The sequence below is a fragment of the Hirschia sp. genome (genome assembly GCF_058892565.1).
This window is the reverse complement of sequence record NZ_JBZXVU010000041.1, coordinates 602-58,272: the sequence shown is the minus strand read 5'-3', so window position 1 is coordinate 58,272 and position 57,671 is coordinate 602. Positions and strand designations below refer to the sequence as shown.

51 protein-coding genes, 1 tRNA gene and 1 rRNA gene (1 of these 53 cut by a window edge) are annotated in these 57,671 nt (G+C 46.0%); 22 read left to right on the top strand and 31 right to left on the bottom strand.

From position 1 onward, the window contains the following. Both AC5EF3_RS14745 and rpmB read right to left on the bottom strand, forming a co-directional pair. On the bottom strand, positions 1 to 146 hold the 5' portion of the coding sequence (locus AC5EF3_RS14745; RefSeq protein ID WP_493548591.1) for an amidohydrolase family protein. It extends 934 nt beyond the left edge of the window; only the first 146 of its 1,080 coding nucleotides appear in the window; the start codon lies at positions 144 to 146; its stop codon lies beyond the left edge, outside the window. Positions 147 to 287: 141 nt separating this feature from the next. Beyond that, positions 288 to 584: a 50S ribosomal protein L28 gene (rpmB, locus tag AC5EF3_RS14740; RefSeq protein ID WP_015826619.1), complete on the bottom strand. Its 297-nt coding sequence runs from the start codon at positions 582 to 584 to the stop codon at positions 288 to 290. A 354-nt stretch (positions 585 to 938) separates the two neighbouring features. Between rpmB and AC5EF3_RS14735 the strand changes: the two genes are divergently transcribed. From AC5EF3_RS14735 to AC5EF3_RS14715, 5 genes are all read left to right on the top strand, one after another. Next, positions 939 to 1,895 carry a DUF3108 domain-containing protein gene (locus tag AC5EF3_RS14735; RefSeq protein WP_493548590.1) on the top strand — a complete coding sequence of 319 codons (957 nt, stop codon included), beginning with the start codon at positions 939 to 941 and terminating at the stop codon, positions 1,893 to 1,895. 133 nt (positions 1,896 to 2,028) lie between these two features. Further along, complete coding sequence (locus AC5EF3_RS14730; RefSeq protein WP_493548589.1) at positions 2,029 to 4,779, top strand: helicase-related protein; 2,751 nt, start codon at positions 2,029 to 2,031, stop codon at positions 4,777 to 4,779. Between the two features lie 13 nt (positions 4,780 to 4,792). Beyond that, complete coding sequence (locus AC5EF3_RS14725) at positions 4,793 to 5,113, top strand: RNA-binding S4 domain-containing protein (RefSeq protein WP_015826616.1); 321 nt, start codon at positions 4,793 to 4,795, stop codon at positions 5,111 to 5,113. A gap of 84 nt (positions 5,114 to 5,197) precedes the next feature. Next, entirely contained in the window at positions 5,198 to 5,539 is a 342-nt protein-coding gene (gene fdxA, locus AC5EF3_RS14720) for a ferredoxin FdxA (RefSeq protein ID WP_015826615.1), read from the top strand. Between the two features lie 235 nt (positions 5,540 to 5,774). Continuing rightward, positions 5,775 to 6,290, top strand: a complete 516-nt coding sequence (locus AC5EF3_RS14715) for a CarD family transcriptional regulator (protein ID WP_015826614.1) — start codon at positions 5,775 to 5,777, stop codon at positions 6,288 to 6,290. Between the two features lie 84 nt (positions 6,291 to 6,374). Here the strand turns inward: AC5EF3_RS14715 and AC5EF3_RS14710 are convergent, their stop codons facing one another. Next, positions 6,375 to 7,136 carry a thermonuclease family protein gene (locus tag AC5EF3_RS14710; protein WP_493548588.1) on the bottom strand — a complete coding sequence of 254 codons (762 nt, stop codon included), beginning with the start codon at positions 7,134 to 7,136 and terminating at the stop codon, positions 6,375 to 6,377. 259 nt (positions 7,137 to 7,395) lie between these two features. Here AC5EF3_RS14710 and AC5EF3_RS14705 point away from each other — a divergent pair, with 259 nt between their 5' ends. The 4 genes from AC5EF3_RS14705 to AC5EF3_RS14690 all read left to right on the top strand — a co-directional run bounded on the left by AC5EF3_RS14705 (position 7,396) and on the right by AC5EF3_RS14690 (position 15,380). Beyond that, entirely contained in the window at positions 7,396 to 9,144 is a 1,749-nt protein-coding gene (locus tag AC5EF3_RS14705; protein WP_493548587.1) for an autotransporter assembly complex protein TamA, read from the top strand. Next, on the top strand, positions 9,144 to 13,340 hold the full coding sequence (locus AC5EF3_RS14700) for a translocation/assembly module TamB domain-containing protein (RefSeq protein ID WP_493548586.1): 4,197 nt from the start codon (positions 9,144 to 9,146) through the stop codon (positions 13,338 to 13,340). The genes AC5EF3_RS14705 and AC5EF3_RS14700 overlap by 1 nt, the downstream gene beginning before the upstream one ends. 123 nt (positions 13,341 to 13,463) lie before the next feature. After that, positions 13,464 to 14,258 carry a peptidoglycan editing factor PgeF gene (gene pgeF, locus AC5EF3_RS14695; RefSeq protein ID WP_493548585.1) on the top strand — a complete coding sequence of 265 codons (795 nt, stop codon included), beginning with the start codon at positions 13,464 to 13,466 and terminating at the stop codon, positions 14,256 to 14,258. A 186-nt stretch (positions 14,259 to 14,444) separates the two neighbouring features. Further along, positions 14,445 to 15,380: a ribose-phosphate pyrophosphokinase gene (locus AC5EF3_RS14690; RefSeq protein ID WP_041301935.1), complete on the top strand. Its 936-nt coding sequence runs from the start codon at positions 14,445 to 14,447 to the stop codon at positions 15,378 to 15,380. A gap of 287 nt (positions 15,381 to 15,667) precedes the next feature. On the opposite strand, the gene AC5EF3_RS14685 is transcribed toward AC5EF3_RS14690, so the two are convergent. Both AC5EF3_RS14685 and AC5EF3_RS14680 read right to left on the bottom strand, forming a co-directional pair. Next, positions 15,668 to 18,217, bottom strand: a complete 2,550-nt coding sequence (locus tag AC5EF3_RS14685; protein ID WP_493548584.1) for a M56 family metallopeptidase — start codon at positions 18,215 to 18,217, stop codon at positions 15,668 to 15,670. Further along, positions 18,214 to 18,600, bottom strand: a complete 387-nt coding sequence (locus AC5EF3_RS14680; protein WP_015826607.1) for a BlaI/MecI/CopY family transcriptional regulator — start codon at positions 18,598 to 18,600, stop codon at positions 18,214 to 18,216. Before AC5EF3_RS14680 ends, AC5EF3_RS14685 begins: the two co-directional genes overlap by 4 nt. 254 nt (positions 18,601 to 18,854) lie before the next feature. Between AC5EF3_RS14680 and AC5EF3_RS14675 the strand changes: the two genes are divergently transcribed. Both AC5EF3_RS14675 and pth read left to right on the top strand, forming a co-directional pair. Then, a complete protein-coding gene (locus tag AC5EF3_RS14675; protein ID WP_015826606.1) occupies positions 18,855 to 19,484 on the top strand; it encodes a 50S ribosomal protein L25/general stress protein Ctc in 630 nt (209 codons plus the stop codon). Positions 19,485 to 19,571: 87 nt separating this feature from the next. After that, on the top strand, positions 19,572 to 20,264 hold the full coding sequence (pth, locus tag AC5EF3_RS14670; RefSeq protein WP_493548583.1) for an aminoacyl-tRNA hydrolase: 693 nt from the start codon (positions 19,572 to 19,574) through the stop codon (positions 20,262 to 20,264). Between the two features lie 26 nt (positions 20,265 to 20,290). On the opposite strand, the gene AC5EF3_RS14665 is transcribed toward pth, so the two are convergent. After that, complete coding sequence (locus tag AC5EF3_RS14665; protein ID WP_015826604.1) at positions 20,291 to 20,650, bottom strand: hypothetical protein; 360 nt, start codon at positions 20,648 to 20,650, stop codon at positions 20,291 to 20,293. A gap of 182 nt (positions 20,651 to 20,832) precedes the next feature. Between AC5EF3_RS14665 and ychF the strand changes: the two genes are divergently transcribed. After that, entirely contained in the window at positions 20,833 to 21,936 is a 1,104-nt protein-coding gene (ychF, locus tag AC5EF3_RS14660) for a redox-regulated ATPase YchF (protein ID WP_015826603.1), read from the top strand. A 61-nt stretch (positions 21,937 to 21,997) separates the two neighbouring features. On the opposite strand, the gene AC5EF3_RS14655 is transcribed toward ychF, so the two are convergent. Together AC5EF3_RS14655 and AC5EF3_RS14650 are read right to left on the bottom strand one after the other, a co-directional pair. Then, positions 21,998 to 22,957, bottom strand: a complete 960-nt coding sequence (locus AC5EF3_RS14655) for a lipid II:glycine glycyltransferase FemX (RefSeq protein WP_493548582.1) — start codon at positions 22,955 to 22,957, stop codon at positions 21,998 to 22,000. Between the two features lie 262 nt (positions 22,958 to 23,219). Beyond that, on the bottom strand, positions 23,220 to 24,059 hold the full coding sequence (locus AC5EF3_RS14650) for a carbon-nitrogen hydrolase family protein (RefSeq protein ID WP_493548581.1): 840 nt from the start codon (positions 24,057 to 24,059) through the stop codon (positions 23,220 to 23,222). Positions 24,060 to 24,206: 147 nt separating this feature from the next. Between AC5EF3_RS14650 and AC5EF3_RS14645 the strand changes: the two genes are divergently transcribed. Further along, on the top strand, positions 24,207 to 25,475 hold the full coding sequence (locus tag AC5EF3_RS14645) for a multidrug effflux MFS transporter (protein ID WP_493548580.1): 1,269 nt from the start codon (positions 24,207 to 24,209) through the stop codon (positions 25,473 to 25,475). Between the two features lie 53 nt (positions 25,476 to 25,528). On the opposite strand, the gene AC5EF3_RS14640 is transcribed toward AC5EF3_RS14645, so the two are convergent. From AC5EF3_RS14640 to petA, 10 genes are all read right to left on the bottom strand, one after another. After that, on the bottom strand, positions 25,529 to 26,533 hold the full coding sequence (locus AC5EF3_RS14640; RefSeq protein WP_493548579.1) for a 23S rRNA (adenine(2030)-N(6))-methyltransferase RlmJ: 1,005 nt from the start codon (positions 26,531 to 26,533) through the stop codon (positions 25,529 to 25,531). Positions 26,534 to 26,632: 99 nt separating this feature from the next. After that, a complete protein-coding gene (locus AC5EF3_RS14635) occupies positions 26,633 to 27,478 on the bottom strand; it encodes a hypothetical protein (RefSeq protein WP_493548578.1) in 846 nt (281 codons plus the stop codon). Between the two features lie 84 nt (positions 27,479 to 27,562). Continuing rightward, positions 27,563 to 28,159 (bottom strand): ATP-dependent Clp protease proteolytic subunit, encoded by a 597-nt coding sequence (locus AC5EF3_RS14630; protein WP_015826596.1) that lies wholly within the window; start codon positions 28,157 to 28,159, stop codon positions 27,563 to 27,565. Between the two features lie 142 nt (positions 28,160 to 28,301). Continuing rightward, complete coding sequence (locus AC5EF3_RS14625) at positions 28,302 to 28,829, bottom strand: adenine phosphoribosyltransferase (RefSeq protein WP_493548577.1); 528 nt, start codon at positions 28,827 to 28,829, stop codon at positions 28,302 to 28,304. 26 nt (positions 28,830 to 28,855) lie between these two features. Next, positions 28,856 to 29,410 (bottom strand): GNAT family N-acetyltransferase, encoded by a 555-nt coding sequence (locus AC5EF3_RS14620; RefSeq protein WP_493548576.1) that lies wholly within the window; start codon positions 29,408 to 29,410, stop codon positions 28,856 to 28,858. Positions 29,411 to 29,449: 39 nt separating this feature from the next. Next, positions 29,450 to 30,103, bottom strand: a complete 654-nt coding sequence (locus tag AC5EF3_RS14615; RefSeq protein ID WP_493548575.1) for a glutathione S-transferase family protein — start codon at positions 30,101 to 30,103, stop codon at positions 29,450 to 29,452. Continuing rightward, the gene (locus tag AC5EF3_RS14610; RefSeq protein WP_493548574.1) at positions 30,100 to 30,975 is read right to left on the bottom strand and encodes an S-methyl-5'-thioadenosine phosphorylase; all 876 of its coding nucleotides are present in this window, start codon (positions 30,973 to 30,975) and stop codon (positions 30,100 to 30,102) included. Before AC5EF3_RS14610 ends, AC5EF3_RS14615 begins: the two co-directional genes overlap by 4 nt. Before the next feature lie 148 nt (positions 30,976 to 31,123). Continuing rightward, on the bottom strand, positions 31,124 to 32,029 hold the full coding sequence (locus tag AC5EF3_RS14605) for a cytochrome c1 (RefSeq protein WP_015826591.1): 906 nt from the start codon (positions 32,027 to 32,029) through the stop codon (positions 31,124 to 31,126). Between the two features lie 14 nt (positions 32,030 to 32,043). Continuing rightward, positions 32,044 to 33,522: a cytochrome b gene (locus AC5EF3_RS14600; protein ID WP_015826590.1), complete on the bottom strand. Its 1,479-nt coding sequence runs from the start codon at positions 33,520 to 33,522 to the stop codon at positions 32,044 to 32,046. Between the two features lie 12 nt (positions 33,523 to 33,534). Beyond that, positions 33,535 to 34,104 carry a ubiquinol-cytochrome c reductase iron-sulfur subunit gene (gene petA / locus AC5EF3_RS14595; RefSeq protein ID WP_015826589.1) on the bottom strand — a complete coding sequence of 190 codons (570 nt, stop codon included), beginning with the start codon at positions 34,102 to 34,104 and terminating at the stop codon, positions 33,535 to 33,537. Between the two features lie 120 nt (positions 34,105 to 34,224). On the opposite strand from petA, the gene AC5EF3_RS14590 reads away from it, so the two are divergent. Then, complete coding sequence (locus tag AC5EF3_RS14590; protein WP_015826588.1) at positions 34,225 to 34,683, top strand: tRNA (cytidine(34)-2'-O)-methyltransferase; 459 nt, start codon at positions 34,225 to 34,227, stop codon at positions 34,681 to 34,683. Between the two features lie 61 nt (positions 34,684 to 34,744). Here the strand turns inward: AC5EF3_RS14590 and AC5EF3_RS14585 are convergent, their stop codons facing one another. The 3 genes from AC5EF3_RS14585 to AC5EF3_RS14575 form a co-directional block, all read right to left on the bottom strand. Beyond that, a complete protein-coding gene (locus AC5EF3_RS14585; protein ID WP_015826587.1) occupies positions 34,745 to 35,035 on the bottom strand; it encodes a hypothetical protein in 291 nt (96 codons plus the stop codon). Between the two features lie 85 nt (positions 35,036 to 35,120). Next, on the bottom strand, positions 35,121 to 35,423 hold the full coding sequence (locus AC5EF3_RS14580; RefSeq protein ID WP_015826586.1) for a hypothetical protein: 303 nt from the start codon (positions 35,421 to 35,423) through the stop codon (positions 35,121 to 35,123). A gap of 181 nt (positions 35,424 to 35,604) precedes the next feature. After that, a complete protein-coding gene (locus AC5EF3_RS14575) occupies positions 35,605 to 36,219 on the bottom strand; it encodes a hypothetical protein (protein ID WP_493548573.1) in 615 nt (204 codons plus the stop codon). Between the two features lie 143 nt (positions 36,220 to 36,362). On the opposite strand from AC5EF3_RS14575, the gene hemF reads away from it, so the two are divergent. After that, positions 36,363 to 37,256 (top strand): oxygen-dependent coproporphyrinogen oxidase, encoded by an 894-nt coding sequence (hemF, locus tag AC5EF3_RS14570; protein WP_493548572.1) that lies wholly within the window; start codon positions 36,363 to 36,365, stop codon positions 37,254 to 37,256. Between the two features lie 106 nt (positions 37,257 to 37,362). Further along, complete coding sequence (locus AC5EF3_RS14565) at positions 37,363 to 37,611, top strand: hypothetical protein (protein ID WP_015826583.1); 249 nt, start codon at positions 37,363 to 37,365, stop codon at positions 37,609 to 37,611. A gap of 2 nt (positions 37,612 to 37,613) precedes the next feature. On the opposite strand, the gene AC5EF3_RS14560 is transcribed toward AC5EF3_RS14565, so the two are convergent. From AC5EF3_RS14560 to AC5EF3_RS14545, 4 genes are all read right to left on the bottom strand, one after another. Next, positions 37,614 to 38,900, bottom strand: a complete 1,287-nt coding sequence (locus tag AC5EF3_RS14560; RefSeq protein WP_015826582.1) for a CCA tRNA nucleotidyltransferase — start codon at positions 38,898 to 38,900, stop codon at positions 37,614 to 37,616. Next, complete coding sequence (locus AC5EF3_RS14555; RefSeq protein WP_015826581.1) at positions 38,890 to 39,300, bottom strand: hypothetical protein; 411 nt, start codon at positions 39,298 to 39,300, stop codon at positions 38,890 to 38,892. Before AC5EF3_RS14555 ends, AC5EF3_RS14560 begins: the two co-directional genes overlap by 11 nt. Positions 39,301 to 39,404: 104 nt before the next feature. Continuing rightward, positions 39,405 to 40,046, bottom strand: a complete 642-nt coding sequence (locus AC5EF3_RS14550; protein WP_015826580.1) for an NUDIX hydrolase — start codon at positions 40,044 to 40,046, stop codon at positions 39,405 to 39,407. Further along, positions 40,043 to 40,654 carry a DUF1285 domain-containing protein gene (locus tag AC5EF3_RS14545; protein ID WP_015826579.1) on the bottom strand — a complete coding sequence of 204 codons (612 nt, stop codon included), beginning with the start codon at positions 40,652 to 40,654 and terminating at the stop codon, positions 40,043 to 40,045. The genes AC5EF3_RS14550 and AC5EF3_RS14545 overlap by 4 nt, the downstream gene beginning before the upstream one ends. Positions 40,655 to 40,730: 76 nt before the next feature. Between AC5EF3_RS14545 and AC5EF3_RS14540 the strand changes: the two genes are divergently transcribed. From AC5EF3_RS14540 to AC5EF3_RS14525, 4 genes are read left to right on the top strand one after another with little or no spacing between them, the layout of a single operon-like run. Beyond that, positions 40,731 to 41,720, top strand: a complete 990-nt coding sequence (locus AC5EF3_RS14540; protein WP_041301377.1) for an AAA family ATPase — start codon at positions 40,731 to 40,733, stop codon at positions 41,718 to 41,720. A gap of 7 nt (positions 41,721 to 41,727) precedes the next feature. Next, entirely contained in the window at positions 41,728 to 42,612 is an 885-nt protein-coding gene (locus tag AC5EF3_RS14535; RefSeq protein WP_493548571.1) for a DUF58 domain-containing protein, read from the top strand. Further along, positions 42,609 to 45,482, top strand: coding sequence for a DUF4159 domain-containing protein (locus tag AC5EF3_RS14530; protein ID WP_493548570.1), 2,874 nt, complete (start codon positions 42,609 to 42,611; stop codon positions 45,480 to 45,482). Before AC5EF3_RS14535 ends, AC5EF3_RS14530 begins: the two co-directional genes overlap by 4 nt. Then, positions 45,479 to 47,524: a hypothetical protein gene (locus tag AC5EF3_RS14525; RefSeq protein ID WP_493548569.1), complete on the top strand. Its 2,046-nt coding sequence runs from the start codon at positions 45,479 to 45,481 to the stop codon at positions 47,522 to 47,524. Before AC5EF3_RS14530 ends, AC5EF3_RS14525 begins: the two co-directional genes overlap by 4 nt. Here the strand turns inward: AC5EF3_RS14525 and AC5EF3_RS14520 are convergent. Beyond that, a complete protein-coding gene (locus tag AC5EF3_RS14520) occupies positions 47,499 to 48,041 on the bottom strand; it encodes a GNAT family N-acetyltransferase (RefSeq protein ID WP_493548568.1) in 543 nt (180 codons plus the stop codon). The two genes, AC5EF3_RS14525 and AC5EF3_RS14520, sit on opposite strands and share 26 nt — an antisense overlap. 320 nt (positions 48,042 to 48,361) lie before the next feature. Between AC5EF3_RS14520 and AC5EF3_RS14515 the strand changes: the two genes are divergently transcribed. Continuing rightward, the gene (locus AC5EF3_RS14515; protein WP_233356736.1) at positions 48,362 to 49,750 is read left to right on the top strand and encodes a mechanosensitive ion channel family protein; all 1,389 of its coding nucleotides are present in this window, start codon (positions 48,362 to 48,364) and stop codon (positions 49,748 to 49,750) included. A 48-nt stretch (positions 49,751 to 49,798) separates the two neighbouring features. Here the strand turns inward: AC5EF3_RS14515 and AC5EF3_RS14510 are convergent, their stop codons facing one another. From AC5EF3_RS14510 to AC5EF3_RS14500, 3 genes are all read right to left on the bottom strand, one after another. Continuing rightward, positions 49,799 to 50,272 carry a MarR family winged helix-turn-helix transcriptional regulator gene (locus AC5EF3_RS14510; protein WP_493548567.1) on the bottom strand — a complete coding sequence of 158 codons (474 nt, stop codon included), beginning with the start codon at positions 50,270 to 50,272 and terminating at the stop codon, positions 49,799 to 49,801. A gap of 17 nt (positions 50,273 to 50,289) precedes the next feature. Then, the gene (locus tag AC5EF3_RS14505; RefSeq protein WP_493548566.1) at positions 50,290 to 52,272 is read right to left on the bottom strand and encodes a tetratricopeptide repeat-containing sulfotransferase family protein; all 1,983 of its coding nucleotides are present in this window, start codon (positions 52,270 to 52,272) and stop codon (positions 50,290 to 50,292) included. 78 nt (positions 52,273 to 52,350) lie between these two features. Then, the gene (locus AC5EF3_RS14500; RefSeq protein ID WP_493548565.1) at positions 52,351 to 54,921 is read right to left on the bottom strand and encodes a TonB-dependent receptor; all 2,571 of its coding nucleotides are present in this window, start codon (positions 54,919 to 54,921) and stop codon (positions 52,351 to 52,353) included. Positions 54,922 to 55,265: 344 nt separating this feature from the next. On the opposite strand from AC5EF3_RS14500, the gene AC5EF3_RS14495 reads away from it, so the two are divergent. Then, positions 55,266 to 56,861, top strand: a complete 1,596-nt coding sequence (locus tag AC5EF3_RS14495) for a BCCT family transporter (RefSeq protein ID WP_493548564.1) — start codon at positions 55,266 to 55,268, stop codon at positions 56,859 to 56,861. A 339-nt stretch (positions 56,862 to 57,200) separates the two neighbouring features. On the opposite strand, the gene AC5EF3_RS14490 is transcribed toward AC5EF3_RS14495, so the two are convergent. Together AC5EF3_RS14490 and rrf are read right to left on the bottom strand one after the other, a co-directional pair. Further along, positions 57,201 to 57,277, bottom strand: a tRNA-Met gene (locus AC5EF3_RS14490). 162 nt (positions 57,278 to 57,439) lie between these two features. Further along, positions 57,440 to 57,554: ribosomal RNA gene (rrf, locus tag AC5EF3_RS14485) — 5S ribosomal RNA — on the bottom strand. Positions 57,555 to 57,671: the final 117 nt, after the last annotated feature.

The window sequence follows — 57,671 nt, the reverse complement described above, 5'->3', positions numbered from 1 at the left end:
TCAGCAATAGGCGCTTCAGGGTTACCTGTATAAATCCTACCGCCAATATAAATAGTGTCTGGGCGCTTTTCTCCACTACAGGCCGAGATATAGAAAACAGCTACAAGAACCGTAATCAATTGGGTCATACGTTGAAGAATACTCATGGCATCTCATCCAAACAAATTTATCTTATCATTCATCCCAAGGCATAGTCGTTCAATACGGATTAGGGAATGCGACAATAAAAAACGCGCCCTGAAATACCAGAGCGCGTTGAAATTTCATCTAACCTTCAAGGTTAGTAATTAAGCAGCAGCTTCTTCAGCTACTTTTTTCGCGATGTCGCGCTTAATTTTAGCTGCTTTTGCGCTAAGCTTTTCTTCTGTTTCCTTTGCAAGGAAAGCATCAAGGCCACCGCGCTTGTCTACAGTACGCAACGCTGAAGCAGCGATACGAAGCTTGAACTCTTGTCCAAGAGCTTCAGAGCGCAAAGATACTTTTACCAAGTTTGGCAAAAAACGACGCTTAGTTCTCAAGTTAGAGTGACTAACGTTGTTGCCTGTGATTGGCTTCTTGCCTGTAAGCTCGCATTCGCGTGACATATGCTCAGTCTCTTATGTTAGCGAGGCGCAGCCGCTTCAATTCTAGTGCGCGCGCTCGGCTTATTAAAAAATCGAAGGGCGGGAATTACACGGCAGATGCTCATTCGTCAACACCCAAGTTGGTCCTTCCGCGTTCTTTCTTCAAGAATAAAGAGTTGAACCCGAAAATTACGGTCATTTAACCCACCCGATATCCTAAATATGCCAGAAACCCAAAACTATTTCAGTTTGTGACAGCGAATTGATCTATTTTTTGATTTTGCCGTCACAAAGCAGTTATTTTGTCCGCAATTCGCCATTATGTTGGTTTCTGAATTAGCATCTGTTTAGAGTTCGCCTTGGAGTATTTCGCTTATGTCTCGTTTAAAAACCATTTTGCGCACAAGCTTAATCTCAACTGGATTACTAGTTTGGGCAGGCATATCTGCGACAGCTTCACCTGAATTGAAGACAGTCAAAAGTACCGAGACACATGATTTTGTTCGTCCAATTGATACAATTCAAAACGGTAAAGCGCGCAAATTCGTTGTCGAAATGGAAGCTTTTGTCCCTCCAACGAACTGGCTGCCTCAAATTAAAGGCGGTAAGGCAACAATCTCGGCTGAAGTTTATCCAGACAAATATAACATCCACACCCGTGCTAGTGTTGCTGGCATTGTTGATTGGTTTGTCAATTATTCTTCTACGCTCATTTCAAATGGTGACATCACAGATACAGGCCTCCAACTGCGGCACTATTTTGCTAAAGATGATGAGGGCCGGAAAAACCGTTCAACCGAAATCACGCATGATGGCAAAACTGTAAAAGTAAATGTCATCCCCGAGCATGGTGACCTTGGAGACCCTGCTGCAACGCTAGAGCAAAAGCTTGAAGCCGTAGACCCAATTTCTGGCCTCCTCCAGCTTGCACTTGCGCCAAAGGCTGCTTCAGATGTGCCATGCAGCGGCGTTGCGCGTGTATTTGACGGTAAAGGCAGATACAACATCCATCTGGAAAATGGTCGGCATGTCGAAAGCATTGACCTTAAAGGATGGAAAGGCCCAGCCTATGTTTGCCAAGTTCGATACGAAGAACTAGCTGGTTATAAAAAGAAGACACCCGAACAACGTGCCAAGGAAGCGAAAGACATACGTTGGATATCGATGGTTCTAGCAGATATGGGACCAGGTGAATTGCGTGTACCCATTCAAATTGAGGCACGTTCAGAAAAACGCGGCAAGATCACTGTGGAAGCCAAAAAGATCACTTATCTTCCCCTAGAAATGGATCAAGCTGATGCATCCGATACAAACAAATCGGATCAAGGTTGAAGCCTTTCTGATTTCAAAAATATAAAAATCCCCTTGCTAATATTGATTGGCACGCTCTAGCGTGGCACCGCAGACGCTGTAAGACGCAATATGGGGTGATATTTCTCGCCCAAAATAGACTATGGAGCCACCAATGACCTTAGGGATAAAGAATGTCCGCGCGGTTTTGGGGCCAACCAATACAGGAAAAACCCATCTAGCCGTTGAGCGAATGGTCGCGCATGAAAGCGGGATGATTGGCCTACCTTTAAGGCTTCTTGCGCGCGAAGTTTACGATAAATTGGTCAAGATCAAAGGCGAACGCCTCGTTGCATTGGTGACAGGTGAAGAACGCATTATCCCCAAAAATGCACGCTACTATGCCTGTACTGTCGAGGCTATGCCACTTTCTATCCCCGTATCTTTTCTCGCGATTGATGAAATTCAGATCGCGCGTGACCCAGATCGCGGCCACGTATTTACAGACAGAATACTGCACGCCAGAGGCCAACACGAAACAATGCTATTGGGTGCAGAAACCATGCGTCCAGTGCTCAATGCATTGGATCTTCATGTAGATGCTGAACATAGAGAGCGCTTCTCTGAGCTTAATTATACTGGCCCAATCAAGATTACAAAACTGCCCAAAAGAACGGCAATCGTCGCATTTTCGACAGAGGAAGTGTACTCCATTGCCGAGTTATTGCGTCGCCAGCGTGGAGGTTCTGCTGTTGTAATGGGTGCTTTGTCACCACGTACACGCAATGCACAGGTAGAATTATATCAATCTGGTGAAGTCGACTATCTGGTTGCAACAGATGCAATCGGCATGGGCTTGAACTTGGATGTCTCGCACATCGCTTTTGCAAGTCGCCGAAAATTTGACGGTCATCGCAGTCGTTTTCTTAGAGCAGATGAAGCAGCGCAAATTGCTGGTCGCGCAGGTCGCTTTCGCGATGATGGTACATTTGGCGAAACCAGCGATTGTTTCTTATTTGAAGAAGAAGATATCCAACGGGTTGAGAATCACACTTTTGATCCAATTGATTTTCTCTCATGGCGCAATTCAAGGCTCAATTATTCGTCCCTAGAAGCACTATCAGACAGCTTGCACAAACCAGCCACACATCGCCGTTTAAAACGCTGCCCTGATGCACTGGATGAAATTACATTTCAGGCCTTGCGCGGCGACAGTGAGATAAAAGACCTCGTTAAAAGTCAAGAACATGTTCGCCGGCTCTGGGATTTATGCACTCTGCCTGATTTCAGAAAACACGGACCTGACGCCCATGTAAGGTTGGTTCAATCTTTTGCAGAAAAATTGATAAACCCAAATGCACGCCTTCAAGATACGTGGATAAACAAGCAATTAGAGCGCATAGACAACATAGAAGGCGACATAGATGCATTGCAGGCAAGGCTTGCATCTATTCGCACTTGGACTTATGCAGCCAATCGGCCAGACTGGATCCAACACATAAAAGTTTGGCAATCTCGCACGAGAGACATTGAGGATAGGCTATCAGATGCGCTACATGAGCGTCTGGTAGAGAAATTTGTAGACCGTCGTACCTCGGCGCTATTAAAAAGCTTGAACTCGGAGGAAGCTATGGACGCAGGCGTCGGCCTTGATGGAGAAGTCGTTGTGGAAGGTCACAATGTCGGGAAGCTGGATGGACTCACATTCACCCCTGCCGTGACAAGCCAGACGCTGGAAGGCCGCGCTGTGCGCAACGCCGCATTTAAAGCTCTAAAAACAGTGATTGAAGATAAGCTGAATGCTATAAGCGCGGCTGGGGACGGAAATTTCTCGATTCTTGATGACTACCGGATCACATTTCAGGGGCAAACAATCGGTAAAGCTGTTGTCGGCAGTCATTGGCTCGCACCAAGTGCAGACCTTATCGGTGCACCTGATGCTGAAACCGCAATCCGCGCTCAAGCAGAAAACCGCATTCGCAAATGGCTGCTGGATCACACAAAAGAAGTTTTAAAACCGCTTTTCGATTTACAGGCCACATTAAAATCTGGCCGCCTTACAGGTTTAGCGCGCGGCGTTGCGCACCAGCTCGTTGATGCAGGTGCCGCCATTGACCGCCGCAAAGATGAAGTCGCCTCATCTCTTTCACGCGATGACCGCGCTGCCTTAAAAGAAGTTGGTGTGCGTACAGGCCGTATTGCTGCTTATATGCCGGGCCTTTTAAAACCTGCTCAAGCTGACCTTTGTTTGAAGCTTCGTGCTTTGGGCACTGACTATGCGCCAATGAAACCGCCTTCTTCAGCGTCTTTCAAAACTGAAAAAGGCTGGAACCGCGCAAACCTTGAAGCAGCTGGTTATATCCGCCTTGGGCCGCGTGCTGTGCGCGCTGATATGGCTGAACGCCTATCATGGACACTGGGGCAAGAACGCAAAAAGTCTGAAACATCAACTTTTGCAATTCCCCCAGAGCATGCTGCTTTGGTTGGATCACCAGCAGATGATTTCGTTGAAATCCTCAAAGCTATGGGCCTAATGCCTGCGCAAAAGAACAAAGAAACCGGCGCGATCGAATTATGGCGTTTTGCATCAAAACAGCGCCAGCATGAGAAGAAAAAACAAGCTGCAGCTGCACCGACAGCTAAGCAAGTCAAAGCAATGGAAGACAGTCCCTTTGCAGCTCTTGCCGCGTTGACAATGCCAAAAGCAGAAGATGCTCCATCCAAGCCTAAAAAGAAACGCAAAAAGAAAAAAGCCAAGCCAGCAACAGCTGCTGAAGCATCGACCGAAACAACACCACCAAATGGTGAGGAAGCTTCGGAACAAGCGCCCGCTGTTGAAGCTGTTGTTGTTGAGGCTGAAGCATCAACTGAAACATCCTCTTCAGCGAAACCTGATGAAACTGAAACAAAGAACATTGAAGCCTAGGCACGAGGGTTAATTGGCTAAACAAGACGCCTCGCCCGATGAAACAGACAGGATGCGGGTAGATTTATTTCTACACCGCATCCGTTTTTTCAAAACACGCGCACTTGCAACGTCCCAGATCACAAAAAAGAATGTACGAATATCGCGCAATGGCGAAACACGCAGAACAAATAAACCTGCAGCCAATATTTTTGTGGGAGATATTGTGAGCTTTTATTGCAATAAGGAAATCGTAACACTAAGTGTGCTCAACCTACCTTTGAGACGTGGCCCCGCCCCAGAAGCGCAAAAATGTTACACATTGATAGAAGATCAGCTAAAAGAGCGTGACTAAACGCGCCTACTAGCTTTCCTCAATTGACACCAGCGCAGAAATTTTGGATGTCACTCTCTGAACAAACACGTGGAGTTACCAGCCTTGACCTATATCGTCATCGACGCATGCATAAAATGTAAATACACAGACTGCGTTGAAGTATGTCCTGTCGATTGTTTTTACGAAGGTGAAAACATGCTGGTCATAGATCCAGAAGAATGTATTGATTGTGGTGTATGTGAGCCAGAATGTCCTGCCGAAGCAATTGTTCCTGATACTGAGGACGATAAAGACGGTAAATGGCTGAAACTAAATACTGAATACGCAGCCAAATGGCCAAACATCACCGTTCGTAAAGACCCGCCTGAAGATGCAGATGAATGGTCACAAGTGAAAGATAAACTTGGTCCGCATTTCTCAGAAAAGCCTGGAACAGGTGACTAGGTTACACATTAACCAACCCATTGTATAAATTAAGATTTTACCCATGCTTTGTGTCAAACATTACCAGTTTGTGACGAAGACTTGAACAAAACCCTAATTTTTGCTATATTACATCCTCTGCTGAGGAGCAGAACAATAAATATATCGCGCCAAACAGCCCTTATCGTAATGCCTCCCCGCGTTAACGAAACAGGTCTTTTTGGCCTTATGGTTGAGTAAAGAGGAATATTGCGGAATGGCTAACCAAGCAGGTACCGGGTCTATGTTTGAAGTAGAACAACACATTGTATATCCAGCACACGGCGTAGGCCGCGTGACCGCAGTTGAAGTCCAAGAAGTCGCAGACATGAAACTCGAAGTTTATGTTGTTGCATTTGAACAAGACAAACTCATCCTTCGCGTACCTACAGCTAAAGCAAAATCTTCAGGCATGCGCTCGCTTGCATCAACAAAAGTTGTTGGTGACGCGATCAAAACTCTTGGTGGCCGCGCTCGCATTAAACGTACAATGTGGTCTCGTCGCGCTCAAGAATACGAAGCGAAGATCAATTCTGGTGACTTGATTTCAATTGCTGAAGTTGTTCGCGATCTTCACCGTGCAGATGACCAACCAGATCAGTCTTACTCTGAGCGTCAATTGTATGAATCAGCACTAGACCGCATGGCACGTGAGCTTGCTGTTGTTGAGAACATTGAACACACAGAAGCTGTTGCTCGCTTGTCCCAATCTTTGGCACAACGCGCTGCTTAATCTTCTTTGAAGATATAAGAAATTAAAAAATGCTCTTCATGATATGGAGGGCATTTTTTATGCGTGAATTTCTGGCAAAGCACTTTAAAGAACTATTTCAAATTGCCCCCAATGATCAGGTGCCAGATAGGCTTCACCCTCATATTTTCCATCTGGATTTTTCTCGCGTCGAATGCTTGACCTCACGCGAATTTCTTGCCCAACAGTCAAATCAATCCGTTCTGTTGATCGCGCAAGCGCAAGCCCCATAGTCAGATGCAGCAATCCATCTTCACCGACAGAGCAACGGCTATCGACCTCTAGCGCTTCACTGATTTTCGACAATTTTCCTTGCACTAGAGCCAAACCGCGCGGTGCATCTTTTAAGTCATTTGGAGAAATCACATCATATGCTGAATGAGCCCACAGCCCTATGTTGGAATTTCGCGCATCTCTCTCATGATCATATAGCTGACGCACATGGGCAGCATTATCGGCCCAAGTGCGCACACGTGCGCCGCCCAATTCAATCATTTTTTTATTGAGCCAAACCGTCTGGCCTGCTTCGTCTTCAACAAACGCATGCGCAATCGCTCTGTCATACCTGTCTCTGGTCAACCCTCCATAAAAGAGCTGGCATTTGCGACCTACAGCCTCAAAATTTAATAGCTTTGTTGCTTCTTCACCGAAAGGATCAGCGGGGCGATCATTCCATGCGCGGCGCGGAGCTTCAATGCCGGCCAACCTAACAGACAGGCCAGTATCGAGCGTAAATGCATCACCATCACGAATGCGGCTGACAATTCCCACCTCTCCGGCAATCAATTTATCCGTTGGTTCAGCTTTTCCTCCGCAACCACTCAACATAATTGAGCTGCCGCTTGCAGCCAGAAAAACTCTCCTATTAAACGAGTTTAAAGAGAGGTTTTCTTCATTAGCTAGAAGCAGGTTTATGTATTTGGAAACATTCATGGTTAACGTCGAAATTCTTTCTGAAATATTCCAAATTACGCCATATATTCGCGCTATATTCTACCAAAACTCAATACAGTAACGCTAATCTATATTAGCAATTATTTTTCGACGCTTTTCAATATGGCGCACAGCTCAAGACAAGACCCCTCTAATGAAGCCAACAGCCATATTCTTTTTTGCAAGTTTTGTAGCGTTCAACGCTTCATCAAACGCGCTTGCACAAAATGTTGAGCTAATCGGTGATGGAATTGAGAAGTCTACAAAAGATGAGGTCGCTCTTCTATTGGGAGAAGTTGAACCGACGACTTCCAAATTTACAGCAAGACACCAAGCGCGACGTGCAGCAGGTATTGCTTTAGATGTTCTCAACTCCAAAGGTTGGCTGGATGCCAGTGCTGATATTGCTGTTGAAACCGGACCACCTCTAAAACCCATTGTGCGCCTCGACCAAGGCAAACGCTTCACATTTGGAAAGATAGAACTCAAACTCAGCGATGCGCAAATCATCCAGACAGATATACCCAGCTTTCAAATCTTTACTGGAGATATTGCACGCGCCGATACGATACTGAATGAAGAGAAACGTCTCTTATCTCAACTTCGCACAAGCGGTTATGCTGACGCCAGCTCACAAGCGCGACAAGTGATTGGAGATCGCAAAGCTGCAACCGTTGATCTCACTTACAATTTCACGACTGGCCCGAAAGTCTGTCTTGGAGATATCACCGCAAATAATCCAGGCCGCACGCGCGAGAATATCTTGCACAAATTATCTCCGTTTAAAAATGGCGACACATATTCGCCTGATATTATTGATCAGTACAAAACCCGACTATCTGAAACGCAATTATACAAATACGCCAAAATCGATCTTTCTGCTCCTGTTGAAACAGACAATGCAGAACAATGCGAAGTCAGAGATGTTCTTGTGACATTAGAAGACGCTTCAAGACGCACAGTGTCAGCTGGTGCGAGCTATGCAACGACAGAAGGCTTTGGTTTGCAGGCTGGGTATGAAATGCGCAATTTTTCAGGTCGCGCAGATACTGTGAATATTGATCTCTATCTTAGTAGCTTGGAACAATCCCTCACCACGAGCTGGAAGCAACCCTTAAATGGTGGATATCGCCACAGCTTGCTTGTTGATGCTGCGATCATCAATGAGCAAACAGATGCTTATGATAGTAGGTCCATCTCAACAAATGCTTTGTATGAACATCCATGGACAAAAAACATTGATGTGTATGCTGGGATCGGGCTGGAAGTCGGTCAAGAAACTCAAAATGACACCGAGCTAGATTTTCAAATCATCACTGGCCGTGGCGGCGCTCGTTTTGACAATACAGACAATGTATTGGACCCGACTCAAGGCGTTCGCCTCCAAGTAGGTGTAGAACCAGCTTATAGTCTTGGTGATGCAGAAGGACAATTCATCACAACAACAGCGCAAGCGCGGGGCTATACTAGCTTTAACGAAGACAAATATATTCTTGCAGGCCGTTTGAAAGTGGGCGGAATCGCTGGCTCTGCTGTCGCTGATATACCTTCCACCCGTCGTTTCTATGCAGGTGGTGGTGGATCAGTGCGTGGGTATGAATACCAAAGCATTGGCCCATTCGATGCAGATGGCGACCCGTTAGGTGGGCGTAGTCTTGTTGAAATGAGCGCGGAAGCACGCATCAGATTTAAAAACAATTTAGGTATGGTTGCTTTTGTCGATGCGGGTGAAGTTGGCGAAAGTCAAACACCATCATTTTCCAACTTGCGCATGGGTGCCGGTCTAGGTCTGCGGTATTATACAAGTTTTGGCCCTCTACGTTTAGATGTGGCGACGCCCATTGATCCGCGGGACAGCGATGAACGCCTCCTATTATATCTAAGCATTGGACAAGCATTCTAATGCAAAATGAAACACCGACACACGTGACAGAAACAGAAAAGCCAACTCCACAAAAGAAGCGTTGGTTTAGAATAGTCCTATGGATTTTTGCTGGCCTTTTTCTCACCGTATTGCTGCTTCGCCTTTTGATAGCCAGCCCTATTGGACGCGGTATTATCGAAGATCAGCTTGAAGGACGGATTATAGCTGGGCAACAAATCCAGATTGACGGATTTGAAGGTGATGTTTTAGGCCGGTTCAAAATTGCTAAGCTCTCTATCCAAGATACGGATGGCGAATGGCTAAACGCTCAAAATGCTGAATTAAAATGGAAACCATTAAAGCTAATTGGTAAGACCTTATACCTCAATTCCATCGGTATCGGCTCGATAGATGTCAGCCGCAAACCTTTACTGCCAGCTTCTCCTGAAAAAGACGATGATGAAACACCGAGTTCTATCTTCATCAAACGTTTTATTCTTGAAGAAGCAGATATTCCAAAGGTCTCAATAGCGCAAGAAACCGGCCTTCCTGAAACTCGCCACAGCCTTAACCTAAGCGCTGATATTGGAAGCTCGCAGAGTTATCTTAAACTCGCGACATCCACAGCCGGCTTAAACGATGATGGCAGCTTAATTCGGCAAGACGAAGAGACCATAAACATTGATTTGAACTGGAGTTTGAAAAAACTCTTAAACGGTCATGTGGATATTAAAATTCCACAAAACGGCTTTGTTTCAACATTCCTACCCGCTCCGCTTGAAGATGATTTAACACTTCTCTTCTCAGGGAAAGGCGACCTTAAAAACTGGGAAAGCCTAGGAAATTTATCATTGGGCCCCAAAACTATTGCGAGCCTAGATGGAAAAAGCACGGCTTCTGTCGCCAAATTCAATATCATTGCTGATCTTGAAGGTTTTGCTTTAGCTAGCCCGGCAACTGACCGATTAGGCTCCACGCTCAACCTCGACTTAGATGCAAATCTCACATCACTTCGTAAAGCAGAGCTGACAGCACATTTTGTATCACGTGTACTAGAGATCAGCACATCTGGACCCGTGAATTTGCGCAAGCCAGAAATGTTAGACACTTGGACACTTAAGGCTGACATATTATCACTTACTCAACTCTCACAAATGCCTGACCTCAAGGCCAAATCAGCCAAGTTTGATGGTGTCTGGCAATATGGCGACACGCAATCAAAGCTGGGTGGTAAACTAATCGCTGATCAATTTGCATATTCAGGTCGCACAATCCAATCAGCAGAAATAAACTTAGATTCCCAATTGGCTGATGACACGCTTAAATTTAAAATAGATGCGGCAACCAACAAATTGCGAACGCAAATTGCGGCCCTTGATGATGCGCTGGGTGCTAAACTCACCTCTAACATTCGCGGTCAATTAGATATTGCCTCGCAAAACTTGAATCTTGATCAGTTTGAATTGAAAGCTGCACAGTTTGATACATCAGGCAAAGGTAATCTTTCAGCCGAAGGAAAGTCGTCTTTCAAACTCAATTCCAACCTAAAAAATGTAAGTCATTTCACCGACGCTCTTAATGGGGCAATACAGTTTAATACGACACTTAATCGCGCTGGCCCAAGCGCACCTTTTAAGCTATCGCTCAAATCCAGAAATTCACAAATCACGTCTTCAAATGAAAATATTCAGGCATTTCTAGATGGGCCGGTAAACCTTGATGTCGCCGCCTCCATGCTAACGTCTGGGCCTATCACATTTGACGCAAATATTGATTCAGGGGCAAACACGGCGTTGGTCAGGGGCTCTATGGAAAACGAGCAATTGATCACCAAACTTGTTGCGAACATCCCTGCCCTGAACCTTCAAAGCGTGCAGGCTCGCAATGCTGTTCTCGCACTTGATCTCAACGGACCATTGACCAACCTCACTGAAGACCTTTCATTTACGGCATCTTCAATCGCCGCAAATGGATTGGACATTGCGGATTTATCGCTGACTTCAAATGGTCAGATTCAAGATGGCGGCATCCTAACGGACATCCAAATAGAAGCATCTGCGAATGATCGCCCCTTAAAAGGGACATCTCAGATATCGTATGATAACGGATTAGAAATCAAAACACTGCAAGCAAATTGGGCGGATTTGAACTTAAACGCTAATGCATCTTTATCCGACCAAGCTCCCCTAAATGCAAATATTGACCTGAAGGGCACATTGGCAGCTTTGGGACTTGATGGTGCAATCGACGTTCAAGGCAATTTAACGGGCGAAACGCTGCAATTGTCGGCTAAAGCAACTGACCTTGTGTTCGGTGATACGCTTCTACCAGTCACAACGATCAATGCTTCAGGTAAACCAGACGCTTTTGACTTTGATGTTAAAACGAATGGTTTTATGACGCTTGTCGCCCCAGATACACCGGTGGAAATAGTTATTCGCGGAAATGCAACGCAAGTTGAAGAAAGCCGCAATATTACATTTTCTCTCGACGGTAAGATGGATGAAGAAAGCTTTAGCTCAGTTGAACCAGTTAAAATCACCCAATCGGCTGATCTGCTATCTATTGATGCCAAGCTAGATAGCCTTGGCGGCATCATCAATCTGTCCGGTTCAAAAACGCAAACAGACACAGGCTTGAAGCTCGCAATTGAGACACTTTCATTAAGCCGCATAAACGCTCTATTTGGTCGAGAAGGTCTAACCGGCAGCCTCGATGCAAATGCTGATTGGAGCGCTCAGGATACAACAGGTAGTGGAACCTATAACCTCGAGTTAAAAGATGCCGGACGTGAAGGCGATGCCATTGCATTTATCAATGCAAGCATTGATGGCGAATTTATAGAGGAACGCCTTGTATCTGTATTTGAAGCCCACAATGGCGGCGACCTCAACGTTGATGCTGTTTTCTCTATTCCAATGCTGGTGGAGAACGGCATCCCCAAATTGAACCAAAATGACGTCGCAAGACTGGATATTGGTGCGCTTGGGAAATTAGAAGCAGCTTGGGCGTTGGTCGGATTAGACAGCGTCGCTTTAAACGGCTTTTTCGAATTGAATGCGGAAGCCGAGGCGCCGCTATTGGAGCTAAGACCGGTTGGCCAAGCCACTATTTCCGACACAGACTTTGAACACGACCGCTATGGCGCACGCATGTCAAATATAGAAGCGCTCGTAAACTTTGATACTAAGAGTATTGAACTTGAATCTGCCACAGCAACGGGTGTTGATGGTGGAACTGTATCAGGCTCAGGTAAGATGTTCTTATCTCCTGAAACGCCTTCAGCTATGCACATAGATTTTGATAATTTTGGTGCCATAAAACAAGACGGCCTCGCCGCAAACTTTACCGGCCGCTTAGATGTTACGAGAGCAATTGAAGGCATTAAAATTGCGGGAGATCTCAATATTGATCAAGCGAAAGTCAACATCGCGCAATTTGGCTCCTCAGGTGTCAAAACAATTGATGTTATTTTCCTCGATGAAATAGACGATCTTGAAAACCAAGAACCAGAAGTGTCTCCGACATCAAAAATGGCATTGGATATGAAAGTTACCGCAGACCGCCGTGTCTACGTGACGGGCCGCGGTTTAAATATTGAATTGTCTGCTGATACACGGATCAAAGGAACTCTCAAAACGCCTGACGTTCGAGGCACAGCCAACATTGTGCGCGGAGAATTTTCACTTTTAGGTCAGCCCTTTGCTTTCTCCGAAGGTGTTGTGCGACTTGACGGCAACCCAGCTGAAGCAACCACAGACATGCAGGCAAGACGCACATCAGATGGCGTCACATCCATCATCAATGTTTCAGGTTCGGTCCGTTCGCCCACGATAAGCTTTTCTTCTTCACCAGACCTGCCCGAAGATGAAATCATTTCCAGACTTTTATTTGGCCGTGCGCCAACCCAACTCAGTGCTGTTGAAGCCGCCCAACTTGCTGTAGCAGCAGCGAACATGACCGGAAATGGCGAAGGTTTCTCACCATTATCCAGTATTCAAAATGCTATTGGGCTTGATCGCCTTGTTGTCTCACAAGATGCTGACAGCAACCCACAACTTGAAACCGGTAAATACCTCTCGGAAAACGTCTATGTGGAATTGAGAAGTCGTGCCAGTGGCCAGTCCGATCTTGCGATTGAATGGGAACCTGTAGAGAATGTCGAAGTTGGAACTGTTTTTGGAAATGAAAACGGTGCCAAAGTTTCAGTAGAATGGAAAAAAGAGCTTGATTAAACAAGCGCTATATAAATGAAACATCAAATTTGTAGCTGGAGCAAATATAGCATGGACAATGCCTTCCATTTCCCCAATTAAACCCTCAAATAGAGGATATATCGCAGATACGAATGGATAGTTATGGCCAACTCAACATCACGTGCACCTTTTATAGAATCTCCTGCTCTGAAACCATTTTCAATGAACTGGCGGCATGGCTTCTTTGGACGTGAGGGCGGCGTATCTACGGGCGTCTACAAAAGCTTGAATACAGGCCCCGGCTCCAACGATCAAGGAAATCGCGTCAAAGCAAATCGTGACCGTATATGCGTCACGCTAGGTGCCCTTCCTGGTCGTATGATTACGCTGAGGCAGGCGCATACAAATAAAGCGATTATTGTCGATGGTCCACTTTCTGTATCTCAAGCACCAGAAGCAGATGCCATTGTCACAGCGACACCCGGGCTTGTTATTACAGCATTGGCCGCAGACTGCGCTCCAATCTTGATTGGCGACCCTAAAGCAAGCGTCATCGCTGCAATCCATGCAGGATGGAAAGGCGCGGTAACGGGTGTGATAGAAGATGCTATCAAGCAAATGGAAACCCTTGGCGCATCTCCAACAAACATGATTGCCGCTATAGGACCATGCATAAGCAAAGACAGTTTCGAAGTGGGCCCAGATTTTGAAAAAGCCTTTCTCGACATCTCACCTTGGTGCGCAAAATTATTTGAGCCAGGCGAAGGAGATCGCCTTAAGTTTGATCTAAAACATTATTGCCGCTCCCGCCTCATTCGTGCTGGAGTCGGGAAATGCGAGGCAATCGCTGATGACACCGTCTCTCAACCCGATAAATATTTCTCCTACCGCCGTTCAAAAAAACAAGGAGACACCGACTATGGACGCAATGCATCGTCAATTATGCTCGTCGCTTAGGGCAAACTCTTAAAAAAACTGCCGTATATACAAAAAGTATCAATATATTTCGATAAGCGCCCGTAGAGCTGTTGCGGGAAAAGGCAGATTGATACAAAAGCTTTACAAATCGGACCTGCTAAAAACCTTGGCACGAGATTAGGGCGCAGGAATTAGAATAAGCGGAACCTTTGGGCGATGGGCGAAATGAAACTTATCACATGTAATTCCAACCGCGAGTTGGCAAAAGATGTAGCTTCCTATCTGGATGCTAGACTAACCGAAGCAGATGTGCAGACATTTGCGGACAACGAAGTCTTCGTTCGGATCAACGAAAATGTCCGTGGTCATGACGTATTCCTCATTCAATCAACGTCTGCACCAGCAAACGACCATTTAATGGAATTGCTCATTACGTGTGATGCACTTGTACGCGCGTCAGCTCGTAGAATTACGGCAGTCATCCCCTATTTTGGTTATGCAAGACAAGATCGCAAAACAGATGGACGCACACCGATTTCAGCCAAACTCGTCGCCAATCTCATTCATAAAGCAGGTGCCGATCGCGTTCTAACCGTTGACCTTCACGCTGGGCAGATTCAAGGCTTTTTTGATATCCCAACCGACAACTTGATCGCGGGTCCTGTGTTTGTTCAAGACATTAAAGAAAAATATGGCTCCAAAGACGTCATGGTCGTTTCTCCAGATGTCGGAGGTGTGGTTCGCGCACGCGCCCTTGCAGACCGGCTAAACTGTGACCTAGCTATAGTGGATAAACGCCGCCCCAAAGCTGGTGTGTCTGAAGTCATGAACATCATCGGGGATGTTAAAGACCGCGCCTGTATAATGGTTGATGACATGACAGATAGCGGAGGCACTTTGTGTAATGCTGCGGATGCAATGCTGAATGCCGGCGCTAAATCTGTTTCTGCCTATGTCACCCATGGTGTTCTTTCACCCGGTGCAGCAGCAAGAATTGATAAATCCCGTCTTAAAGAGCTCGTTTGCACAGACTCTATCGCCGCTTCAGAAGAAGTTGCCAATGCGAAGAAAATACGCCGCGTATCAATTTCTCACTTGATTGGAGAAGCTGTACGCCGTGTTGCCAATGAAGAATCTGTCTCGAAACTATTTGACTACTAAGTCGCACATTTTACATCACTATATACACAGCAAAAACGCAGCTCTGGGGCAACAGAGCTGCGTTTTCTATGACGTCATGCTAATTCGGGGGTCATTATCCTAGTTAGCCAGTGTCAATTCCCAACGTTTACCTTAGGTCACACCTATAACAAGTTAGTAAATCTTACCTGTAAAAATCGCTCAACTATATCTAAAAATTAGTCAGGATTGAAACAGCACCTAAATTTCTACTTTTTAAGCACAAGAACAACGCAAATTTCATTCCCATTATTGTCTATATACTTAGCCTAATGAAAGGCTTTCTGAGCCTCTACTAATTGTTCAGCAACTTGAGTACGTGCTTCTTGCAAAGCTGACTTTGCTGTTTTTAGACCAACCAATTTATACTTGGCATCTACCTCTTCTGAATTTTCAATTTGCTCGCACTGCTCGGAAATTGATAAAACTTTTTCATCCAATTCCACGAGAACCTGCTCCAAAGCAACAATTTGTGTTTTAGCAATCTGCTCTTGTCGGACCGCAGTCCAATCTTGAGCGAACGCACGAGATGACATTGCCAATGCCTCAGCACTTAACCGCGCATTCGCTCGTGCTTGTGCCTGAGCTTGAGCTTGAGCTTTCAAGTTCGCAGCATGACGAGAAGATTCAGCAGAGCGCTCAAATCGCGCGGCAAGTTCCTCTACTTGCGCTTCTAAACTATCAGTCCACCTATCAACTTCCACTTCATACGCATCTGCCTGCGCTTCAATGCGCTTCTCCAAACCACCTTCAAGCATTTCGACAAACTCACGATCTTCTCGCTGACGATCACGCATATCTTGAGCACGTTCGCGCATATCGGCTTTTTCTTCACGCTCACGATCACGCATGTCTTGAGCTTGTTCACGCATATCGGCCTTGAAATCATTCATGTCTTTTTCAAAATAGTTCTGAATTTCATGACGCCATTCATTCCATTCCGCAGCATTAGAAATCTTGTCTCCATTCACCCAAATACCAAGCTTACTCGGAGGAATATCAGAAGTTCCGGCAATAATTTTCACTGAATCACCATTTGCATCTTCATAAGTATATTTACGCTTATTGGACACACCGTCATTGCTCACAATGTGCCTAGGTATGAAATCATCTTTTGATGGATCAAATTCAATAACCACAACACCTGCATCCAGGATCTGTACGCGGCCATCATCCAAATAAGTAATACCTGTCACTTTGGGGGCATTCGGCGCTATTGGGGCCTTAGGTGCAACTAAAGCAGCCGGTGCTGATGGCGCGACCAATGCTGATGCGCTATCGGCCGCAATTGGTTGTGCAAGAGATTTTGGAAGAACAACGCCAAGGTCTCTAATTTGCTTAGCCCGTAATTCTAAAGCTGGAATAAGTGCGACACCAAGCTGCTCTGGATCATAGGCAACTTTATGCCCCGATCTTACAAAATCAGGTGCAGGGCCATAAACTTCGATATGCAAATGCGGTCCAGTTGCATTGCCTGATTCACCCAACAACCCAATCACATCACCAGCTTGAACAGATTGTCCAACTTCGACAAGAATTTTGCTCAATTGGCCAAAGCGCCCCATCCATTCAGGATTGTAATTGATTTGAACAACATTCCCATAGCCTTCTTTATAGCCGGCGAATGTCACCAAGCCATGCGAAGGCGTGTGGATTTTGGTTCCTATTTTATCCGCAATATCAATGCCAGCATGGTCTTTCATTTCTTTGGATATTGGATGCTTACGAATACCGAAACCAGAGGTAATTTTAGCTTTTTCCGATTTAATGACTGTCGCTTCAAACTCAGGCAATGGAGCACGTAATTTCTCGCCGCCCGCTCCTTGAGCCGCAGCAAGAGGCAAACCAGCGAGTAAGAACACACCAAATGCAGCAAGGCCAACCAATGACGAATTACCCTGTGAATTAGCCACGGCGATTTTCACACGTTCGGTCAGCTCTTTATCCTTATTGAAGGGAAACATTGCTGCAGCGGGCGCACGGGTAGGCAAACCTTCGGCAAAGCGTGCAGCAGCCACCAAAGCGCGTGCATATACAGTTGGCGGCGCTTTAGAGACCAGCATCGCTTCATCACATGCAATTTCACGTGCACGGTCAAGCTCTGCGCGAACCAACCACGCAAACGGGTTGAACCACAATACATCCGCGACGATCCGCTCCATTGGGCGCCAAACAGCATCCAGACGCCGTATGTGCATGAGCTCATGCCCGACGACTAAAGCCATCTCTTCTTGGCTCAACTCACGTTCCAGCCCATGGGGAAGATACACAACCGGCTTCAACACGCCCTGCGTAAACGGAGAATAATCTCCTGGAAGTAGACGAAAACTTGTACGGCGCGTTAGTCCCAAACGTTTATTCCAGAACTCTGCTGATGAAAGCACCGCATAGCTTTGCACCGGATCAGATTTATCCGTAATTCTTTTCAGCTCTTTATTTGCCCAACGTGCACGACATGCGCGGAACATCCAGCCGAGGCTCAAGAACACGATAGCAGCAGTCATTAGGTCAAACTCAAATGACACCCCTTGAGATACTTCCTGCACAGCAACCCCTGTTTGCGCTGGCATTTCTTCAAGAACAATCGGAATAGACGGAGCCTGTCCTTCACCATAATTCCAAATAGGATCAATCGTTCCCGGCCCCATACACGCATATATAAGCGCAACGGGAAAAGGCGCGAGAAGCATAATACTCGCGCATCTCCACATCATTTGACGCGTGCGCCCCGATAAACCAAGTCGTTGAATACCAGCAGCAGCGACAGCCACAACACCGCCCCAAAGGATTGACAGAACAAGCAGTACGACAAAGCTCATTTTTTCTCTCCATCATCTACAGAAGAAGAATTGATTAGCGCATCAAGCTCGTCTAATTCATCCGATGTAAGGTGTGGACTACCCGCAAACATCGACACCGGTAGGTCGCCTTCAATATCCATAACTTTGCGGGTCAAATCTTTTACAAGCCCGCTAAAAACTTCAACTTTCGACAAAGCTGCATCAAATACAGTAATCCCATGCACATCTCGACGCGTGAGCCATGTTTTATCAATCATCCGGTTAATCACTGTTCGCGTTGTCGAATAACTCCAGCCAGTTTCAGCCGATACACCATCATGAACTTCACGAGCGCTTTGCTCACCTATGGTCCAAAAATGCTTTAAGACGGTCAATTCAGATTTATTTGGCTGTTGGCTCATATTCTCTCTCGCTCTTCGTTGGCGAATTGTCATATTAGTACGACACACTGAAGCTATTCACTACAACTGTAACGAACTTTTGTCAAAGTGTTTTTTGTCTCTTATTCTAGCAATAGCGCATACGGCCTTTTCGAGGTTGCTTTTCCCTTTCAGTCCCACTATAAGCCCCTCTTCAACTCCAAGGGTTTACCCCTGTGATGTTTGGGGGCGCATAGCATGGTGCAATGTTTGCCTCAGGACGGAAGGACATAAAAATGGCTACAGATATTTTATTAAACGTTGAGCTACGTGAACGCACAGGTAAAGGCGGATCTCGCCAAGCACGTCGTGAAAACCGCGTTCCTGCTATTCTTTACGGCGGAAAAGAAGCTCCAGTTTCAATCAGCTTAGACCGTATTGAAATTCTTAAAGCACTTAACACTGGTAAATTTCTTTCTAACCTTGTTGAGATTGAACACAAAGGTAAGAAGCAATTTGTTATCCCTCAGGATGTTCAATTCCACCCAGTAACTGAAGTTGCACTACACGTAGACCTTTACCGCGTGAAAGAGGACCAACTTGTTAAAGTTGAGGTTCCTGTACACTTCACGGGTGAAGACGTATCTCCAGGTATTAAACGCGGTGGTTCATTGAACATCGTACGTCACACTGTTGAACTTGAAGTTCCAGCTGGACACATTCCTGAATTCCTAACTGGTGATGTAAGTAGCTTGGATATTGGTGATAACGTTAAAATCTCCAACATCGAACTTCCAAAAGATGCTACTCCAACAATTACTGACCGTGACTTCACAATCGCAACAATCGTCGGCCGTACAGCATCAGCCAAAGCAGATGATGCAGAAGACGATGCAGCAGAAGAAGAAGGCGAAGCAGAAGCTTAATTGCTCGCTTTGTACAAACAAAATAAGATTACACGGCGTTGAAGCAATTCAGCGCCGTTTTTCTTTAATGCCAAGGATTATTAGCCAATGACGAGTTTGCTTTCAAAACTGCTCGCGCTATTACCATTCGCTAAATCACACCAAAGAGATGCGGAGCCATTCATGTTATTACTCGTTGGCCTTGGAAATCCCGGCGACCAGTATAAAGGCAATCGTCACAATATTGGCTTTATGGCAATTGATGCGATTGCCGATATGCATGGCTTTGGTCCTTGGAAGTCAAAATTTCAGGGAAAAATATCAGAAGGCTTTCTAACCGACGCAAATGGTGGCCGCGTTAAAACGCTGCTTCTAAAACCAACAACATTTTACAATGATAGCGGACGTTCTGTTGGTGAAGCTATGAACTTTTTCAAAATATCTGCTGATCAAACAGTCATCTTTCACGACGAAATAGATTTAGCACCTGGCCGTGTGCGCATGAAAATTGGTGGTGGACATTCTGGTAATAATGGCATGCGCTCTATTATGGCGCAGGCCAGCAAAGACGTGCGCCGCACCCGACTAGGCGTAGGTCATCCCGGCGATAAATCCCGTGTACAGGGGCATGTCTTATCTGATTTTGCGAAATCAGAAGCTAAGTGGCTAGATGACATGCTGGATGCTTGCGCGCGCGCTATTCACTTCCTTGCTGCGGGAGATGATGAACGCTTCCAAGCAGAAGTCATGCGCCTTGCACCTGCACCTAAAGAAGATATGTCTCGCCGCAAGGGTAATTAAGTTAAATAAATATGCTGTAGCGGGAGCTATTCCATACCAATATTCGACATCGCTTTCGCCATTATACGCTTCCCGACAATATTACCATACAATTCTGCAGCACTTGTAAACACAGGTTTTTGCAAATCAACCTTAGACAAACCACAGCCATTCATGGCCATTTGCGACATAGACATGCCAAGCTTGAGCGCATCTGATTGAGCTTCTATTTTGTTTTCAAGAAGCGCATTTACAAGAAAATCTTTCATGACTAGCTCAATCTCCTCGTCTGAGTGACGCACCAAACATCTAGCAAGTTCTTCGGCAGTTGTTTCACTAGCCTGCGCATGAGATACTGAGGTTGCTAGCATAGCAACGATTACAAAAGCCCAAGTTCGTTGAAACATCTTGGTCACCCCCTTTTTATCAAGATTAGCCCTCACCATTTCATGAGACAAAAACCAGAACAATAAAAATATTGAAAACTCCAAGAAATGTGCTCCGCTATTCCATTCTAAGCTCTTGCCCTTTTGCTTGATTTGCTGTCAGTAGTGGCAATTAAATTTTCTGACCGTACGGAGTTCCCCTAATGGGTTTTAAATGTGGTATTGTTGGTCTTCCCAACGTCGGTAAATCAACCTTGTTCAACGCGCTAACAAAAACAGCGGATGCACAAGCAGCCAACTACCCTTTCTGTACGATTGACCCAAATGAAGGCGAAGTCGCGGTTCCAGAAAAACGCTTAAAAGCGCTCGCCGATATCGCGGGCTCAAAAGAGATCATTCCAGCTCGTATGAATTTCGTGGATATCGCGGGTCTCGTAAAAGGTGCTTCACAAGGTGAAGGGCTGGGAAACCAATTCCTTGCCAATATTCGTGAAACCGATGCCATCGCTTATGTATTGCGTTGTTTTGAAGATGATGATGTCACCCACGTTTCCGGCACAATTGATCCGATGTCTGATTATGAAGTTGTTGAAACAGAACTCATGATCGCCGACATGGAGAGCCTTGAAAAACGCAAGCCCGGCCTTGAGAAAAAAGCACGCGGCAATGATAAAGAAGCAAAAATTGCCTTAGAACTCATAGACTTGGCAATGGCTCAACTTGAAGATGGAAAGCCTGCACGTGCTGCTGTTATTCCAGACGATCCAGACACACGCAAAGTCTGGCGTATGATGCAGCTTCTCACTTCCAAACCTGTTTTCTACATCGCCAATGTAGATGAAGATAGCGCTGCAGATGGTAATGATTTTTCTGCAAAAGTCTTCGCACACGCTGAAAAAGAAGGTGCACAAGCTGTTGCTATTTCAGCAAAAATCGAAAGTGAAATCGCCGTTCTAGACGATGATGAAGCCGAAGAATTTCTTGAGACATTAGGTCTTGAAGAGCCTGGCCTAAACCGCGTGATTCAAGCCGGATACAAGCTTTTGAACCTGCAAACTTACTTCACTTGCGGCCCTAAAGAAACACGTGCTTGGACAATCCCTGAAGGCTGTACTGCGCCTAAAGCAGCAGGTGTTATCCACGGTGATTTTGAAAAAGGCTTTATTCGCGCCGAAACAATCGCATATGACGATTATATCCAATATAATGGTGAAGCAGGTGCCAAAGAAGCGGGTAAAGTTCGCCAAGAGGGCAAGGAATACATTGTTAAAGATGGTGATGTCTTGCTATTCAAATTCAACGTCTAAGGCATTTTGACATTCAGCTTACAAACGCTACCTTGACGTTATAACGTTCAATAACAATACATTACGCCTTTACAAACGCGCCGCCCCGCTGGAATACATTTCCGCCCGTGCCAATTTTAAATCGTGCAATTCCAGCGCCGGACTGTGTGTTAACACCGCCAAGATCAAACTGCTTAAAGCCGCGCGCCTTTAGGTCTAAACAGGCATTCCAAAGGCATAAATTATGCGCACCCAGCTTGCGCCCCTCTTCAGAGGTCCAGCCGATATGATAAGTGGCCATGCTGCCATGCTCTAGCACCAGCATGGCCCCCGCACATTCTTTGCCCAGATCAGCTCTGTAAATGGAAATCCCACCATTTTTACCAGCTTGCAAGCACTGTGATTTTGATTCTTGCCATTCTAATGTGAGAGCAGCAGGCAATGCGCGATAACCGCGTTTTTCTCTTTGTGTTTCTTCAAGGTCTAGAAGCCATCTATATTGCGCTGGCTTAGTACCGCCGCTGACAAATTTTAGACCTGACTTTTCAGCTGATGTGAGACGGTTTCGCCATTTTTGATCCATGGATTTGCGTAAAGTCTCGACATCTTGTTCAAGGTTTATGCGAACTGTTGCTTCCCCAGTCATGACCCGCTTCACACTTTTTACCGGTTTAATGTCAGCTTCGTGTTCATCTGGTGTGAAGATCAAGAGTTTAGGCCAGCCCACCGGAACCGCTTTGCTTAAAGTGCGATACACAAAATGCTTATCGGCAATACTGATGTCTTCTAGCCAAATTGGACCATGCGTGCAGAGCGCAAATTGCCCAACCAATGCGAAAGGCCTAGATGTGATCTGAGCCAAGGCTATGACGGTATTATCGTCTGATCGCGCCACACTCGCGCGCCATACTTTTGCACCATGATGAGAGAGCACATCACCATACGCCCAATCTTGTTGATAGCTGGCGCAAGCGTTTGTGTGGGCGATGTCCCAGTCTGTTCTATTAATTTGGTTCCAACGAACCTGCAGGACTTCACTCATGAAACAAAAAATTAGTCAGTTAGGGTTAACGATGGGTCGACATACAGACAATCATTCGAAGTGAAAAGGCAATAAAGCATATGGCCAAATCAAAGGTTCAAACAATCTCCGGTTACACTCTGAAAGAACCAAGAATCACACCTATGGCCATTTGGCTAGTTTTTCTTTGGGTTGGACTACCTGTTCTCCTTATAGGCGGTGCTCTGGATCTTCTTATGCAAGTCACAACTGGCATTTGCTCTGGCGTGTGGTGCTTCGTCGACTAAATCAGAGTCACTTCCTCAAGCATAAAGGTTTGGTCACTGTGTAATGATGGTAATCTTGCTCTAACTTTTTCAACCTCTTCCAAATCAATTTGAGCACTGATCACACATGGGTCTGACCCAGCTTCCGCTAGAATTTCACCCCAAGGTGATACGATCATAGAATGTCCATAGGTTTCGCGGCCATCTGCGTGCTTACCGCCTTGCGCCGCCGCAAGAATGAACACGCCATTTTCGATTGCACGTGCCCGAATGAGCGAGTGCCAGTGCGCTTCTCCTGTCACCTTTGTAAACGCTGCCGGAAGTGTCACGAGGTTTGCGCCCGCTTTGGCTAAATTTCGATAGAGTTCTGGAAAACGCAAATCGTAACAAATGCTCATCCCTAGCTTGGCAAAAGGCGTTGTCACCAAAGTACTTTTATTGCCTGCCTTATAGGACTTGGATTCCCGATATGATTGCCCATCCCCGACCTCCACATCAAACATGTGGATCTTGTCATACCAGGCGACTATTTCGCCATTGGGATTTATCAAAAATGACCTGTTTGCGAATCGCTCATCATTGTCTCCCCTAACAGCGAGTGATCCAATCTGTAGCCAGATGTTCAGCTCTCCAGCTAGCGCCGAGAGTGCTTTTAGACAGGTATCGTCTTCTTGAGCCACTACTTTGCTTTTTGCACCGCCCGGGCGAATATCTAAAAATCCAGTATTCTCAGGCGTGACAACAAATTTAGCGCCTTGAGCCGCAGCTTGCTTTATCAAATCCGACGCAGCACTTATGTTTTCATGCACGACGTCGCTTGATCGCAGTTGAACGCAGGCACAGTGTAAGAGTGTCATAACTGTCACTTATTTCATCTATGAGACGGGAAAAGAGTACACTCAGAGCCTTGCCTTTGACGGTCTTTCTGTCAATTGTGGGGAGCTATTTTGAACGAACGTTCTAAATGTATATTTTTTCTTTATTCGACCCGTCATCGAGATTGCATGTCAAACGAATCTAAAACAAAAACAAAAGCACAAACTGCGACATCTACGCGACCAAGTGCAATGAAGCATCTACCTGTCTGGGAATTGATTTGTATCATAGCAGGCCTGATGGCACTGAATGCTACCGCTGTGGACATTATGCTGCCCGCCCTCAGCGATATTCAAAACACTTTCCAATTTGAAGATGACAATAATCGACAAAAAATGGTGATTGTCTATCTTATGGGAATGGGACTTTCCCAAATATTTTATGGTCCTTTAATCGACCGATTTGGGCGCAAGCCTATCCTCGTCGTTTCCCTAATCGTTTACATTATTGCCAGTGTTGCTTGTCTAGTTGCACCTGATTACCAGATGCTAATTTTCGCAAGAGCTGTTCAGGGTGCAGCAGCTGGGGCGACACGCGTTGTGGCCGCAGCGGTCGTTCGAGATTGCTATACTGGGCGCGCAATGGCTGAAATCATGTCGATTGTTATGTTGATATTCATGGCGGCCCCCATTCTAGCTCCAAGCCTTGGTGAAGGTATTCTTTTCTTTTTCGGGGATTGGCGAGCAATTTTTTGGGCGCTTGTGGTCTTAGGCAGTGTGATGATGATCTGGTCTTATGTTCGATTGCCCGAAACCTTGGCGCCTGAAGACCGAAGGCCGTTAAAACCGTCAACTATCGCGCGTTCCTATTACACAGTCTTCACCAATAGATACGCCATGGGATATTCAATCGCGTCTGCACTCATCTTTGGGACGTTGTTTGGCTATATCAGCGCTTCTGAGCAAATTTACGTGGAAGCTTTTGATAAAGGAGCCTCTTTTCCATTATGGTTTGCGGGTGTCTCCGCTGGGATGGCCGTGTCCAACTTGTTGAACTCACGTCTTGTTCAAAACCTAGGAATGCGTTTCTTATCGCATTGGGCTTTGATCATTATGATTTTGGTCAATATTCTACATGCAATCGTCTCTCATAGTGGCAATGAAAGCTTCGTCGTATTCTATGTTCTGATGATCATATCTTTTGTTTGCATAGGCTTTATTGGGCCAAACTTTTCATCAACAGCGATGGAACCTTTAGGACATATTGCTGGTTCAGCATCAGCTCTATACGGCTTTGCGACAACATTCCTTGCGGCTGCTATTGGTGGTTTTGTAGCAGATCAATACGATGGAACTTTAGGGCCATTATTTGCCGTTAATGCCATCTGTTTGATATTGGCATTGGTTGTTATTTTATGGACTGAAAGAGGCCGGCTTTTTCAACGCAATGAAATGTAAAAGCACAACAAAGAAAAGGCTGGAGCACCACAGCACCAGCCTTTCATCATTTTCTAAATGTCGTTCTTATTCAGGCCAAGCTCTGCAAGATCTTCTTCACTAAGTTCAATATTGCCGTCATCTGGATCAAATGTCGGCACATTCTCTATTTCGACATCAATTTGCTCTTCAAGACCAGGTTCTGCCTCAGGTGCATTAATACGCCAACCTGCACCCTCATCTTGTTGCAACAGCTCTGTTAGCCACGGCAAAACCGTCAATAGCGCGTCCTGCATGCCGTAAGGCGGATTAACGACAACAACACCTGCTCCACACAAAGGCCCAGGCTCTACGATTTCTTTTACCCATAAATCTGCAAGCAGAATTTTCTCGTGAGAAAACTCCATATCATCAAGCAACCACTCTGCGAGGCCATCATCAAATTTTTGGGTGTTTTCCATATCCTTAAGCGGACGCCAGAAAATATATGTTCCTGTCGGCCAGCGAGAAATACCGCCCATAGCGCCTTTAGCCATATGCGCTAGCTCATCGCGATGCTCAAATGGAGGATCTACCAGAACAACACCGCGACGCTCTGGTGGCGGCAAATACGCCTTAAGCGCTTCATAGCCATTGCGGTTTTCAATCTTCACGCGTTTATCGCGGAAAAAATGATCCGTTAGCGTCTCTTTGTCAGCTGGATGCAATTCAGTCAGGCGCAAGCTATCCTGTTCACGCATCAATGTAGCCGCCAGATCAGGAGACCCCGGATAGCTCTCTAAATCGCCATCATAATTAATCTCGGAAACAGCATCCAAATAAGGTTTCAAGATTGCCGCAACATCTTCGGGAATGTTTCCCGCTTTATGTGCAGCCCAAATACGGCCAATACCTTCTTGCCATTCAGGACTGCGGCGTGCCTCATCACCCGTTAGATCATATAGACCTATACCTGCATGTGTATCGATATAGCGAAAGGGTTTGTCTTTCTTCTTCAAGCTCTCGATACAAAGGACCAGCACAAGGTGTTTAAGGATGTCAGCAAAATTGCCAACGTGAAATGCATGACGATAATTCAATCTAAGAACCCACGAGTTTGGACTAAGTGTAGCAAGCAGCTGTACGCCTCTCGCGCTCTTATTCCAAGCCCCATCATCATGTTTATGGATCAACATGCATTATGGGCGCGTGACCTCGTCATATGCATGCGGGTGAGGGTCAGGCAGACCGCCTTCCCCAACACCGCCCCCTCGCATAGAACCAGACAATACTTCAGGCAAAGGCCCTTTGAATAGATCAAAGCTTTCACGCTTTACAAAAGGGAGATCACCAGCAGCTGAAAACTTTGCGGCATTCTCAGAATTTATACGTGCACGAATATCTGGTTCCGCCATATATCGTGCAATTGCACCCAATTCAGCACAGGCGCTTCCTGCTTTTCTTGCAGTTTCGATATCGAGGCAAGCTGCATACCCAAGCGCGCGCCGAACAAATGCGAGATCACCGTCTAAACCACTTCCAGCCGGTGTTCTTGGTATAAAAATGCCAGTCGCCTGTTCCTCTAATGTCAGTCCCGCTCTATCGACTTGCCATTTTTCAGATGCACCCTCAGTCTGTCTGCGCTTAGCGTCGGATTCTTCTGCATTTAATGGTGGATCTGGGTCTGGGATTACAACCTTTTCTGAGACTGCCTCTAACGGTTTTGCAGCCGCTTCTGGATTGTCCTGCGCAAGTTCAGGCGTCAAAGGCGCTTCTTGCAAGCGCGCGCGTGGTTTCACGTCCAGCTTGGGTTCTAAAATTTTTTCTTCAGTTTGAAGCGTGTCTTCGGCCAATTCAATTTCAATAAAATCAATTGCGGTATTAATTGGAAGAGGTGCAGTCTGCTTATTTTCACTTTCCGTCATCCAAACTGCGAACATCAACACCACACCATTGGTGATCACCGATGCCGCAAAAAGGCCAACCCGCCTTTTGTATCTGACAACAAATTGACGAGCAGCAGAGATGAAAAAAGAAAAAGCCACGCAACAAACATCATTGCGTGGCTTTTATGGCTAAAATTAGCCTTTTGACTTTACTCACCAAAGTGTGTGGTGAAATGTTGAGCCCTAGCCCATGATTTCTTTTTGTGATGTCACGATCTTGCCAACAAGACCATATTTGACAGCTTCTTCAGCACTCATCCAGAAATCACGGTCTGTGTCTTCTTGGATTTTCTTCAGTGGCTTGCCTGTGGCTTCAGCAAAAATATTGTTGAGACGCTCACGCATTTTGATAATTTCACGCGCTTGGATTTCAACATCAGACGCTTGTCCGCCAACACCGCCGCGTGGTTCATGAAGCAAGAAGCGTGTGTTCGGTGAAGCAAAGCGGTTTTCTTTTTGGGCTGCTGCATAAATCAATGCACCAGCAGAAGCCACCCAACCTGTTCCCAGCACTTTTACAGGTGCAGGTACAAATTTGATCATGTCGTGAATCATATCGCCAGACTCAACATGTCCACCGGGAGAAGACAGAACCAACAAAATAGGGTCTGCGCTTTCAGATGATAATGCCAAGAGGCGTTCACATACACGGCGTGCTTGATTGTCATCAATGCCGCCGGTTAACAATATTGTACGAGCCTTAAAGAGCGCTTCTTCAAGAAACGCATTTGGCTCGCCTAGTGGCTTTTCTTTTGTGTCGTCGTCCAGTCGAATAGTCATGTTCGTATAGTGCTCCCAGAGCGTTCGGGAAAAAAATTCTAACACCTTAAGTGTGGTGCATTGGCCGCCGGGTCAATGGGGCTAATACTAATCTCATGCTTTATGGCGCAGGAATCCTTTCTGAATCCTTCGCAAAAGCTGTTTAATGTCCATCAAAACGCATAAGAGATACAGTTGGAACACCTAAAGCCTCTATTTTTTGCGTTCCACCCAATTCTGGTAGGTCGACAAGAAAAATAGCAGCTTCGACAATCGCACCACCTTTTTGCAACAATTTGATGCCCGCTTCAGCCGTCCCGCCTGTCGCGATCAGATCATCTACAACAAGAATACTTTCACCTGGGGCAACCGCATCTTCATGCATTTCAAGTTCATCAATTCCATATTCCAGCTCATAAGATTGAGAGATAGACTTATAAGGTAATTTTCCCTTTTTGCGAAGCGGTACAAAACCAGCAGAAAGCTGGTGTGCACATGCACCTCCCAATATAAATCCACGCGCTTCTATACCCGCAACTTTATCTATCTTCAGCCCAGCAAAGGGTTGCACCAATTCATCCACAGCGCGGCGGAAAGCTTGAGGGTGCCCCATCAAGGTCGTTACATCGCGAAACATGATCCCAGCTTTAGGGTAATCAGGAATAGTTCGAATAAAGCTTTTCAGATCCATAAGATCACCTCTGGCAAGATAGGTTTTTATAATTGCGCTGGATTGATCAATGCATTGAGCACATGATCACGCCAAACGCCGTTTAGTTGCAGATAGGATTTGGCATATCCTTCTTTCTCAAATCCGAGGCGCGCTAGCACAGCCGCAGATTTCTCGTTTTCTGGTACATGATTCGCGATAACACGATGCAGATAAAGCTTTTCAAATGCATGATTTATAACTTTGGATAAGCATTGAGTCATAATGCCTTGGCGCTCCAATGATGCATCAAGCACATACCCTAATGCAGCAGCCTGTATGACACCCTTAGTGATTTGATCTAAACTCACCTGGGCAAACACGCCTTCACTATCGACCAGCATCCATCTTAGCGCAGTTTCATTTTTGCGTTCTCTTCTGGAACGCGACTTCGCTTTGATCCAATATTCTGGTGTAAAGAAAAATTCTGTCCGCAATGGCGAATATGGGGCAAAGCGTGGTCGATTGCGTTCATGAAAAGCAGCAATTTCATAGGCATCGGCTTCCTCCATAGGAATAAGCTCACGCGTACCTATTTCAAATCGAACGCGATCAAAAGCCATCCATTCCCACTCCCCAAGCAATAAATATTTGCCACAAAGCTATGACAAATACTTGTCAGTCTCTTCTATACTCCAAGATTCTGCTTGGGCTGCAACCGACCATGCCGAAAAAGCTTCTTCAGCTTTCATCGCATTTATATATTTCTGGGCAAGTGGTGACCTTGGCAGATGATAAGTCTCAAATCGCGCAACCACAGGCGCATAGAAAGCATCTGCGATAGACCATTCACCAAATAAGAATGGCTTCTCATCCCTTGCATACTTGTTTAGCCATCCGGTCCAAAAGGCATCAATTTTTCGGGCATCTGCTAAAGCAGCGACATTGGCAGCCGCAGAAGATTTAGCTCTGATATTCATCGGGCAGTATTCGCGCAGACTTGAAAATCCTGCATGCATTAAACTTGCCGCTGCGCGCGCCTCAGCACGAGTAAGCGCATCTTTGGGCCATAGAGATGGATCTTGCTCTGCCGCCCATTCTGCTATCGCAAGGCTTTCAGTAATCACCACACCATCAACGACCAGAATAGGCACAGTGCCGGCACTTGAGACAGACAATATTTTTTCTTTGAAGCCGGGAACATCCAGCGGAATAATCTCTTCCTCAAATGCAATCCCCGCCTTTTTCAAGCACAGCCAAGGACGCAATGACCATGACGAATAATTCTTGTTTCCGATATATAGTTTCACGTTCATTTCAAAACTCTTCCGGCGACAGCATCAAGTTTTTTCAGGGCTTGTGGATCACGCGCTGAAGGCGGTGTAATCAATGCGAAATCCAAACCTGTTTCAATGCCTTGCGTTGTTGGTTCACGCTTAACCTTTGCCATCATCTTAACTAGATTTTTGACTGTCATCCGTGCAAGATCTGCATTGCCTTTGAGCACTTCCAACACATTGGTTACAGACACATTATCTTCTTCTTCATGCCAGCAATCATAATCTGTCACCATAGCAAGTGTGGCGTAAGACATTTCAGCTTCACGTGCGAGTTTGGCCTCGGGCATATTTGTCATGCCAATCACATCACATCCCCATTGGCGATATAATTTAGATTCCGCCAACGACGAAAATTGTGGACCTTCCATCACAATATATGTGCCGCCGCGATGCACTTTAACATCCAGCGCATCCGCGGCATCCGCTGCCATATGGGCTAATCTCTCACAAACGGGATGTGCCATAGAGACGTGCGCCACCACACCTTGTCCAAAGAAGCTTTTTTCGCGCGCGAAAGTGCGGTCAATAAATTGATCGACCATCACAAAATCACCAGGCTTATAATCCTCACGCAAAGACCCAACAGCCGAGAGCGATAGAATATCTGTCACGCCACAGCGTTTGAGAATATCAATATTCGCACGATAATTTAGGTGTGAGGGGGAAATCGAATGCCCGCGGCCATGACGTGGCAAAAACACGACTTCAATGCCTGAGAGTGTACCTCGATATACTTGATCAGACGGTTGCCCCCAAGGAGATGAAACACTTTCCCAACGCCCATTTTCAACGCCATCGATCTCGTAAAGGCCCGAACCTCCAATTACACCTAATATCCAGTTCGTCATCTGGGCAATCTCCACTGCTAAAGTACATTTATTGTCAGCTGTTTTAACATTCATACAACCCACAAATTCAAACCATCAACAAAAATTAAAAAAGGCCGCAGCGAACAATCACTACGGCCTTTTAAATTCTTAAAAACCAAACGGGAGCTTAGTGCTCTACATTCCGCCAGATTTGTTTGTACGATAGGTATACAAGCACAGTCAGGATCAAGAGATAGATCATGACGCTAAAGCCAAGTTTCTTACGTGTCTCAGCTTTAGGCTCACCAGCCCATGCGAGGAATGCAGAAACATCTTCAGCCATTTGGTGAACAGTGGCGGGTGTTCCGTCATCATATTCAATCATTTCATCGCCAAGCGGAGGTGCCATAGCAAGGAAACCACCCGGAGGTAGCATTGTCTTGCCGTGGTCCCCATCATCATGACGAGGACGCGGGTCACCAGACCAGTGCGGTGTCGCATCACCCGGGAAATACGGGTTATAGTGCTGACCATCTGGAACAGTTAGACCTGCATATTTGGTCGCCATGTCTTTTTCAGATGGGTAACCAGTCAACAATGAATACACATATGAAGCGCCGCCATGACGGGCTTTTGTGATCACAGAAAAGTCAGGCGGAAGTGCACCATTATTGGCGTAGCGACCTTGTGCTTTATTCGCATATGGATTTGGGAATGGATCAGATGTCATACGCGTACGCACATCGTCTGAACCATCTTCCTGATTGATGATGTCAACTTCCATTGCATCAGCAGCCAGCTGCTTCACAATAGGGTTATCATTCGGGTTTGGGTAAGCAGGATCATAGAATGGTCCGCCTTTTTGTCCCAAATTACGAAAACGCATCAGATCCATTGAGTGACAAGCAGAACAGACTTCTCTGTATACTTTGTAACCACGCTGAAGCTGTCCTTGATCAAATTGACCAAAAGAGCCTTCGAACGACCATCCACCTTCAGGCGCGTGAGGGTGTTTCACATCGCCAGCCGCATGGGCAGATGCCACGAGACCAACTGATGTTGCTGCAATAGCGAGGAGTTTGAAAATACGCATTATGTCAAATCTCCTTAAGCGTCGTCACGCGCTGGTGAAGCATTTGCCCCACCTGGGATTGGCGTACCACCACTCGAAGCCTTTTTGTGACCAAGTACGCTGTCAGCAATAGATGCTGGACGCGGTTTTGGTTTTTCTTTCACACCAAGGATCGGTAGGATAACGAGGAAGTAAGCGAAATAGTATAAGCCCATAAGTTGAGCTGCCCAAAGCCATTTGAAACCAGCTTTAGAAATCTCAAGACCCGGTTTAGCCGCTTCAGGCAATTCTTGCATGAAGTGTTCAGCGTCGTGATAATCATCAAAGCCTTTAGACTTCACCGCTTCACCTGCTTCATCTGTGTAGGCCACAACTAATTGGTCTTCACGGAATTTGAAAAGCAGATCATCCGGGTTGTTTGCACCAGCGAAACCAAGACCAATTCCACACAAAACAAACAGAATGAAGAATTGTTTTGCCAAAGGACGGTAACGCATTGAGCGCACTTTTGATGTGTCGAGCCAAGGCACAACGAACAAGATAGCAATCGCACCAAACATAGCGATCACACCAGCCAATTTTGCGTCAATTGGACCAATATCAAACGTGATCGCACGCAGGATTGCGTAGAATGGTAGCAAATACCACTCAGGCACAATGTGTGCAGGTGTTTGTAGCGGGTTGGCTTCGATATAGTTATCTGTGTGACCAAGAGCATTTGGTGCGTAGAACACGAAATATGCAAAGATCATCAAGAAAACGAGGATCGCGAACCCATCTTTCACTGTGTAGTAAGGGTGGAAAGGAACAGTATCCTTTTTCACGTCCTTAACGGACACACCTGTTGGGTTGTTATTCCCTGGAACGTGCAGCGCCCAAACGTGCAACACAACGATACCAAAGATAACAAATGGCAATAGATAGTGAAGCGAGAAGAAACGGTTCAGCGTTGGATCACCAATAGCTGGTCCACCTTGCAGGAAGGTCTTCACTGTGTCCCCAACCAATGGAATAGCACCGATGAGTGACGTGATCACGCTCGCACCGTGGTAGGACATCTGACCCCAAGGTAGAACATAACCTAGGAAAGCTGTTCCCATCATGATCAGATAGATCACAACACCCAAAATCCAAAGAACCTCACGCGGTGCTTTGTATGATCCGTAATATAGACCCCGGAACATGTGGATATACACAGCAAGGAAGAACATGGACGCACCGTTTGCGTGTATATAACGCACCAGCCAACCAAATTCGACATCACGCATGATGCGCTCAACAGAAGCAAAAGCTTTTGACGTGTCCGGCACATAGTGCATGGCCAGAACGATACCTGTTACGATCTGAATAACGAGACAGATTGCGAGGATACCCCCGAAAGTCCACCAGTAGTTCAGGTTTTTCGGCGTTGGAAAATCAATCGCCGTGTCGTTTGCAAACCTAATAATCGGCAGGCGCGTATCGAGCCATTTTTCAAAGCCGGTTTTTGGTTCGTATGTAGACGGTCCACTCATGCGAAGATCCCCTTACAACGAAATTTTGATGAGAGAGTCAGAAAGATATGCGTATGTTGGCACTGGCAAGTTTTTCGGTGCCGGTCCCTTACGAATACGTCCTGATGTGTCGTAGTGCGATCCGTGACATGGGCAGTACCATCCGCCAAAATCACCTGTATTACCTTGAGCTGGCCCAACAGGCACACATCCAAGGTGCGTACATGCACCAGATGTTACCAGAATAGCGCGGTTAAGCTCACCATTCATCATTGGCACCAAACGCTCATCATCCGTTTGCGGATCAGGAAGCTTGGAAAGATTCACAGCTTCAGCGGCAGCGATCTCAGCTTCCGTGCGGTGACGTACGAAGAAAGGCTTACCACCAATCAACACACGGATCTCACCGCCCAATGGAATTTTGGATGTATCGACTTCTGCACTTGATGCAGCTCGAGTATCAGCGGCTGGCCCCAGCTGCATGACAAAAGGCCATGCAACGGCGGCGGCACCACCGGCGAATGCCGCACCAGCGGCAATGTGAATAAAGTCACGGCGAGTTTCACCGTCTTCTTCGATATTTGATGTGTGTGCGTCAGACAACGGACAGACCCCTAGCGCAATTGGAGTTATTGCAGAAACTTCTATAGATAGCTACGAAAAAGCGCATGGTGACGCAATGTCGCAACAGCCCCAGAAACCTAATTAGGAGAAGCACCTACAGTGCAGATCGCATTCTATCAACCTGATATTCCGCAAAATCTTGGATCTAATTTCCGAATTGCAGCCTGTTTCTCAACCAAAGTCGATATCATCGGCCCTTGCGGTTTCCCCCTTACTGCCAAGGCTTTACGCCGTTCTGCAATGGATTATGGGCCTATGGTGGACGTTGAACAGCATGATAGCTGGACCAGTTTTAAAAATTCTCCCGACCGAAAAAAAGGTCGCTTAGTTTTATTCACAACAAAAGGTGCAACACCGCTTTTAGAGACTAAATTCGAATCAGGGGACACACTTTTATTCGGTCGAGAAAGCGCAGGTGTCCCCGACGAGGTGCATGATTCGGCTCAAATCAGGTGCGTCATTCCATTGAATCCCGAAGCACGCTCTCTAAATGTGTCTGTTAGCGCTGCAATCGCTCTACATGAAGCATTACGGCAAACAGGCGGCTTACCAAGATAACAAAAAGCCAGTTCGATCTCATCATCGAACTGGCTTTCTAATTTGCAACAAATGGTTTTGTTTATTTAGCGCATGTCGTTGCTGCGCCCATCATAACCATAGCAAGGCTCATTTTTTTATCCAACGGAAGCTCTTCCATAGACGCTTCAACATCTCCGCCTTTGGCACCTTTGGCAATCAGAGCGAAGGTCTCCTCGTCAGTTCCTTCCTCCAGCGCATCTGCCACGCAGCTACACATTGCCTTGTCTTCACCTTCTTCGACACAGGCATTCACGATAGCAGATTTACCGCCGCCACCGCCACATGCAGACAAAGCCAGTGCGGACAAGGATAACACTAAGATTTTTCTCATTTTTCTCTCTCATTATTCAGCAAAATATCGAGAGAAACTAAGCGCCCGAGTAAATGCCTTTTGTTCAGATTTGAGGCAATTTGTTCTACTGACAGGCCTCTAAACCATCTTTGAATACACGGCGTGACATCTTTTTATTCTCTTTTGAGAATGCATCCGAAACGCGCTCAAGTCCATCTTCGCCATCTTCAATTGCACCTTGAGCCAATGGTGCCAGCAATTCAGCGTCTAAATTTTCTTCAACATACTCAACGATACAAGCGCAATCTACCTCGCCCTTTGTTTCGTCTTCACAAGAATTTTGAATGCCCGATAAGTCCAGTTTCGGCTCGCTATTACACGCAACCAAGGTTACAGCAGCACATAAAAGTACGATTTTAGATTTCATAACTACCCCTCTTCCATCTCATACATCAGCCTAAAGACTTCAACACAAAGATATTTTACATTTCGATCGACTGTTTTGTGATGTGTAAAAGGCTTACTCTTTCTCAAAAGTAAATAAAAAGGGGTTATGTATTCACTAACACCTTATTTAGTATGACTTTTCCACAGCAATATAGAAAATCTCATTCCGCTTTGACGCAAATTTGTTGCGCCTCCATCATCGTCAAACCAACCGCCATTTGTTCTTGCTCATTAAATGCCTGAACGCCCAGTGACAGCCCCTCATTTCCGCCATCAACAGCACCGCCGGCAAGGATTTTATACGTTTCAGAAGACACATTTTCTTTCACATAATCTGCCCAGCAATCACACATTTTCGGCGTGTTCCCATCAATTTGACACGCCTTACTCATGGCAGCATCAGCACTCAATATTTCAGGCTGTTCGACCATTTCATTCGTCGTTGTCTCTGAAACTGGCGGCGCATCACTCCCGCCATCAGGGCCACATGCTTCCACGATGATATTGCCCACGCTGTAACGATCTTGCTCAGACAATGCCAACATCGCTTTTGCTAGACCCATCGCCCCATTATTGGCCGCTTCAGTCTCCAACGCATCAAAAAGCGCTGTTGGCAGCTCGCTTTTCAAAGCATCTCCCATGCAGCGACATTCAGCCACTTTGCTTCCTTCGCTAATACAGGCTTTTTCTATTGCTGTTGGTTTTTGCTGATTACACCCAACTAGCAAAGTCCCAGCGGATACGAAAAAGATGAACCGAACGAATATTTTTAACATGCCATGACCTTACACTTTTAAATGCTTGTGCCTGTCTTAGACAAAAAACCAAGGAATGCTAACGCTTTTCCTTCCCAAGCATCAAAAGTCGAGCCATTGACATCAAACCTGTGAAATACTTACTCCACCAGAAGGCCGTCGCCATGTCAGACATTTCTCCCGAACAAATGGAAAGCCGCAAATCTGTAGCAAAAGCTTGGTTTGAAAACCTTCAAAGCGATATTATTGCGCGTTTTGAACAGCTTGAAGAACAGGCCTCGCCGCCGCTTTACAAGGGAATAGCCGGCAAATTTGAAATCACGCCTTGGAAGCGCGGTCAGGATGGTGAAGACCTTGGTGGCGGCAATATGGCCATTATGAAAGGGCGATTGTTTGAAAAAGTTGGTGTGCATACATCTACCGTTTATGGTGAATTTTCAGAAGAATTCCGCAAACAAATCCCAGGCGCAGAAGAAAATGATGGGAAATTCTGGGCGTCTGGAATCTCTCTGATTGCGCATATGCATAATCCACATGTTCCAGCCGTGCACATGAACACACGCATGATCTGCACATCAAAATCATGGTTTGGCGGCGGCGCAGACCTCACACCTCTAATGGAAGCGCAGCGTCATCAAGATAACCCCGATGCAATCGCTTTTCATGCGGCAATGAAAGCGGCCTGTGATGCCCATGAAGGCGCAGATTATGTCCGTTTTAAAGATTGGTGCGACGAATATTTTTATCTGCCTCACCGCGAAGAACCACGCGGAACAGGCGGCATTTTCTATGACCGTCATGACACAGGCAATTGGGACGCTGATCTGGCATTCACTAAAGACGTTGGTGAAGCTTTCGCAGCTATCTATCCAACAATTGTTCGAAACCGTATGAATCAGAGCTGGAACGAGGCTGACCGCGACGCCCAACTTATCCAACGTGGCAGATATGTTGAATTTAACCTGCTCTATGATCGCGGGACAACATTTGGTCTAAAAACAGGCGGAAATGTAAAATCCATCCTCTCCTCAATGCCACCCGTTGTTAAATGGCCGTAAGCTAAGCAGCAATAGGCTTGGCTTCTGATCAGTATTCCTTCATCATGAAGAGATTAGAAGTCGAGCCTTTGCGCGTTTTTAGTTTCACCGTCTGGAGTCATTGCATTTGTTTACGCTGCTCAAAGCATTAGCCACATTCGTCGTGTCTTTTTTCATGGGCATGGTTGGGCTTGTGCTGGGCGTCATTATCTATGGCGGGCTGAATGAACAATTGCTTGAGATGGAAGCAAACCACCAAGTCATAGCAAAAGCGATTGCATTTATGTGCATTGGTGGATCGGCCATACTTGGAGGCATTTTTGGCCTACAAAAAGGCGCCCGCTGGACCGGACTTTTCGACAATCCAGACTTTTAGCTTTAGTCGTCGATCGACCCAGCGCCTTCTCTAAGTTTAACATCTTCTGCGATTAAACGCATGTGCCGCGCGATAAGCGCCACATCCGATGGGAAATCTTCATCTATCCACCATTGTTCGGCACGTTGCAGCACCTCTCCAACAGGCTTTCCTTCTGGAACTCCCACAGCAATAATGTGCTCACCACTGATTGGAAAAACCGGACGTTCATATTTTTCTGCAGATTGCGTTAAGACGCGCCAATAGCGGTGATTGGCTTCTCGGCCTCGCACAGCCCATGCAAGGCGGGCACGTGCCTTAAATACATCCTTACCCGTTTTATAAATAGCGCGGCGAAATGCTTTTGCAGAAAATTCTTTTGAAAAATCAGTTGTATCTGAAGCCGTCGCAAGTAAACGTTTCTTTTCATAATTGGACATTTTCAGACGTTTCACATCTGCTGATATGACATCTATATCCTTTGGATAGAGCGATAACAGTCTTAGATAAGGATCTGGTGCCAAATGCTCTTCCAGCTCAAGGCCAACCAATGCATTAAAAAGATCAAGCCCAATCGCTTCTGATAAAACAAACTGCAACACGCCCGTTTGAGACATCGCTTCCAAAACAACTCGCGGATCACGCGCAGCTAGTATTTTTTTTAATTCGCTCCAAATACGTTCAACCGAGATTGTTTCAAGGCCCGCACGATGTCGTAAACACGCACTCAAACCTTCAACATCTAGCTGTCCCGAACCATACCATGCGTTGAAGCGAAAAAAGCGTAATATACGCAAATAATCCTCTTTAAGGCGAGTATCCGCATCACCGATAAAAGCGATCTTCTGCTCTCGCAAATCCGATATGCCTCGCCCTGTTGGATCAATCAGGTCTCCCATCAAATCGCAATAGAGCGCATTCACATGGAAATCACGGCGCTTGGCATCTTCTGTCCAGTCTGTTGTAAAAGCGACTGTCGCATGGCGTCCATCCGTAGACACATCGCGGCGAAGGGTTGTAATTTCATAGGGCTGATTATTTGCAACAGCTGTGACTGTACCATGCTCAATGCCAGTTGGATGCACAGCAACATTTGCTTTTAACAGCCGGCGTGTGACCTCATCTGGTTCCCATTTCGTTGCTATATCTATATCAGCAACAGGTTGGCCTAACAGCGCATTTCGTACACAACCACCTACAAAACGTGCACTATCGGGTGCCCCAGCATTTAATGCACGCATCACCCGACGCGCACCATCAGCCTGCATCCATGGCTGAACAGGAAGTCTGTTCAATAAATCAATTGCCATCTTCGTCTGTCTCTTCAGAAACCCCTTTGGTTGGTTCCATAACAGTAGGCAATTTTCGTGCCGTCGATCCTGAATGCACTCTCTCAGTTCCATCCGCATCCGTACCTGGAATTAAATCCCGATCCGTGGGGTGAACAACTTGGTCACAAGGCACTTTCTTGGCCGGAATAAACACACGATTTTCATATCTGGCAGCTTGAAAACACAAGCCTTTATCTGAGGGGTACAACATTGCCTTAATAAACAAGCCGCCGCCAGCCAAAACGCCGCCGGCAATCACCAGCCACAATAAAGGCCAACGATCTTTTACACTCATATTTGTTGAAGCAGCACGATACATAAAGAAAATCAAAAACGGTATCGAGAAAAGCGCAAATTCAATCAATATACGGCGTGTCATCCAACTCTTCCCATCTTTCGACAATTCAATGTCTTACAGCATAAAAACCTTACAAGGCGCATGCTAATCTTAAAACAGTGTATTTGTTTAAATAGTGGCCCAATTCAAGGCGAGTCGTAAAGACAATCATAAAGGGATTTGATCATTCCCGCTGTCACACCCCAGATAAATCGCCCATTGTGAGGCATGGCGTAATAGCGCCGCCATTCACCGCCCCATTCTTTGACATGTTCTTGATGATTTTCAGGCGACATCAGAAAGGACAATGGCGTCTCGAAAACTTCATCCACCTCATGTGGGTCTGGCACAGGCTCAAATTCAGGTGGGAACACACCCACAGTAAGGGACACGCAAAACCCTGAAAGGGTTCTATATGGTTCTGCCTGACCGATAAGTTCAACACTATCTCTTGCAACGCCAATCTCTTCTTCGGCTTCTCGCACAGCAGCCTCAGTAAAGCTTTCATTGGGTTCAAGTTTACCACCGGGCAATGCTATCTGCCCCGCATGTGCTTTCATTGTTTTAGGGCGCTGAGTGAATACAACACCAAAATCATCGCCGCGATCAATCAAGCCAAACAAAACAGCAGCAGGTCGCAATTTGCGAATAGGAAGTCCGCTACCATCTCCAGGCACAAATGGTTCAATTTGATCTAAAGGTTCCAGATTGGCTTTCATTTCCTCATACGGGTCTGCCAAATTGGCTCTTGCGCGTCGAAGAAAATCTTCTTTGTCTACAAAACTCATTCAGATTTAACCGATCCCAATTCAAAAATCTCTCCCGCCGATTTCACGCCAATAATATTAGCTGCATCATCGAGGGGTTCTGACCATTCAACCAATTCATAAAACGGGGCTCTGGCAACCTTGGCCTCAAGTCCATGTCTTACCTCAACATAAGGTGACGGCTCACCTGTTTCAGCATCCATACTCACACGCAAGGGATGGTTTGCATCAATCACAAAAATATCACCAACATTCGTCGTTACGACCAGATTTTGTTCGCCTTCAATCATCTTTCGATCAATGCGAACAGCTATGAAGGGTGCATCTTCTACGTGAACAATGACTTTTTCATGGGGGGTCACAAGATAAATACCGTCATCATCCTTTCGGAGAATCGTAGAAAACAACCTAACAATTTTCTGACGGCCAATAATGCCGCCATCATGCCACCAGCTGCCATCCTTGCGAATTTCCATCCCGATATCTCCGCAATGCTCAGGATTCCACAAATGCACTGGCGGCAAAGCGCGTTTTCCATCTTCGCCCGCTTGTGTTTTCAATGCATCTAGAACAGCTTGCAAAGGATCTGAAACTGTCTCTTTTGATTTTTCTTCTTCTGTTTTACGCATAGAGACCTTCTCCGCCTTGGTTTTGCCCGACTATAACAGGTACAACATCCTTTTGAGTTTAAATGAAGACCACGTCATGACAGAAACACAATCAAATCTATTCGCAAACACAGATGCAGTCATTGCGGCACTTGGTGACGTCAAAACAGAAATTGGTAAAGCTGTGTTTGGTCAAGAACACGTCGTAGAACTGGTACTTAGCGCTGTTTTATCGGGGGGACACGCTCTTCTGGTCGGTGCGCCGGGGCTAGCCAAGACACGCCTTGTCGAAGCCACAGCAACAGCACTGGGAATTGATTCAGGCCGCGTTCAATTTACACCAGATTTGATGCCTTCAGATATTCTCGGATCAGAAGTTTTAGACGAATCACCTTCAGGCAATCGCTCCTTCCGCTTTATCAAAGGCCCGATTTTCACCAGCCTATTGATGGCAGATGAGATAAACCGCGCAAGCCCGCGCACCCAATCTGCTCTTTTACAAGCTATGCAAGAGCATCAAGTGACAATTGCAGGTGTCAATCACGACCTTCCCGCGCCTTTCCATGTTTTAGCAACGCAAAACCCTGTAGAGCAGGAAGGCACATATCCATTGCCTGAAGCACAATTAGACCGTTTTCTTCTGAAAATTGACGTTAATTATCCTGACGCTGAAACCGAGCGCCGTATTCTCATCGACACAACAAGCGGTGCAGAGAAAAGCGTCAATCCAGCGCTCACTGCAGAAAAATTATTGATGATCCAGCATTTGGTTCGCAATATGCCTGTGCCAGAAAAAGTTGTAAATTCTATCCTAGAACTCACACGATCAGCCAGACCCGAACAAAGTGACGATCCACGCATCAAAACCCGTGTAGAATGGGGCCCATCCCCAAGAGCCGGGCAAGCTCTCATGCTAACAACGCGCGCGCGTGCACTTTTGCGCGGTCGGTTTGCACCTTCTATTGACGATGTTGAAGCCCTTGCTGAACCAGCACTCGCGCATAGAATGTCACTTAATTATGATCCTACAGGGCAAGGTGAAACACTATCAGAATTGATCGCGGATCTGGCGAGAAAAGCATCCTAGTTTCCATATGAAAACGCCGCTAAACCAGATAATACCGGACGCAAACCTTCTTTCAAAGGAGCATCCACGTTTGCATGCCAAAGCGGGCCCCGCCTCTGCTGCCCACCAAGGTAGTGCTGGTCGACGCAAAACCGGACAAGGTGAAAACTTCTGGCAGTATCGCGGTTATAATGCAGAAGACAGCGCGTCTCGGGTGGACTGGAGAAAATCCTCTCGCGGCGATCAGCTTTTTGTCCGTGAAACAGAAATGGAAACAACGCGCACATTCCTTTTCTGGTGTGATCCATCAGATGGATTTGACTGGCGCGGCAGCGAAGACGTTTCCACAAAAGCAGGCCGCGCGCTTTCAATTTTAATGGCGCTTGGCAGCTCCATTGCCAAATCTGGCGACCGCTGCGGCGCACTTGGCGGCCCCAGAGCGCCAAGTTCAGGCGGCAAAGCTGCTTTATCAATGGCTCAAGATTTGTGGCAAACTCCGGCGGAAACCTCCCTTCCCGTATCAAATAAAAACCCTGCCACATTGGTTTTAGCGTCTGATTTTTATCGCCCGATGGAAAGATTAAGTGCATGGATAAAAGAACTTGCTCATAAAAATCGTAACGGCACTCTGCTCATGGTCTACGATCCCATCGAAGCCAGCTACCCTTATGAGGGGCGGATAAGATTTTTTAATCCATCCGCAAAAAAAGACCGATTAATCGGACGCGCTGAAAATCTTAAAGAAGAATATTTGAAGAGATTCCAACAACGCCGCGATGACATGCAAGCGCTCGCTCATAGCGTGGGATGGAATATTGTTTTCCACCAAAGCGACGAACCAGCCGCACCTGTATTTATGCAAATCTCAAACTGGCTTGAAATGACACGACAAGACGGAAAAAAACCGGCATGAATTTAGGCTCAGTTTTCTTTGCTCAACCTTTGGCACTGCTTGGCTTGCTGGCCTTGCCGGTTATCCTGTGGTTGCTACGTGCAACCCCGCCCGAGCCAAAGCGTGTGACTTTACCCTCACTCAGCCTGCTAGATGATGTCGACCAAATTGAAGAAACCCCTGCTAAAACCCCATGGTGGATTCTAGCACTTCGCTTTGCCGCCGCCGCACTTGCTATTATCGGCTTCTCTCAGCCCTTATTGCAATCGCCTCAAAGCAATACACAAAACATGCAATCAGCATTGATTGTTGTTGATAATGGCTGGGCGAGCACTGAACACTGGAATGACATTAAACAAACAATACTTTCCGCATCAGATGCAATTTCTGACAATGGTGGCTCCATCCACCTTGCCTTCACAGCCCCTTCAACGCTCACGTCAGACATAAACCAAGCTCTTGGTGTAGATGAAGTGAGAAAACGCCTTCAAATTGAAAAGCCAGCTCCATGGAATCCCGATCACAACGCATTGCTTGATCGCATTGAAAAATCGCCCCTAAACCCCTCTAAAATCATATGGCTAAGTGATGGTTTAGAACATAATGGAAGTCAGACATTTAATTCCTATTTGGAAAAATCCAGAGCAGTCGAGATTTATAAATTCGCGCCGCGTTCCGCCTATGCAATCACAAATGCTGAAACCTCTTCCAATGGTGCCAATGTCTATTTGAAAAGACTCGCTAGTGAAACCGCTATTGAAGCGCGTGTCATTGCCGAAAGTGAATCTGGGCTTAGTCTAGCCAGCGCTATTGCAACTTTTACTCCCAATACCACTCAGGCCGTCGCAGAGTTTTCTATTCCCTCGGCAATTCTCAATCAAATAGCGCGATTTCGTGTTTTAGGCTCTGCTTCTGCTGGGCAAGTCTGGCTTTGGGATGATAGCGCGGCAACACCCTCAGTTGCTTTAGCAGACCCAGTCCCAAGTGATCAGCCTTTGTTGGAAGAATTCTACTATATCCGCAAAGCGCTTTTTCCTCATGCCCAGATGATGGAAGGTGAATTATCGCAAATGCTCTCCAGATCACCCGATGCAATCATTTTGGGTGATCGCTCTCTAATCGGCTATCCTCACCTGACAGAGTTGGAAGACTGGATAGAAGAAGGCGGCGCTCTTATCCGATTTGCAGGGCCAAAACTCGCAGCGGCCGAAAGCCATACCCTAACGCCAAGCCCATTGCGTTCCGCAACCCGCGCGCTCGGCGGTGCCTTAGCTTGGGAAGAGCCTCAATCCATTGCTCCCTTTATCGCAACAAAGGGTTTTGCTGACATTAAAACACCTGCTGACTCCATTCTTGTGAGACGACAGGTTCTTGCCCAACCTAGTCCCGAACTCGCAGCTTATACATGGGCAAAACTAGCAGACGGCACCCCATTGGTCACAGCAAGAAGCTATGGAAAAGGGCTTATTGTCTTATTCCACGTTACCGCCACACCGGAATGGTCAGACCTGCCTTATGATGGCGCATTTGTTAGCATGCTCCGCCATGCGGCAGCATCTGGAAATGGCAAAAGAAACACACGATCCGTTTCAACTGGTACACTTGCCCCCTTTAGATTGGTTGATGCTTTTGGTCAGCTTAAACTGCCATCAGGAAATCTAGAGCCATTATCTGCGGAAGCTTTTTCCATTACAACACCTTCACCGCTATCACCGCCTGGCCTTTATCAAGGACCGCAAGGAAGCCGTGCCATCAATGCAGGTGCATTCGCTGCTGAAGAAATACAGTCACTTGCATCAAATGCTGTTGTTTTTGATGAAGCACTCAGTCAAAAACGGCGTGGCTTAGGAGGCGTGTTTTTAATGGCAGCTTTTGGACTCTTATTTATAGATTTGGTTGTCGCGCTTCTCATCTCAGGCCGTTTTAGACGGTTTTCGAAATCAGCAAGTTTCGCTCTCATTCTATTCATGGGTGCTAGTGTCTTTGTTGACCAACCTTCCCAAGCCCAAACAGAAGCCGCCCCAAAAGCACCAATATCAAAAAAACAAAAAGAAGCTGCATTGCAAATGCGCTTTGCATATGTGGAAACAAACAACCCCGCATTAAACATGCAATTAGCTGCTGGTTTAAGAGGGCTAAATCTTGAACTTTTTCGGCGTACTTCCGTGGAACCCGCAACGCCCCATTCTGTAAAACTCGGCATAGATGCTCTTGATCTATATCCGATGATATATTTTGCCCCTGAACGCGACGCTACAGCACTAACAGCCGATCAAATAGACGCACTCAATTCCTACCTTAGAAATGGCGGCTCTCTTGTCATAGACACACGCGATGCCATTCCGGGGCAAGCTGTCAGCGCACGCCTCAAAAATATCATCCAAGGATTGGATGTGCCGCCCTTGCAACCCACGCCCAATGAACATGTTTTGTCACGCAGCTTCTATTTGCTTAATAGTTTCCCCGGCCGGCTCGCAAGTGGACAAGTCTGGATAGAAACACAAAACAGCGCGAGCACATCTTCTGGCGGTGATCGAGTATCACGTATCTATATCGGTGCATCCGATTGGATCGGTGCTTGGGCAATTGATGATAACAACCGACCATTAAATTCTATGGATGGACAAGAGTCGCGCCGCGAAATTGCCTATCGTTTTGGCATTAATCTCATCATGTGCATCCTCACAGGAAACTATAAAGAGGACCAAGTTCACATTCCAGCGCTTCTTGAACGCCTAGACGCAGAAAATGCGAACGAACCCAACAGTAAACCCACACGAGAACGCACAATTATACCCAGTCCTTCAACAGGAAACCCACAAAACCTCGACGAATTCTTTGACTCGATGCGACGAAAACGAGACCAGCAAGGATTGGACACGCAAGAATGATAGAGGCTTCACGCATAGGTTTTGACCCATTCATTCCGTGGATCTGGATATGGGGTTTTGTCGCTGTCTCCATAGCCGTTTGGGTATTGTACGTCTTCCTGAGAGGTCGCGCATGGCTGACTCGCGCATTGGGGTTTGCAATACTCACTTTGGCACTTTCAAATCCGCTATGGGTGAAGGAACAACGAGAAGGCCAAAAAGACATTGTAGCCGTTGTCTTAGACAAATCAGAAAGCATGAATTTTGGTCAAAGGTCACAGACCGCCAAAGCCGCTTTCGAAAAGCTAAAAACTGATTTAGAATCAAGGCCAGATATAGAATTACGCATCACTGAAACGTCTCAAACCAGTGAAGCGACGAATATTTATCAAGCTCTAAACTCTGCTTTATCAGATGCCCCACGTGAACGCATTGCTGGCTCTATTTTGATAACCGACGGGCAAGTTCACGACTTGCCAACATCAGCAAAAGAAGCGCTCCCCTTTGGACCAGTCCACTCTCTCATAGTGGGTCAAAAAGGAGAGCAAGACCGCCGCGTCGAAATTGTCTCCAGCCCTAATTTTGGCATTGTTGGCAGTATGGCAGAACTTGCAATTCGCGTTGAAGATGCCAACTCATCCAACGTCGATGTCAATATTTCGGTGAATGGTGAACGTGTTGCCACGCATTCGGTGCGCACAGGAAAAGCCAGTAAAATCAATGTAGAAATACCAAGACGTGGCTCCAATCTCATCGTTGCAGAAGTTGGAGAAGGTGCCAGCGAACTCACACTTGCCAACAACAGAACTGCCACAAATATTTCCGGTGTCAGAGACAGATTACGTGTTTTGCTTGTCACTGGAGAACCACATTCGGGTGCCCGCGTTTGGAGAGATTTACTAAAAGCTGACCCTTCTGTTGATCTCGTCCATTTTACGATTTTACGCCCACCCCACAAAATGGACCCCACGCCACTGGATGAATTGGCACTTATTTCATTCCCCACACGCGAATTGTTTGTTGAAAAACTAAAAGACTTCGATCTGGTGATTTTTGACCAATACAAACGCATAAATGTGTTGCCAATGATCTATTTTGATGGTGTCGCCAGATATGTTGCTGATGGGGGCGCACTTCTTGTTGCAACAGGACCACCCTATGCAATGCCATCATCCATATACCGCACCCCCCTTGCGGCCATTCTACCCGCTCAACCAACTGGCCGAATAATAGAACATACTTTCAATGTACTACGAACAGAATTAGGCCAACGCCACACCGTAACCTCTTCTCTCCCCAATGATAAAAGCTGGGGCCGCTGGGAACGCTATGTAGAAGCAAAGGCCGCTTCTGGTGAAGTCCTGTTAAAGTCAGATAACGGAGATCCGCTACTCGTCCTCGACCGCGTCGGTGACGGGCGTGTGGCCGTTTTACTATCGGACCAATTGTGGATGTGGGCGAGAGGCCATGATGGCGGCGGCCCCTATTCAGAACTCGTGCGACGCACAGCCCATTGGCTAATGAAAGAACCTGAACTTGAAGAAGAATTGCTGACACTCGCTTCAAACGGCCAACAAATGAAGGCGAGCCTGCGATCATTGTCTGACCGACCCAACTCACTATCCATCACGACACCCAATGGAGAAATACTAACACCAGAATGGGAAAAAACCGACGAAGGGCGATTTGAAGCAAGCGTCGATGTCGATGGCCTGGGAATGTATACAGCTCGCGCTGGAGAAGTTGAAACGGTCGCACTAAATGGCCCCGCCAACCCGCTAGAATACGCCAATGTACAATCAACGACGCGCATTCTCGCTCCAATAGCAGATGCGACTCATGGCGGCACATTCCGCATTGGCGAAACCAATAATCCCGATTTACCCGCTATCCGTCGCGTGTCTAAAAATGGTGATCATGCAGGAGAGAACTGGGCTGGACTAAAGCGCAATGAAGCCTACGCTGTTCGCTCATCTCAAGCCACACCACTCCTACCCGGCGTCATCGGAATGGCCTTGCTGATGTTGATTTTGTTATTTACTTGGCGACGAGAGGGACGCTAAGTTGCCCCTGATTTTCCAAAATAGCATTATCTTCAAGTTCAATAGCTAACAAGCGATGCTCTGGAATATATCCCGGTGCCGGATAAGCTTGTGTTGAAACTTGCTGAAACCCAATTTTGCTGAAATAGGGCTCATCCCCGATTAGAATAGCCATTGGCCATCCAGCTTTCTTCGCAAGATCAACGCATTGCTGCGTTAGGATCAGGCCCAAACTGCTACCACGATACAAGCTATCGACTGCGACAGGTCCAACAAAGACAGCGCGCCCTGCATCTCCCACCTGCAGAGGCCATAACCGCACGGCTGCCACTACATTTTCATTTGCATCAACTGCCACTAAACTCATGTCGGACAGCAATTGATTACCTTCACGAAGACGTTCAGCCGTCTTTGCAAACCGTCCAAAGCCAAAACAGCGATCATATAATGCTTCAATACCAACAGAATGCTCTGCTTGTTCCAAGGCAATTGTGTATGATGGAGAGGATGGATCTAAGACCCGTAAAGATGCGGACATACTAAAACTCAAAAACGAAAAATCAGAAAAAACTGTTGCAAAACGAACAAAAAAGACGATCTGCACAGAACGTTATTCTCAGTCTGATTATCTTCGTCGTAGTTTCATAGTATTCCCTAGCGATATATTATCAGCCACTTAGGGGTAAAGAATTAGATTGTCAAAGCTTAAATTTGCATAATGTCCACTTTTATATCACCAATAAACTCATTATGCGTAAATTTCATATCAATTTGCCTACGCGCAATCCTTGCTCTTCCTTAAGTTCAAAATCAGTTTAAACAGTGCTACTCAAATTACATTCATTTGGAGTTCTAGTGGTGGCGTTGCTTTCTATTTTCAAAAACATTCAACTACAAACTCCGTCAGACCCACCGTCTCCGGCAGACAGCCCGAACAGCTTAGACGTAGATAGTCTAAAGCAGAGTGCATTTTCATATGGCCAGCAAGCGCTTGAATGGGTAAATGCAGAACTTCTGCATACATCGACGCTTATACAATTTGCGACTATTTTGGGTGTTTTGGTCTTAGGTATTATCCTCTCGCCACTCGTCAAAAATTGGATAAGTGCAGGCCTGAGCAAGCTTCCTGAAAATGTCTCTCGCAACATCTCAGGTCCAATTTTGCAAATTGTACGACCATTGCTATGGCTTGCTGGCTTGTTTATCGCTCTGCCAACTCTCGAAGGCATGGGATATCCAACATCATTTGTTAGGCTTGCCAGCTCTCTCGCACTCGCATGGGTAATTATCCGAACAGCCACTTATATCGTCCCAGCGGAATACCGGCAGGCCACAACGTGGATAGCTTGGGGTGTTGCTGGTCTAAATGCGTTTGGCCTTTTGCTGCCCACCTTAAATTGGCTGGACAATAACGGGTTTAGCTTTGGCGATCGACTTATCACTCTGCCCTTTATCTTTCGCGCTATCTTATTTTCAGCACTCTTTCTCTATGGTGCAAACTGGCTGTCTAAACGCCTAAGAGCACGTATTGATACACTGCCTCGCGTAGAACCTTCAATACGGGCGCTAATATCCAATGCGACGCATGTTGGGCTATTCTTTGCTGCTGTCGTCCTTGCGCTTTCCTCATTGCAAATACCGCTTGGCGGCCTCGCAGTTCTTGGAGGGGCGCTTGGTGTCGGTATTGGTTTTGGTATGCAGCAGATTGTTGCCAATTTCATATCAGGCATCATCCTGCTAACCGATAGATCCATAAAGCCAGATGACGTCATTGAAGTGGACGATACTTACGGTGTCGTGAAATCCCTTGGTCTTCGCTATGCTTCTGTCGTCACACGCGATGGGAAAGAACACCTCATTCCCAATGAAGGATTGGTGACAAACAAAGTCGTCAATTGGAGTTATTCCGATAATCGTGTCCGCATTAAACGCAGATTGCGCGTGGAATATGAAACGGACTTGAGAACAGCGACAGACCTCGTTGTTCAGGGAGCTAAAAAGATTGATCGCGTATTAAAAGACCCCGCACCAACATGTCTTGTCATGGAGTTTGGAGATGAGGCTGTTGAAATTGAATGCCGTTTCTGGATTAATGACCCACAAAACGGCATCAATAATGTTGGCTCTGCCGTCATGATGTCTGTCTGGGATTTATTTAAAGAAAACGGAATTGATATCCCGTTGAGGCAAGAAGAAATTCTCATCCAGCCTGGCTCTGTTTTAGAAGTCAAAATGGCCAAGGAGTGACGCATTTCTAATTCGTCACTTAACGGCAAGATTTAAATTCAGCTTCGCTTATTTTTCGATATCACCAATCGTCAAGATCGAAGCTGCTTCAAGATTTTTGGCGTCTAACAGATTGACTATTTTCTCAAGCGCAGCAACCAGCATGGCTTGCTCCCAGCTTTCAAGCTTTTCGAATTTTGCTTCAAACACTTGCTGTAAATCTCTAGGTGCATCCTCAAGCGCTTTTTGTCCGTCGGGCAATAATTCTAACCAAACTTTCCTTTTATCGCTGTCGCATTTCGTCCGCTGGATAAATTTCCGCGCAACCAACTTATCAACAATAGATGTAATCGTTGCATTGGTTAGCTTTGTTTCTTTTGCAATTTCACTTGCTGATAAAGTTGTGCTTTCATCCAATAATTGCAAAACCCTCAATTGCGAATGAGTTAGGTGCGCTTCTCTGGCAAGATTTCTAGAGTCCAACTCTACGCGACGCTGTATCTGACGCAAAGCAACCACAACATCCATCGTACGCTGACTCATTTTATCATCCTGCAATGCTAACCGACGAGGTTAGGCCCCAAAGCCATTTTCAGTGGCGCTAGATATGGCTCAAACTTTAGCCATGCGTCCAGTCCTTTTGTGTTGATAGGTTGTCTAACCTGTTCAGAGCTTGCGGTTCTAACTGGTCGATCTGTCTTATGAAAATCAACACACGCTCGTTCAAAAGGTAGATTACAATAATCCAGAATACGGGACACTTGGGTTTCAAGGTCGTTTACAACATCTTCATGCTGAACCCTCAAAACTTTGCCCGGCAACACGTCATCCCAATGCTTCATCAAATCAACATACGCGCGGTAATACCGGCCTATTTCTTCTAGTCCGTATGTGAATTCCTGCCCCTCAGCAAACAATTGCTTGAAGCCAGAAAAACAACATGACATTGGCTCTCGCCGCGCATCAATAATTTTTGCGTTCGGCAGAATTAGGTGGATCAAACCGATATGCCGGAAATTATTTGGCATTTTATCGGTAAAAAAGGCTGCTCCCTGACGGTGAATACGCGTCGTTTCTATATATTCCTGCCCCATCGCCTTTAATTGGTCAGCACTTAGACCCGTCAAATTCTCAGGATATGCGCCACCATTGGAGCGATTTCGTCCACGCAGCCTTTGTGACAAAGCCAAAATATTGGGCAGTTCTAAGGTTCCATCAACCTGAGAATGGGAGGCCAATATCTGCTCGATCAGCGTAGAACCAGCACGGGGTAAACCAACGATAAAAATAGGGTCACCAGCCTCAAACCCACGTCCCTCTGATCCTTTTAAAACATCCGATGTACAAAATTGCTTTTGCAATGCGAGTTCAGCTTCCATCCCTTCGCTTGTATATCGGCTTTGCGTCCGTTTTAGAGTATTTCCTTTCTCGAAATACCGAAAAGACTTTTCGATATCTCCTGATTTTTCAAAAGCACTTCCCAATGCAAAACAAAAATGAACGCGGTCAGCATAACTAAGATCAGCGCGTAGCTCTAATTCCTGCATTTGCTGCATTTCAGTGTTTGAAAAACTATAGGTTTTTAAATTTGCCAATGCATACCACGCATCACCTTGCTCTGGTCGTGCGCGACAGGCAGCATTATAGGATGCAATTGCTTCTTTCTGTTTTCCCCATGTCTTCAAAGCATGCCCGCGAGAGGTCAATGTCGCTGGATCATGCGGCAGCGTTTCCAGCACCGCATCCATCAGCTCGACAGCGCCCTCATAATCTCCGGTCTGCATCTTCTCGATAGCGTAATGCGATCGGAAAATCGCATTTTCTGGATCCAAATCATATAACCGCTTAGCTTCTTCAAGCGCACGCGAGAATTTTTGGCGCTTTCTCAGAATTTGTATGTAGTCCAACCGCAATTGGATATTATCGGGTTCAAACTCAACCGCTTTTTCCAATAATATTTCTGCATCCTCTAGGACGCCTAGCCGGCTGCCGACATCTGCCAGCAAACGCATTGCTTCCACGTCTTTGGGGCTGGACTTCAAATGTATGCGGCACAAATCCTCAGCTTTTAGCAATTTGCCTTCAGCTAAAAAATTAGTCGCCGCATATAATGGTTTAGATAAAGATTTTAGACGATCAGCCTGCGCTTGCGCATTTATCGCCTGCTCCTTTTGTCCCGTCTCTCGCAATAAGCCAGCCTGCTTTTCCCAACTTGCGATGAGCGCTGGATTAAAACGGCATGCGGCTATAAATTGTTTAAGAGCTAATTCTTTTTGCCCTTGCGCCAAAGCTAGATATCCAGCCTCTTGATGTGCACGTCCAAATTCGGGCGCTATACCAAGTAGTTTATCAAGAGATGACTGTGCAACGTCAAACTTGTTTTGATATCTTCCGCACACAGCATGCATATAAAGCGCTTCCTGTGCATATTCAGGATTGTCCAGCAAAGGCTCAAGCTCAATGCATGCTTGAGCAAATTGATTTGCATACATCGCGGCTTTTGCCCGCTTCAGCTGTTCAGCGGCTTGCTGCACATCATTCATTTTGTAATCCTGAATACTAAAAGAAGCGCTATGATCTCTCAAAGCGCTTCCTTTTTTAAAACAAATTTCTTTGTAAAACTAGAAGTCTACGCCAACACGCACACCCACAGTGCGAGGTCTCGCAAGAGAGACACGACTACGGTCATATGTGAAGTTACCTGAGTATTGAGCAGCCTCATTCGTCAAGTTGTCGACATATGCTTCCATTCTCCAATTATCTTTGGCAATACCTGCAGACAGAGCTGCAGTCGTCCAACTTTCCAATTGGATTTTGTTGATTTCGATAATGTCTGTGTATGATTCACCAGAATGTACAATTTGCGGCATGATGTGAGCACGATATTCACCCATATCCCACTCATAACGCGCACGCAGATTACCTTGGAATTCAGGTGCAAATGAAAGCGGTGAACCAACCAACACATCATCTGTTGGCACTAACACCTCAGTCACCTCTGTATCAAGCAATGACACAGCACCCGAAATGGTCAAACCATCAACTGCATCAGGTGCCCAATCAAAGTCTGCTTCAACACCCATAATTTCTGCATTGGCCGCGTTATCAGAGAAGAAAAGATTGGTGATGTTTGGATCGAAAATAGTCGTCTGCATATTCTCGATTTCAATCATGAACGCACTACCATTGATGCGCAATGAGCTATCAAACAACATTGTTTTCCAGCCAATTTCATAATTTTGCACATCATCTGTATCAACTGCGAATGGCACAGTATATGTGCCCGCAGCATTTGATGCTCCACCCGGACGGTTCAATAATCCCGGACGGAAACCTTCAGAATATGTTGCAAACAACAACACATCATCCATTGGCTTCCAGTCAGCTGTCACTTTGAAAATCACGCCATCAGTTGCAGCTTTATCAACTGTGCTACTACCTTCACCGCTGAATTGAGCAGATATATTTGTACCTGCACGTTGAGCATCTGTTGAACTGCCCAAATTGAAGAAAGATGAGTTTGCACTACCTTCAAAATCGACTTCGATGTCGTACGCTCTCGCCCCAACAGTCAATGTAAAGACTTCTGGCACGATATCATAAGCAAGCTCACCAAAGAGCCCCATTTGCTTATCGGTACGCAGAATATCATTTCGGAAAATAGTTGGCGCGTAGAAAGGGCCAGCATCAGAATAATACCCTGGAGATGCACTTCCCACTTCGCCAGTCACTTCTGTGTTGGTAAGTGGATAATTGGGCGCAAAGCCTTTTGTGACGCCATCAAAGCCAAGCACTTCTGTTGAACCAGCGTAAATGAAATCATTTTTCTCTTTTAGTTCAAGATCACTGTAGAACCCACCAAATGTTGCACGAACACGGTGTTCTGCCGGTGTATTAAAACGCAATTCATGCGTTTGAACCTTAAGTTTGTTGCTGATATCAACCTTTTGATCAGGCGCATAACATGTTCCTGAAGGGTCAATGCCTGCTCCCGGATAAGTCACAGATGCATCACAAATATAGTAAGGTAAATACTGACCGATAAAGAGATAATCCGTATAATCGACGGTCTGATCTGTTTCTCTATCTGTAAATGCCCCTGTGTAGACAGCTTCAAGCCCGCCTACTTCACCTTCAAGCGTCCAACTTACATTTGTGTAGGAATCTTTCGTGTCGTCTTCACTATAGCGCTGAATTTCCCAATCATCTAAATCAGGGTCGCTAAAGAACACACCTTCTGTGTCTAGCTGTTGTTGCGCCAGCGCAGTGGTCAATTTCCATTCGTCATTGATTTGATAAACACTACTCAAACGAAAACCGGTGTAGACAGTATCGTTGAAATTTTTCTCTACGAGATTTTGATTATTCGCAGCTTTAAAATCAACATTGCTCAAGTCTGCCCCAGCTTGAAAACCAGCACGGAATGGTTCAACAGCAACGCCATTGTCTCTCATTGTGCCTTCAGCGCGGAAACGCGCAGACTCTTCAGCGGTGATTGAACCTGGAACATTATCAATATAGCCGCCTTGGCTATCAGTATACATCACACCACGCACCGCGAAGTTGGATGTCACTGGAACATTGATCATGGCTTCAAGATTGTGAGATGGATCACCGCTTTCAGTAAAAGCTGTTCCAAATCTAACATTTGCTTGAAACTCATCAAGGTTAGGCTTGTTCGTAATCAAACGCACAGTACCAGCCTGAGAACTCGCACCAAACAAAGTCCCTTGAGGGCCAGACAGCACCTCGATACGCTCAAGGTCGGCAGCATAGACATCAAGATTACGGCCAGGTTGTGCAAGTGGCTGCTCATCAAGGTAAAAAGCTACATTTGGAGAAAGACCAGCAACGCCTGCCGTTGTCGTAGCCGGCGTCGTAGATGCAACCCCACGAATATAGATTGTGCTTTGGCCTGGGCCACCACCGCCACCAGCTGTCACACCAGGAAGCTGCGTGAGGTAATCTGTAAACACACTGACATTCAACTGGTCTAAATCTTCCGCACCAATTGCGTTAACTGCGATGGGCACATCTTGAGCGCTCTCATCACGTTTTGTCGCAGTAATAACGATAGATTGTAGGCGTTTTTCTGAAACACCCTCGGATTGGTTTTCTTGAGCTAAACTTTGAGACGGCAAAATCAAAGATGCAATTACAATTAATGAAGCACCACTTAGATTGCGAGCCATATAGAATTCCTTTGTTTGTTCTTTGTCTGACCAGCGTATTTCGAAGCGATCAGAATAAAGGCGGATAAGTATCTATCCGTATTAAGCTCAATTTCTTTAGCAGATCGTTTTAATTTTGAAACAGGAAGAACAAGCTCTATTTTTATATAAATCAGCAATTTTCTGACAAAAACTACAATAAATTCAATAATAATAGTGCACTATATAGGCTTGTTGTATATATGTTACAATTGCTTTGTTAATGCATTTATGTTTCGAAGATCAAAATATCTATTTCGAATATCGAAACAATTGCTTGCAGATAGTTGAGCCATTGCTACGCCCATCCCATCGCCGGAGATTATATGTCGGAAGTACCAAACGAAACCACAGGCAATGGTGAAGACGATGACACCTACACAACTGATTATGAAGTTGGCCAAGACAATATAGATGTCTTGGGCTTTGATATTCACAACCCCGTATTCTTTCTAGCTGCTGGCCTACTCATTGCATTTTGTGCTGCTGTGCTTATCATGCCAGAGCAAGCCGGTATCCTGCTAAGAGGCGCACGAGACTGGACCATTCATACATTTGACTGGTTCTTTGTTATCATAACAAATGTCGTGTTTTTATTCTGTCTATATCTCGCGCTATCACCGCTTGGAAAAATCAGATTAGGTGGAGATGACGCCAAACCAGAATTTTCGACAACATCTTGGTTATCAATGCTTTTTGCTGCCGGTGTCGGAATAGGGATGATATTTTTTGGCGCCGCTGAGCCTTTAGGATATTATACAGATTGGGCCGGCACACCGCTCAATGTCGAGCCGGCGACAGAGGCAGCTGAGCGTTTTGCTTTCTCTGCTACAATTTTCCACTGGGGCATTATTCCTTGGTCGATATATGCCGTTATGGGACTCGCACTCGCATTTTTTGCGTTTAACAAAGGACTGCCATTAACAGTGCGGTCGACTTTCTATCCAATATTTGGCGAGAGAATTTGGGGATGGCCCGGTCACATTATCGACCTACTCGCAGTCCTAGCCACACTATTTGGACTTGCCACCTCGCTTGGCCTTGGTGCGCAGCAAGCAGCGAGTGGAATATCCTTCTTATTTGGCGTCCCAAGCGGCCTTGCGACACAAGTCATTTTGATCTGTGTAATCACATCCTTGGCGATTTTTTCAGTGATTCGAGGGTTAGATGGAGGTGTAAAAATACTCTCCAACATCAATATCGTTTTGGCGATTCTCGTTCTATTATTCGTTATTATTGCGGGTCCAACCTCGCAAATCTTTAAAAATATAGCCCTCAACACCTATCACTATGTTGCAAATATCCCTGCACTATCCAACTGGATTGGACGTGAAGACACGGCATTCTTCCATGATTGGACGATATTCTATTGGGCTTGGTGGATCTCTTGGTCGCCATTTGTTGGAATGTTTATCGCGCGCGTTTCATATGGACGCTCGGTCAGAGAATTTGTTGCAGCCGTAATCGGTGTACCATTTATCGTGATGATTATTTGGTTTACTGCTTTTGGAACAACGGCTTTGGAACAAGTAAAAGCTGGCATTGGTGCCTTACCAGAAGGCATCTCTGAATTTCCACTTGTATGGTTTCAAATGTTTGAAAACCTACCATTTTCTCAAATCATGTCGTTTGTTTCGATCTTATTATTGTTGGTTTTCTTTGTCACTTCATCAGATTCAGGCTCACTTGTGATTGATTCAATTACTGCTGGAGGTAAGCTGCACGCCCCTATTCCTCAAAGAATATTCTGGGCAAGCTTAGAGGGTATTGTTGCAATTGTTCTGCTGGTAGGTGGTGGCGCACAGGCCCTATCATCCTTGCAAGCAGGTGCCGTGACAACTGGGCTTCCCTTTGGGGTCATCCTGCTCATTTGCTGTGTCAGCCTGTATAAAGGCATGAAAAGCATCTCACCTAACGAGTGATAAAACCTTTCTCGTACAGCCCTATTTGCTTTCATCAATAGTATGAGACAAAGGTCAAGAAACAACGATTTCCACTAGCCTTCATACTCTCACACACGACATCCGAGTTCTTTAGCAAGAGACACAATAAAGAACTCTCTTTTCACTTATGTTTAGCAATGCTGTTAGAGTTAGCAGCGCATCGAGAGCCGGAATACTCTTGTCATTATTGCACATTTAACGCTGCTTTAGCTGCTGTTTGGGAGAGCTTCTCATCGTATCCAACATTCCCCCAAAACCACAAACGCAAACACCACCCGCTAGGGTGGTTGAGTGTATATATTTGTTTTGGGTATAAATTGGGTGCGGGGGTTGGATTTGAACCAACGACCTTCAGGTTATGAGCCTGACGAGCTACCGGGCTGCTCCACCCCGCATCAATTATAATATTTATGACGCCTCGCGATCATAAAAGTAGACATTAAAAAACGGCTTCACCTAGCTAGCCTAGACTAGAAAGGACAAAGCCGTTTTGCCCTGAATTTCAGGACCATGAAGGAGGTTTCTTACGAACGTAATAGCATTGTTCGACTTTATAGAACTGGCAACGACCTACTCTCCCACGCCTTAAGACGCAGTACCATCGGCGCAGAGAACCTTAACGACCGAGTTCGAGATGGGATCGGGTGGGGAATTCTCGCAATAATCACCAGTTCAATAAAATCGAACAATGAGATCTCCTAACTATTGTTGGTAGTTAGGAGTAAAACTAAGTATCAGACCATAATCACATATTATGTTTTTGATGATTGGTATCATTAAGATACCGGA

Bases quoted from the DNA above. Each gene is read 5' to 3' on its own strand.
- rpmB (WP_015826619.1), bottom strand. From the start codon at position 584: ATGTCACGCGAATGCGAGCTTACAGGCAAGAAGCCAATCACAGGCAAC.
- AC5EF3_RS14735 (WP_493548590.1), top strand. From the start codon at position 939: ATGTCTCGTTTAAAAACCATTTTGCGCACAAGCTTAATCTCAACTGGA.
- AC5EF3_RS14730 (WP_493548589.1), top strand. From the start codon at position 2,029: ATGACCTTAGGGATAAAGAATGTCCGCGCGGTTTTGGGGCCAACCAAT.
- AC5EF3_RS14715 (WP_015826614.1), top strand. From the start codon at position 5,775: ATGGCTAACCAAGCAGGTACCGGGTCTATGTTTGAAGTAGAACAACAC.
- AC5EF3_RS14710 (WP_493548588.1), bottom strand. From the start codon at position 7,136: ATGTTGAGTGGTTGCGGAGGAAAAGCTGAACCAACGGATAAATTGATT.
- AC5EF3_RS14705 (WP_493548587.1), top strand. From the start codon at position 7,396: ATGAAGCCAACAGCCATATTCTTTTTTGCAAGTTTTGTAGCGTTCAAC.
- AC5EF3_RS14700 (WP_493548586.1), top strand. From the start codon at position 9,144: ATGCAAAATGAAACACCGACACACGTGACAGAAACAGAAAAGCCAACT.
- pgeF (WP_493548585.1), top strand. From the start codon at position 13,464: ATGGCCAACTCAACATCACGTGCACCTTTTATAGAATCTCCTGCTCTG.
- AC5EF3_RS14690 (WP_041301935.1), top strand. From the start codon at position 14,445: ATGAAACTTATCACATGTAATTCCAACCGCGAGTTGGCAAAAGATGTA.
- AC5EF3_RS14685 (WP_493548584.1), bottom strand. From the start codon at position 18,217: ATGAGCTTTGTCGTACTGCTTGTTCTGTCAATCCTTTGGGGCGGTGTT.
- AC5EF3_RS14680 (WP_015826607.1), bottom strand. From the start codon at position 18,600: ATGAGCCAACAGCCAAATAAATCTGAATTGACCGTCTTAAAGCATTTT.
- AC5EF3_RS14675 (WP_015826606.1), top strand. From the start codon at position 18,855: ATGGCTACAGATATTTTATTAAACGTTGAGCTACGTGAACGCACAGGT.
- pth (WP_493548583.1), top strand. From the start codon at position 19,572: ATGACGAGTTTGCTTTCAAAACTGCTCGCGCTATTACCATTCGCTAAA.
- AC5EF3_RS14665 (WP_015826604.1), bottom strand. From the start codon at position 20,650: ATGTTTCAACGAACTTGGGCTTTTGTAATCGTTGCTATGCTAGCAACC.
- ychF (WP_015826603.1), top strand. From the start codon at position 20,833: ATGGGTTTTAAATGTGGTATTGTTGGTCTTCCCAACGTCGGTAAATCA.
- AC5EF3_RS14655 (WP_493548582.1), bottom strand. From the start codon at position 22,957: ATGAGTGAAGTCCTGCAGGTTCGTTGGAACCAAATTAATAGAACAGAC.
- AC5EF3_RS14650 (WP_493548581.1), bottom strand. From the start codon at position 24,059: ATGACACTCTTACACTGTGCCTGCGTTCAACTGCGATCAAGCGACGTC.
- AC5EF3_RS14645 (WP_493548580.1), top strand. From the start codon at position 24,207: ATGTCAAACGAATCTAAAACAAAAACAAAAGCACAAACTGCGACATCT.
- AC5EF3_RS14630 (WP_015826596.1), bottom strand. From the start codon at position 28,159: ATGACTATTCGACTGGACGACGACACAAAAGAAAAGCCACTAGGCGAG.
- AC5EF3_RS14625 (WP_493548577.1), bottom strand. From the start codon at position 28,829: ATGGATCTGAAAAGCTTTATTCGAACTATTCCTGATTACCCTAAAGCT.
- AC5EF3_RS14620 (WP_493548576.1), bottom strand. From the start codon at position 29,410: ATGGCTTTTGATCGCGTTCGATTTGAAATAGGTACGCGTGAGCTTATT.
- AC5EF3_RS14615 (WP_493548575.1), bottom strand. From the start codon at position 30,103: ATGAACGTGAAACTATATATCGGAAACAAGAATTATTCGTCATGGTCA.
- AC5EF3_RS14610 (WP_493548574.1), bottom strand. From the start codon at position 30,975: ATGACGAACTGGATATTAGGTGTAATTGGAGGTTCGGGCCTTTACGAG.
- AC5EF3_RS14605 (WP_015826591.1), bottom strand. From the start codon at position 32,029: ATGCGTATTTTCAAACTCCTCGCTATTGCAGCAACATCAGTTGGTCTC.
- AC5EF3_RS14600 (WP_015826590.1), bottom strand. From the start codon at position 33,522: ATGAGTGGACCGTCTACATACGAACCAAAAACCGGCTTTGAAAAATGG.
- AC5EF3_RS14585 (WP_015826587.1), bottom strand. From the start codon at position 35,035: ATGAGAAAAATCTTAGTGTTATCCTTGTCCGCACTGGCTTTGTCTGCA.
- AC5EF3_RS14580 (WP_015826586.1), bottom strand. From the start codon at position 35,423: ATGAAATCTAAAATCGTACTTTTATGTGCTGCTGTAACCTTGGTTGCG.
- AC5EF3_RS14575 (WP_493548573.1), bottom strand. From the start codon at position 36,219: ATGTTAAAAATATTCGTTCGGTTCATCTTTTTCGTATCCGCTGGGACT.
- hemF (WP_493548572.1), top strand. From the start codon at position 36,363: ATGTCAGACATTTCTCCCGAACAAATGGAAAGCCGCAAATCTGTAGCA.
- AC5EF3_RS14560 (WP_015826582.1), bottom strand. From the start codon at position 38,900: ATGGCAATTGATTTATTGAACAGACTTCCTGTTCAGCCATGGATGCAG.
- AC5EF3_RS14555 (WP_015826581.1), bottom strand. From the start codon at position 39,300: ATGACACGCCGTATATTGATTGAATTTGCGCTTTTCTCGATACCGTTT.
- AC5EF3_RS14550 (WP_015826580.1), bottom strand. From the start codon at position 40,046: ATGAGTTTTGTAGACAAAGAAGATTTTCTTCGACGCGCAAGAGCCAAT.
- AC5EF3_RS14545 (WP_015826579.1), bottom strand. From the start codon at position 40,654: ATGCGTAAAACAGAAGAAGAAAAATCAAAAGAGACAGTTTCAGATCCT.
- AC5EF3_RS14540 (WP_041301377.1), top strand. From the start codon at position 40,731: ATGACAGAAACACAATCAAATCTATTCGCAAACACAGATGCAGTCATT.
- AC5EF3_RS14535 (WP_493548571.1), top strand. From the start codon at position 41,728: ATGAAAACGCCGCTAAACCAGATAATACCGGACGCAAACCTTCTTTCA.
- AC5EF3_RS14530 (WP_493548570.1), top strand. From the start codon at position 42,609: ATGAATTTAGGCTCAGTTTTCTTTGCTCAACCTTTGGCACTGCTTGGC.
- AC5EF3_RS14525 (WP_493548569.1), top strand. From the start codon at position 45,479: ATGATAGAGGCTTCACGCATAGGTTTTGACCCATTCATTCCGTGGATC.
- AC5EF3_RS14520 (WP_493548568.1), bottom strand. From the start codon at position 48,041: ATGTCCGCATCTTTACGGGTCTTAGATCCATCCTCTCCATCATACACA.
- AC5EF3_RS14510 (WP_493548567.1), bottom strand. From the start codon at position 50,272: ATGAGTCAGCGTACGATGGATGTTGTGGTTGCTTTGCGTCAGATACAG.
- AC5EF3_RS14505 (WP_493548566.1), bottom strand. From the start codon at position 52,272: ATGAATGATGTGCAGCAAGCCGCTGAACAGCTGAAGCGGGCAAAAGCC.
- AC5EF3_RS14500 (WP_493548565.1), bottom strand. From the start codon at position 54,921: ATGGCTCGCAATCTAAGTGGTGCTTCATTAATTGTAATTGCATCTTTG.
- AC5EF3_RS14495 (WP_493548564.1), top strand. From the start codon at position 55,266: ATGTCGGAAGTACCAAACGAAACCACAGGCAATGGTGAAGACGATGAC.